This is a genomic window from Escherichia sp. TW09308, assembly GCF_000208565.1.
Classification (GTDB): domain Bacteria; phylum Pseudomonadota; class Gammaproteobacteria; order Enterobacterales; family Enterobacteriaceae; genus Escherichia; species Escherichia marmotae.
Genome location: NZ_AEME01000001.1, coordinates 4310019 through 4367689 on the forward strand (window position 1 = coordinate 4310019; position 57671 = coordinate 4367689).

53 protein-coding genes and 4 pseudogenes (2 of these 57 cut by a window edge) are annotated in these 57671 nt (G+C 51.2%); 24 read left to right on the forward strand and 33 right to left on the reverse strand.

Going from position 1 to position 57671, the window contains the following annotated elements:
• Both cusA and pheP read left to right on the forward strand, forming a co-directional pair.
• A protein-coding gene (cusA, locus tag ESM_RS0120855; protein WP_000574009.1) for a Cu(+)/Ag(+) efflux RND transporter permease subunit CusA crosses the window boundary here: on the forward strand, positions 1-1208 show its end. 1930 nt of this gene lie to the left of the window's left edge; 1208 of the gene's 3138 nt are visible here — the last part of the coding sequence; its start codon lies beyond the left edge, outside the window; it ends in the stop codon at positions 1206-1208.
• A 244-nt stretch (positions 1209-1452) separates the two neighbouring features.
• Positions 1453-2835, forward strand: a complete 1383-nt coding sequence (pheP, locus tag ESM_RS0120860; protein WP_000786335.1) for a phenylalanine transporter — start codon at positions 1453-1455, stop codon at positions 2833-2835.
• Positions 2836-2931: 96 nt separating this feature from the next.
• Here pheP and ybdG read toward each other — a convergent pair whose 3' ends face one another.
• From ybdG to ESM_RS1000000129550, 6 genes and pseudogenes are all read right to left on the reverse strand, one after another.
• Positions 2932-4179 (reverse strand): mechanosensitive ion channel YbdG, encoded by a 1248-nt coding sequence (gene ybdG, locus ESM_RS0120865; RefSeq protein WP_001153127.1) that lies wholly within the window; start codon positions 4177-4179, stop codon positions 2932-2934.
• A 107-nt stretch (positions 4180-4286) separates the two neighbouring features.
• Positions 4287-4940, reverse strand: a complete 654-nt coding sequence (nfsB, locus tag ESM_RS0120870) for an oxygen-insensitive NAD(P)H nitroreductase (RefSeq protein WP_000351441.1) — start codon at positions 4938-4940, stop codon at positions 4287-4289.
• Positions 4941-5032: 92 nt separating this feature from the next.
• The gene (locus tag ESM_RS0120875; RefSeq protein ID WP_000360970.1) at positions 5033-5401 is read right to left on the reverse strand and encodes an MmcQ/YjbR family DNA-binding protein; all 369 of its coding nucleotides are present in this window, start codon (positions 5399-5401) and stop codon (positions 5033-5035) included.
• A gap of 64 nt (positions 5402-5465) precedes the next feature.
• The gene (locus ESM_RS0120880) at positions 5466-5714 is read right to left on the reverse strand and encodes a DUF1158 domain-containing protein (RefSeq protein WP_000682506.1); all 249 of its coding nucleotides are present in this window, start codon (positions 5712-5714) and stop codon (positions 5466-5468) included.
• A 65-nt stretch (positions 5715-5779) separates the two neighbouring features.
• Positions 5780-6898 carry a YbdK family carboxylate-amine ligase gene (locus ESM_RS0120885; RefSeq protein WP_000056358.1) on the reverse strand — a complete coding sequence of 373 codons (1119 nt, stop codon included), beginning with the start codon at positions 6896-6898 and terminating at the stop codon, positions 5780-5782.
• 219 nt (positions 6899-7117) lie between these two features.
• A pseudogene (locus ESM_RS1000000129550) lies at positions 7118-7385 on the reverse strand (hypothetical protein).
• Between ESM_RS1000000129550 and ESM_RS1000000125915 the strand changes: the two are divergent.
• Positions 7318-7503 (forward strand): annotated as a pseudogene (locus ESM_RS1000000125915) (Hok/Gef family protein); the annotation flags it as partial. The pseudogenes ESM_RS1000000129550 and ESM_RS1000000125915 sit on opposite strands and share 68 nt — an antisense overlap.
• Positions 7504-7628: 125 nt before the next feature.
• Here the strand turns inward: ESM_RS1000000125915 and entD are convergent.
• Positions 7629-8249: an enterobactin synthase subunit EntD gene (entD, locus tag ESM_RS0120895; RefSeq protein ID WP_077627742.1), complete on the reverse strand. Its 621-nt coding sequence runs from the start codon at positions 8247-8249 to the stop codon at positions 7629-7631.
• A 174-nt stretch (positions 8250-8423) separates the two neighbouring features.
• A complete protein-coding gene (fepA, locus tag ESM_RS0120900) occupies positions 8424-10664 on the reverse strand; it encodes a siderophore enterobactin receptor FepA (protein WP_001034945.1) in 2241 nt (746 codons plus the stop codon).
• A 244-nt stretch (positions 10665-10908) separates the two neighbouring features.
• On the opposite strand from fepA, the gene fes reads away from it, so the two are divergent.
• The 4 genes from fes to wzz(fepE) all read left to right on the forward strand — a co-directional run bounded on the left by fes (position 10909) and on the right by wzz(fepE) (position 17590).
• Complete coding sequence (gene fes, locus ESM_RS0120905) at positions 10909-12111, forward strand: enterochelin esterase (RefSeq protein ID WP_000125792.1); 1203 nt, start codon at positions 10909-10911, stop codon at positions 12109-12111.
• A 2-nt stretch (positions 12112-12113) separates the two neighbouring features.
• Positions 12114-12332, forward strand: coding sequence for an MbtH family protein (locus tag ESM_RS0120910; RefSeq protein ID WP_000885802.1), 219 nt, complete (start codon positions 12114-12116; stop codon positions 12330-12332).
• Entirely contained in the window at positions 12329-16210 is a 3882-nt protein-coding gene (gene entF / locus ESM_RS0120915; RefSeq protein WP_000077813.1) for an enterobactin non-ribosomal peptide synthetase EntF, read from the forward strand. Before ESM_RS0120910 ends, entF begins: the two co-directional genes overlap by 4 nt.
• 246 nt (positions 16211-16456) lie before the next feature.
• Positions 16457-17590, forward strand: a complete 1134-nt coding sequence (gene wzz(fepE) / locus ESM_RS0120920) for an LPS O-antigen length regulator Wzz(fepE) (RefSeq protein WP_000096754.1) — start codon at positions 16457-16459, stop codon at positions 17588-17590.
• Here wzz(fepE) and fepC read toward each other — a convergent pair.
• From fepC to fepD, 3 genes are read right to left on the reverse strand one after another with little or no spacing between them, the layout of a single operon-like run.
• Positions 17587-18402, reverse strand: a complete 816-nt coding sequence (gene fepC / locus ESM_RS0120925) for an iron-enterobactin ABC transporter ATP-binding protein (protein ID WP_000140656.1) — start codon at positions 18400-18402, stop codon at positions 17587-17589. The genes wzz(fepE) and fepC overlap by 4 nt on opposite strands.
• Complete coding sequence (gene fepG, locus ESM_RS0120930; protein WP_000640983.1) at positions 18399-19391, reverse strand: iron-enterobactin ABC transporter permease; 993 nt, start codon at positions 19389-19391, stop codon at positions 18399-18401. Before fepG ends, fepC begins: the two co-directional genes overlap by 4 nt.
• A complete protein-coding gene (gene fepD, locus ESM_RS0120935; protein WP_010380679.1) occupies positions 19388-20392 on the reverse strand; it encodes a Fe(3+)-siderophore ABC transporter permease in 1005 nt (334 codons plus the stop codon). Before fepD ends, fepG begins: the two co-directional genes overlap by 4 nt.
• 110 nt (positions 20393-20502) lie before the next feature.
• On the opposite strand from fepD, the gene entS reads away from it, so the two are divergent.
• A complete protein-coding gene (gene entS, locus ESM_RS0120940) occupies positions 20503-21753 on the forward strand; it encodes an enterobactin transporter EntS (protein WP_001041811.1) in 1251 nt (416 codons plus the stop codon).
• Between the two features lie 3 nt (positions 21754-21756).
• Here entS and fepB read toward each other — a convergent pair whose 3' ends face one another.
• Entirely contained in the window at positions 21757-22713 is a 957-nt protein-coding gene (gene fepB, locus ESM_RS0120945) for a Fe2+-enterobactin ABC transporter substrate-binding protein (RefSeq protein WP_001234292.1), read from the reverse strand.
• A 188-nt stretch (positions 22714-22901) separates the two neighbouring features.
• Between fepB and entC the strand changes: the two genes are divergently transcribed.
• The 7 genes from entC to ESM_RS0120980 all read left to right on the forward strand — a co-directional run bounded on the left by entC (position 22902) and on the right by ESM_RS0120980 (position 30362).
• Positions 22902-24077, forward strand: a complete 1176-nt coding sequence (entC, locus tag ESM_RS0120950; protein WP_010380682.1) for an isochorismate synthase EntC — start codon at positions 22902-22904, stop codon at positions 24075-24077.
• 9 nt (positions 24078-24086) lie between these two features.
• Positions 24087-25697 carry a (2,3-dihydroxybenzoyl)adenylate synthase EntE gene (gene entE, locus ESM_RS0120955; protein WP_000026833.1) on the forward strand — a complete coding sequence of 537 codons (1611 nt, stop codon included), beginning with the start codon at positions 24087-24089 and terminating at the stop codon, positions 25695-25697.
• Positions 25698-25710: 13 nt separating this feature from the next.
• Positions 25711-26568, forward strand: a complete 858-nt coding sequence (gene entB / locus ESM_RS0120960) for an enterobactin biosynthesis bifunctional isochorismatase/aryl carrier protein EntB (RefSeq protein ID WP_001007132.1) — start codon at positions 25711-25713, stop codon at positions 26566-26568.
• Complete coding sequence (entA, locus tag ESM_RS0120965) at positions 26568-27314, forward strand: 2,3-dihydro-2,3-dihydroxybenzoate dehydrogenase EntA (protein WP_001011656.1); 747 nt, start codon at positions 26568-26570, stop codon at positions 27312-27314. The genes entB and entA overlap by 1 nt, the downstream gene beginning before the upstream one ends.
• Positions 27315-27316: 2 nt before the next feature.
• On the forward strand, positions 27317-27730 hold the full coding sequence (entH, locus tag ESM_RS0120970; RefSeq protein WP_000637956.1) for a proofreading thioesterase EntH: 414 nt from the start codon (positions 27317-27319) through the stop codon (positions 27728-27730).
• A 180-nt stretch (positions 27731-27910) separates the two neighbouring features.
• Complete coding sequence (gene cstA / locus ESM_RS0120975) at positions 27911-30016, forward strand: pyruvate/proton symporter CstA (protein ID WP_001043117.1); 2106 nt, start codon at positions 27911-27913, stop codon at positions 30014-30016.
• Between the two features lie 148 nt (positions 30017-30164).
• Positions 30165-30362: a YbdD/YjiX family protein gene (locus tag ESM_RS0120980; RefSeq protein ID WP_000460431.1), complete on the forward strand. Its 198-nt coding sequence runs from the start codon at positions 30165-30167 to the stop codon at positions 30360-30362.
• Positions 30363-30371: 9 nt separating this feature from the next.
• Here ESM_RS0120980 and hcxA read toward each other — a convergent pair whose 3' ends face one another.
• Positions 30372-31460 (reverse strand): hydroxycarboxylate dehydrogenase HcxA, encoded by a 1089-nt coding sequence (gene hcxA, locus ESM_RS0120985; RefSeq protein ID WP_001120480.1) that lies wholly within the window; start codon positions 31458-31460, stop codon positions 30372-30374.
• Between the two features lie 108 nt (positions 31461-31568).
• On the opposite strand from hcxA, the gene ybdL reads away from it, so the two are divergent.
• Entirely contained in the window at positions 31569-32729 is a 1161-nt protein-coding gene (ybdL, locus tag ESM_RS0120990) for a methionine-oxo-acid transaminase (protein WP_000183958.1), read from the forward strand.
• Here ybdL and ESM_RS0120995 read toward each other — a convergent pair whose 3' ends face one another.
• The 4 genes from ESM_RS0120995 to dsbG all read right to left on the reverse strand — a co-directional run bounded on the left by ESM_RS0120995 (position 32730) and on the right by dsbG (position 36553).
• Entirely contained in the window at positions 32730-33359 is a 630-nt protein-coding gene (locus tag ESM_RS0120995; protein ID WP_000526876.1) for an IbrB-like domain-containing protein, read from the reverse strand.
• Positions 33332-34552, reverse strand: a complete 1221-nt coding sequence (locus tag ESM_RS0121000) for a phosphoadenosine phosphosulfate reductase (RefSeq protein ID WP_000029788.1) — start codon at positions 34550-34552, stop codon at positions 33332-33334. The genes ESM_RS0120995 and ESM_RS0121000 overlap by 28 nt, the downstream gene beginning before the upstream one ends.
• 141 nt (positions 34553-34693) lie before the next feature.
• Positions 34694-35599: a DNA-binding transcriptional repressor CitR gene (gene citR / locus ESM_RS0121005; RefSeq protein ID WP_000002459.1), complete on the reverse strand. Its 906-nt coding sequence runs from the start codon at positions 35597-35599 to the stop codon at positions 34694-34696.
• 207 nt (positions 35600-35806) lie between these two features.
• A complete protein-coding gene (gene dsbG, locus ESM_RS0121010; RefSeq protein WP_000913734.1) occupies positions 35807-36553 on the reverse strand; it encodes a thiol:disulfide interchange protein DsbG in 747 nt (248 codons plus the stop codon).
• Positions 36554-36926: 373 nt separating this feature from the next.
• Here dsbG and ahpC point away from each other — a divergent pair, with 373 nt between their 5' ends.
• Positions 36927-37490 carry an alkyl hydroperoxide reductase subunit C gene (gene ahpC / locus ESM_RS0121015; protein WP_000052796.1) on the forward strand — a complete coding sequence of 188 codons (564 nt, stop codon included), beginning with the start codon at positions 36927-36929 and terminating at the stop codon, positions 37488-37490.
• A gap of 243 nt (positions 37491-37733) precedes the next feature.
• Positions 37734-39299 (forward strand): alkyl hydroperoxide reductase subunit F, encoded by a 1566-nt coding sequence (gene ahpF, locus ESM_RS0121025; protein ID WP_010380701.1) that lies wholly within the window; start codon positions 37734-37736, stop codon positions 39297-39299.
• 120 nt (positions 39300-39419) lie between these two features.
• Here the strand turns inward: ahpF and uspG are convergent, their stop codons facing one another.
• The 11 genes from uspG to citC form a co-directional block, all read right to left on the reverse strand.
• Positions 39420-39848 carry a universal stress protein UspG gene (gene uspG, locus ESM_RS0121030; RefSeq protein ID WP_001515959.1) on the reverse strand — a complete coding sequence of 143 codons (429 nt, stop codon included), beginning with the start codon at positions 39846-39848 and terminating at the stop codon, positions 39420-39422.
• A gap of 123 nt (positions 39849-39971) precedes the next feature.
• Entirely contained in the window at positions 39972-40061 is a 90-nt protein-coding gene (gene yldA, locus ESM_RS1000000129715) for a small membrane protein YldA (protein ID WP_353889723.1), read from the reverse strand.
• A gap of 142 nt (positions 40062-40203) precedes the next feature.
• Entirely contained in the window at positions 40204-40614 is a 411-nt protein-coding gene (gene rnk, locus ESM_RS0121035) for a nucleoside diphosphate kinase regulator (protein WP_000089740.1), read from the reverse strand.
• 227 nt (positions 40615-40841) lie between these two features.
• On the reverse strand, positions 40842-41651 hold the full coding sequence (rna, locus tag ESM_RS0121045) for a ribonuclease I (RefSeq protein WP_010380708.1): 810 nt from the start codon (positions 41649-41651) through the stop codon (positions 40842-40844).
• A gap of 113 nt (positions 41652-41764) precedes the next feature.
• Entirely contained in the window at positions 41765-43228 is a 1464-nt protein-coding gene (citT, locus tag ESM_RS0121050) for a citrate/succinate antiporter CitT (protein ID WP_000050312.1), read from the reverse strand.
• 50 nt (positions 43229-43278) lie between these two features.
• On the reverse strand, positions 43279-44157 hold the full coding sequence (citG, locus tag ESM_RS0121055) for a triphosphoribosyl-dephospho-CoA synthase CitG (RefSeq protein ID WP_000062439.1): 879 nt from the start codon (positions 44155-44157) through the stop codon (positions 43279-43281).
• The gene (gene citX / locus ESM_RS0121060; RefSeq protein WP_000550392.1) at positions 44132-44683 is read right to left on the reverse strand and encodes a citrate lyase holo-[acyl-carrier protein] synthase; all 552 of its coding nucleotides are present in this window, start codon (positions 44681-44683) and stop codon (positions 44132-44134) included. Before citX ends, citG begins: the two co-directional genes overlap by 26 nt.
• Positions 44684-44686: 3 nt before the next feature.
• Positions 44687-46219, reverse strand: coding sequence for a citrate lyase subunit alpha (gene citF / locus ESM_RS0121065; RefSeq protein ID WP_000149038.1), 1533 nt, complete (start codon positions 46217-46219; stop codon positions 44687-44689).
• Positions 46220-46229: 10 nt separating this feature from the next.
• Positions 46230-47138, reverse strand: coding sequence for a citrate (pro-3S)-lyase subunit beta (citE, locus tag ESM_RS0121070; RefSeq protein WP_000622357.1), 909 nt, complete (start codon positions 47136-47138; stop codon positions 46230-46232).
• Positions 47135-47431 carry a citrate lyase acyl carrier protein gene (gene citD, locus ESM_RS0121075; RefSeq protein WP_000700699.1) on the reverse strand — a complete coding sequence of 99 codons (297 nt, stop codon included), beginning with the start codon at positions 47429-47431 and terminating at the stop codon, positions 47135-47137. Before citD ends, citE begins: the two co-directional genes overlap by 4 nt.
• Before the next feature lie 14 nt (positions 47432-47445).
• A complete protein-coding gene (gene citC, locus ESM_RS0121080) occupies positions 47446-48504 on the reverse strand; it encodes a [citrate (pro-3S)-lyase] ligase (RefSeq protein WP_000467718.1) in 1059 nt (352 codons plus the stop codon).
• Positions 48505-48870: 366 nt separating this feature from the next.
• On the opposite strand from citC, the gene dpiB reads away from it, so the two are divergent.
• Together dpiB and dpiA are read left to right on the forward strand one after the other, a co-directional pair.
• On the forward strand, positions 48871-50529 hold the full coding sequence (dpiB, locus tag ESM_RS0121090) for a sensor histidine kinase DpiB (RefSeq protein WP_000938914.1): 1659 nt from the start codon (positions 48871-48873) through the stop codon (positions 50527-50529).
• Complete coding sequence (gene dpiA / locus ESM_RS0121095; RefSeq protein WP_000126491.1) at positions 50498-51178, forward strand: two-component response regulator DpiA; 681 nt, start codon at positions 50498-50500, stop codon at positions 51176-51178. Before dpiB ends, dpiA begins: the two co-directional genes overlap by 32 nt.
• A gap of 37 nt (positions 51179-51215) precedes the next feature.
• Here the strand turns inward: dpiA and dcuC are convergent, their stop codons facing one another.
• Positions 51216-52601, reverse strand: a complete 1386-nt coding sequence (dcuC, locus tag ESM_RS0121100) for an anaerobic C4-dicarboxylate transporter DcuC (protein WP_000958609.1) — start codon at positions 52599-52601, stop codon at positions 51216-51218.
• Positions 52602-53174: 573 nt separating this feature from the next.
• On the opposite strand from dcuC, the pseudogene pagP reads away from it, so the two are divergent.
• Positions 53175-53605: pseudogene (pagP, locus tag ESM_RS1000000128170) on the forward strand (lipid IV(A) palmitoyltransferase PagP).
• 174 nt (positions 53606-53779) lie between these two features.
• The gene (gene cspE, locus ESM_RS0121110; protein WP_000034825.1) at positions 53780-53989 is read left to right on the forward strand and encodes a transcription antiterminator/RNA stability regulator CspE; all 210 of its coding nucleotides are present in this window, start codon (positions 53780-53782) and stop codon (positions 53987-53989) included.
• Between the two features lie 52 nt (positions 53990-54041).
• Here the strand turns inward: cspE and crcB are convergent, their stop codons facing one another.
• Positions 54042-54425 carry a fluoride efflux transporter CrcB gene (gene crcB, locus ESM_RS0121115; protein ID WP_000939742.1) on the reverse strand — a complete coding sequence of 128 codons (384 nt, stop codon included), beginning with the start codon at positions 54423-54425 and terminating at the stop codon, positions 54042-54044.
• A 92-nt stretch (positions 54426-54517) separates the two neighbouring features.
• On the opposite strand from crcB, the gene ESM_RS0121120 reads away from it, so the two are divergent.
• Both ESM_RS0121120 and tatE read left to right on the forward strand, forming a co-directional pair.
• On the forward strand, positions 54518-55306 hold the full coding sequence (locus ESM_RS0121120; RefSeq protein WP_000959110.1) for a deaminated glutathione amidase: 789 nt from the start codon (positions 54518-54520) through the stop codon (positions 55304-55306).
• A 128-nt stretch (positions 55307-55434) separates the two neighbouring features.
• The gene (tatE, locus tag ESM_RS0121125; RefSeq protein ID WP_000503933.1) at positions 55435-55638 is read left to right on the forward strand and encodes a twin-arginine translocase subunit TatE; all 204 of its coding nucleotides are present in this window, start codon (positions 55435-55437) and stop codon (positions 55636-55638) included.
• A 99-nt stretch (positions 55639-55737) separates the two neighbouring features.
• Here tatE and lipA read toward each other — a convergent pair whose 3' ends face one another.
• From lipA to lipB, 3 genes and pseudogenes are all read right to left on the reverse strand, one after another.
• Positions 55738-56703, reverse strand: coding sequence for a lipoyl synthase (gene lipA, locus ESM_RS0121130; protein WP_000042625.1), 966 nt, complete (start codon positions 56701-56703; stop codon positions 55738-55740).
• A gap of 209 nt (positions 56704-56912) precedes the next feature.
• Positions 56913-57075: pseudogene (locus ESM_RS1000000129235) on the reverse strand (YbeF family transcriptional regulator); the annotation flags it as partial.
• Between the two features lie 42 nt (positions 57076-57117).
• A protein-coding gene (gene lipB, locus ESM_RS0121135; RefSeq protein WP_000284037.1) for a lipoyl(octanoyl) transferase LipB crosses the window boundary here: on the reverse strand, positions 57118-57671 show its 3' portion. It continues 88 nt past the right edge of the window; the window shows 554 of its 642 coding nt (coding positions 89-642); its start codon lies off the right edge, out of view; it ends in the stop codon at positions 57118-57120.

The window sequence follows — 57671 nt, forward strand, 5'->3', positions numbered from 1 at the left end:
AAATCATCGAAGAGCTGGATAACACAGTGCGGCTGCCGGGGCTGGCAAATCTGTGGGTGCCGCCAATCCGTAACCGTATCGATATGCTCTCGACCGGTATTAAAAGTCCCATCGGGATTAAGGTTTCCGGCAACGTGCTGGCGGATATCGACGCGATGGCGGAACAAATCGAAGAAGTGGCGCGAACGGTGCCTGGCGTGGCTTCTGCGCTTGCCGAACGCCTGGAAGGTGGGCGCTATATCAACGTTGAGATTAACCGCGAAAAAGCCGCGCGTTACGGTATGACGGTGGCGGATGTGCAGTTGTTTGTGACATCCGCAGTGGGCGGAGCGATGGTTGGCGAAACGGTGGAAGGGATTGCTCGTTACCCGATTAATCTGCGTTATCCACAAAGCTGGCGCGACAGCCCGCAGGCGCTGCGACAGCTACCGATTCTGACGCCGATGAAACAGCAAATCACCCTTGCTGACGTTGCTGACGTCAAAGTCTCTGGCGGACCGTCAATGCTGAAAACCGAGAATGCGCGACCGACGAGCTGGATTTATATCGACGCTCGCGACCGTGACATGGTGTCGGTGGTTCACGATCTGCAAAAAGCGATTGCCGAGAAAGTGCAGTTGAAACCGGGCACTAGTGTGGCGTTCTCCGGGCAGTTCGAGTTACTGGAGCGCGCGAACCATAAGCTGAAACTCATGGTGCCGATGACGTTGATGATCATTTTCGTGCTGTTATATCTGGCGTTCCGTCGCGTAGGCGAAGCGTTGTTGATTATCAGTAGTGTACCGTTTGCGCTGGTGGGCGGTATCTGGTTCCTGTGGTGGATGGGCTTTCATCTTTCCGTGGCAACGGGCACCGGTTTTATCGCTCTCGCCGGAGTCGCTGCCGAGTTTGGTGTGGTGATGTTGATGTATTTACGTCACGCCATAGAGGCAGAGCCGTCGCTGGATAATCCGCAAACCTTTAGTGAACAGAAGCTGGATGAGGCGTTGTATCACGGCGCGGTACTGCGCGTGCGCCCAAAAGCGATGACGGTGGCGGTGATTATCGCTGGTCTGCTGCCGATTCTGTGGGGAACAGGGGCGGGTTCCGAAGTGATGAGTCGCATCGCTGCGCCGATGATTGGCGGTATGATCACCGCACCGTTGCTGTCGCTGTTTATTATCCCGGCGGCGTATAAGTTGATGTGGCTGCACCGTCATCGGGTTTAGGCAAAATTGCCTGATGCGCTATGCCTTATCAGGCCTACAGCGTGAATTATAATTTATTGAATTTGCACGTTTCTGTAGGCCAAATAAGGCGTTAACACCTTATTTGGCAATAACAGAGTACTTTTTGTCGGCAATTTGCATAAGAAAAGGATACCCGGTTTAACTGTGTGGATTGTGTCTTGCGACGACCAGCACTAAATGTTAAAAGATGCCCCTCATTAAAAAAGACACACAGGGGAAAGGCGTGAAAAACGCGTCAACCGTATCGGAAGATACCGCGTCGAATCAAGAGCCGACGCTTCATCGGGGATTACATAACCGTCATATTCAACTGATTGCGCTGGGCGGTGCAATTGGTACTGGTCTGTTTCTTGGCATTGGCCCGGCGATTCAGATGGCGGGGCCGGCCGTGTTGCTGGGCTACGGCGTCGCCGGGATCATCGCTTTCCTGATTATGCGCCAGCTTGGCGAGATGGTGGTTGAGGAGCCGGTTTCCGGTTCGTTTGCCCACTTTGCTTATAAATACTGGGGACCGTTTGCAGGCTTCCTTTCCGGCTGGAACTATTGGGTAATGTTCGTGCTGGTGGGAATGGCAGAGCTGACCGCTGCGGGCATCTATATGCAGTACTGGTTCCCGGATGTTCCTACGTGGGTCTGGGCCGCCGCCTTCTTTATTATCATCAACGCCGTTAACCTGGTGAACGTGCGCTTGTATGGCGAAACCGAGTTCTGGTTTGCGCTGATTAAAGTGCTGGCGATTATCGGCATGATCGGTTTTGGTCTGTGGCTGCTGTTTTCTGGTCACGGCGGCGAGAAAGCCAGTATCGATAACCTCTGGCGCTTTGGTGGTTTCTTTGCCACTGGCTGGAACGGGCTGATTTTGTCGCTGGCGGTGATCATGTTCTCCTTCGGCGGCCTGGAGCTGATTGGGATCACTGCCGCTGAAGCGCGCGATCCGGAAAAAAGCATCCCGAAGGCGGTAAATCAGGTGGTTTATCGTATCTTGCTGTTTTATATCGGTTCGCTGGTGGTATTACTGGCGCTCTACCCGTGGGTGGAAGTGAAATCTAACAGTAGCCCGTTTGTGATGATTTTCCATAACCTCGACAGCAACGTGGTGGCTTCTGCGCTGAACTTCGTCATTCTGGTGGCATCGCTGTCAGTGTATAACAGCGGGGTTTACTCTAACAGCCGGATGCTGTTTGGCCTTTCCGTCCAGGGTAACGCACCGAAGTTCCTTACCCGTGTTAGCCGTCGCGGCGTGCCGATCAACTCGCTGATGCTTTCCGGGGCGATCACCTCACTGGTGGTGTTGATCAACTATCTGTTGCCGCAAAAAGCGTTTGGTTTGCTGATGGCACTGGTGGTGGCAACCTTGCTGTTGAACTGGATTATGATCTGCCTGGCGCATCTGCGTTTTCGTGCAGCGATGCGACGTCAGGGGCGTGAAACACAGTTTAAGGCGCTGCTCTATCCGTTTGGCAACTATCTTTGCATTGCCTTCCTCGGCATGATTTTGCTGTTGATGTGCACGATGGATGATATGCGCTTGTCGGCAATTTTGCTGCCGGTGTGGATTGTGTTCCTGTTTGTGGCGTTTAAAACACTGCGCCGGAAAGCGAAATAATAGTGTAGGTCGGATAAGGCGTTCACGCCGCATCCGACAAAATGATGTCAACAATTTGAAGCCGCTCTCATCCATTCGATGAGAGCGGTTTTTTAATTACTGCTTAAATGCTTCTGCCAGGGAGCGAATATCATTGCTGGTTGGTGACTGATGAAGTCGCAGACCAAACTCTTCGACGATGGCAAATATGTGGTCGAATATATCAGCCTGAATGCTTTCATATTCCAGCCACACCACAGTATTAGTAAACGCATAGATCTCAAGCGGTAAACCATTATCGCCGGGAGCTAACTGGCGCACCATTAAGGTCATATCTTTACGAATCCGCGGATGATTGCGTAGATATTCGTTCAGATAGGCGCGAAACGTTCCAATATTGGTCATTCGGCGCAGGTTTAATACTGACTCCGTAGAACCTTGCTGGCGATTCCACTCGTTAATTTCCTGATGGCGGCTGGTTAAATAGGGTTTCAACAAATGCGCTTTATTCAGCCGCTGCATTTCGGTTTCATCAAGAAAACGAATACTGGTGACATCAATGCTGATACTGCGTTTAATACGTCGACCGCCAGAGGCTGACATCCCGCTCCAGTTTTTAAAGGAGTCGGATACTAACGACCAGGTGGGAATAGTGGTAATGGTATTATCCCAGTTACGCACTTTGACGGTAGTTAAGCCGATATCGATCACTGAGCCATCCGCGCCGTATTTTGGCATCTCCAGCCAGTCGCCCAGTTTCAACATATCGTTCGCGGAAAGCTGAATCCCTGCAACCAGACCAAGAATCGGATCTTTAAACACCAACATCAGTACGGCAGCCATCGCGCCAAGACCACTGATCAGAATTGCCGGTGACTGACCAATCAGCAGTGAGATCATTAATATGCCGACCAGAATCGCGCCGATCAGTTTGATCCCCTGAAATATCCCTTTTAACGGCAACTGTTTTGCCGCCGGGAATTTCTGAGCCAGATTTAAAATAACATCCAGCAGGGAGAAGACTGAAAGCAGCGCATACATCATGATCCACAACTGCGCACAGGTGGTCAGGATATCAGCCGCTTCGGTGCCTTTTTGCAGCCAGAATACCGCCTGAATATTGACGATAATCCCCTGCAGGGTAAAAGCTAAACGGTGGAAGAGTTTATTCTGGGTAATGATTTGCAACCACAGCCGTGAGCTGGCGATGGCGCGTTTTTCGAAGGTACGCAGTACCACCCAGTGCAAAATAATATGCACTATTACGGCGGTCAGAAAAATAATACCGAAAATCATCACCATTGAAGTGGTGTGATCGATCTCAATACCCGCTAAATCTTCAACCTGGGATATTAAATCCTGCATAACGTCTCCTTTATACAACAGCGGCCTATGATGACGGGTGAAAGGGGGTTATGCAAATAAGTAAAATCTGAGGATAAATAGCCGGGCGGATGCCCGGCAAGGGAGAATTACACTTCGGTTAAAGTGATACTTTGTGGCAGACGAGATTTCGGCAGGGTAGCGTTAAAATCTTCGACGCTATGATGACCCACCGGAACGATCACCAGACTGGTGTAGCCTTTCTCTTTCAGACCAAATTCTTCATCGAGGATCGCGGCGTCAAAACCTTCGATTGGCACCGCGTCCAGACCCAGTGCCGCAACGCCCAGCAGGAAATTACCGACGTTGAGATATACCTGTTTTGCCATCCACTCTGCATCATCTTGCAGATCTTTACGGTGCATATCCGCGAAGAATTTGCGGCCTTTATCGTTCGCGGCTTTCGCTTCCGGCGTGGCAAAGCGGCCATCAGCCTCTTCCTGGTCAACAACCAGCTTCAGCCAGGCATCGTCCATTGCGGTTTTCGCGCAGAACACAACGACGTGCGAGGCATCAAGTATTTTACGTTCGTTGAACACGTAATTATCGGCAGCGGATTTGGCGACACGCGCTTTGCCTTCTTCAGTGCTGGCAACGATAAAATGCCACGGCTGGGAGTTGGTGCTGGAAGGGCTGTATTGCAGCAGGGTTTTGATCTGCTCCGCCTGTTCTGGGGTAAGTTTTTTGTTGGCATCGAATGCCTTAGTGGAATGACGCTTTAAGGCGACAGAAATAATATCCATAAAGACTCCTTGTGAAAGACATTTGTGTGCCAGCAGATTACAAGGATCGAAGTAAAATGGTAAGCGAGAAAAATGCTCTATAGATTTACGTTTTAGCCTGGCCGCAGTCTTTTTTGATCGCGTTTGGCTAAGCCATCAACCACTAAATTCCATGAATCGTTGATCAGATCGCGAAGTAACGCTTCGGAGATTTCCTTGCCGGGATACACCGAAATCCAGTGCTTTTTATTCATGTGATATCCAGGCTTAATGTTCGGATATATCTGCTGATTTAACAGGGATTTTTGTGGATCGGACTTCAGATTTATGAAGGGGACGCCGCGCAGTTCTGACGACAGCATAAAAATCTTGCCGCCAATTTTAAAAACATCAAACTCCGGGCCAAACGGCCAGCAAAGCTCGACGAAAGGCAGCTCAAGCGCCAGGCGTTTCGCCGTTTCAAGCAGTGATTGCTTATCCATAAACTTTCCTTAAGGCGAAGGAGAATAAGCAAAGTATGCCGCGAACCGCGGCGATAATCGATGTTTAATCCGCCAGCGAGAACCAGCGTCGCCAGATAAATCTAAGAATAAAATATTCAATAGCGCCCAGCACTAAAAACCACAGACAAAATAACAAAGTGTAAAGCTGACTCAGATCCATCAGATGGAACGTGGCCATCAGTTTCTGTGCCAGCGTCAGCCCCAGCGCGGGGGCGGGCAGCAGCAGGCAAGAGAGGAAAGCCATCAACAAAATGCCTGCTGCGGCGGTCAAGGTTTCTAAAGGATGTTTCATAACATTGTTAAATGTAAGTTAAAACACCATTGTCAGGGATATTCTTCTGTAAGGCAATTCCCGACTTAGTCTCCGGCCCAAATCTCACAATGCTTTTTCACCAGCCCAATCAGCGAGCCGCCATCGGCAACGAAATCACGCATCAACTGTGCTTCATTCAGACCGCTGGCGACCTGGCGATGTAGGGCCTCAACCGCACTCGACGCACCAATTTTATGCGCAGAAGGGGCGATTTTTTCCAGCAATCGTAAGGTGTCTTCTGTTAGTGGCCGACGATCGCCGGTGTGTGGATCGGTAACAACGCCTTCCAGACCATAGCGGCAGGCCTGGAAACGGTTGAACTTATACAGCAGATAATCCTTTTCCTGATGCTTAAAAGGGCGTTCCGTCAGCAGCCAGTGAGCGGTGGACTGAATCAATCCCGCCATATTTATCGCATGGCTAAGGGTTAACGGGGTATCCATCACCCGAACTTCTACTGTGCCAAAATGAGGGCTGGGGCGAATATCCCAGTGCAAATCTTTAATGCTGTCGATCATCGTGGTGTAGCTCAGGCAGCGAAACAGGGCTTCGAATTGCTGCCAGTTACTGACCCACGGCATCGGACCATTATCGGGAAAGGCGGAAAAGATATTTGGCCGTGAGGAGACAAAATGGGTATCTGTTCCCTGCATATACGGCGACGCGGCAGAAAGGGCGATAAAGTGCGGCACAAAGCGCGATAAGCCGTGTAGCAAATAAATGGCGTCATCGCCACTGGCGCAGCCAACGTGAACATGCTGACCAAAAACAGTCGCCTGCTGAATGAGATAACCAAAGTGTTCCAGCGTCCGCTGATAGCGTGCGTTATCGCACACCTCCTGACGCTGCCATTTCTGAAATGGGTGCGTACCGCCACCGCAAATTTCCAGATGATTCTCCGCCGCAGCTTGCAGAACGACTTTCTGCATTGCTGAAAATTGCCCGGCAGCCTGGTTGATATCACGGCAAACACCAGTTGCCAGTTCCAGCATACTTTCGGTGATATCGTGCTTCACTTCTCCGGCGCTAATCTCACTTTTTACCGCATCAATTAGCGTTGAAGAGTCCTGACTAAGATCGTAGCCCGGCGGATTAACCACCTGCATTTCCAGCTCAATACCGAGGGTAAAAGGTTCAGAAATATGAAAATCGGGTAATGACATAGGTTTCTCTTATGTGGGCGTTTTCGTTTCAGTATAGAAGTGGGCGCGGCTGGGCGAGATGCGGAAGTTCTGGAATGTTTCTTTTTTTGGTGATGATGAACTGATTGCTACTTACTACTGAATCAATTTGGCTACTTTTGCAATGTGACAAGTTATGGCTGAGCTGGCTGGTGGCGAAGAATTTTGACGATTGGGGCGTACAGAAAAACTGGCTCAGCTTCAGTTGATCTGATGAATTGTGGAAAGCCCGAAACAGGATTTACTGTATAAAAAAACAGTTATTTTGCTAAGGAAGGGTAAGATAACCGCGGGTGCCTGAAGCTTTCCGGTTTCAGGTTTACTCTGAGGTCTGGAAAGATGAAGCCCAGGAGATATTTCTATCAACCCTGGGGCTACCTACCCAAACCTGAACAATTTGGATGCTAGTCCCTTCTTCGCATGGAGGCAATATAAACACGCTGACGAAATATGCCCTTGTGGCAGTCATAGTACTGTGTTTGACGGTACTGGGATTTACGCTTCTGGTCGGAGACTCGCTGTGTGAGTTCACCGTAAAGGAACGTAATATTGAGTTTAAGGCTGTTCTCGCTTACGAACCGAAGAAATCGCCGCTGTGCGGGGAGAAATCCCTGCATATCCGGTTGTCAGGTCAGGAATGGTAGGGCACCTGCTTTACACTTTCGCCCGCGCTCAGTGATGGCTGCGGGCGAGCCACAGCAAGAGTTATCCATTAATCGTGTTGGCACAGCGTTATGATGTGTTTTCCTCTTATCTGCCAGTACGCAGCAAACATCTCGTCCTCCCAACGAATAATGATTCGCTGTTTATTCCAGTTAACCACCTGATAATTTAGAAATCCTGCGTCGGTCTGTATCTTGCTTGCCTTAAATGCACTCTCTTTTGCTGAAAATGCCAGTGTAAGTGCCACAGGGAAAGGTAAATTGTAGCCTGTAATAAACTCGCGTTCAGTGGGGGTAATGATGTTATCTGTCAATTCTCTGGCTGTGTGTGCAGAAAAAATTTCTTCGATATCCACACCAATCGGTTGGTGAGAGACGATTGCTATAGCCGTATCCCCGCAGTGACTAATACTGCCGTATAAGCCCGTAGGCCAAAGTGGTTGGCGATGTTCACCGATTGCGGGCACACATTTATAGCCATATCCCCGCAACGCATGAACAGCAGCAATCCGTCCGGCTAAATGTTCGGCTTTGCGTTTACGTCCGGCATGTTGCAGTTGTGCGTAATGCGGCAGCCAGAACAAATCCTGCTCGTGAAAACTTGCAGGATCGAACTCAACAATGTGCAGCGTATGTCCGGCAAAGGGAAGGGAGGTATGCGTGGTTTTCATTTCGCCCATATTAGAGACTGATGACAAACGCAAAACTGCTTGATGCGCTACGCTTATCAGGCCTACGTGGTTCTGCAATATATTTGAATTGGCAAGATTTTGTAGGCCGGATAAGTCGTTCACGCCGCATCCGGCATGAACGACACGCCCTTTGTCAACAATCTGACGTTAGTATCAGAAGTGAGTATTAATGCTCATATACCATGTCCGTCCTGGTTCGTTATAGGTATACGCGCCAGCACCTGCGATATAGTTCGCACCGGCAAGATCACCCGTGGTCTGGGCATTCCCTTCACGCCACAAACGCTTGTCGAACAGGTTATCCACGCCGCCAGTCAGACTGACGTTCTTCGTCACGTCCCAGGTCGCACTCAGGCCAACAATACTGTACGGGCTAATTTCTTTGGTTTCCGGGCCAACCGCTGGCTGGCCTTTGTAGTTATATTTCTTCGGCTGCTGTTTGCCATACCAGGTGAAGGTGGTTTGCATCGACAAATCTTCCCGCGCCTGCCAGCTCAGTGTTGAGTTCAACGTATATTCCGGGATGATCGACAAACGGTCTCCCGTGGTTTTGTTTTCACTCTTCAGCATATAAGTGATGTTGTTGGTCCACATCACCGTCTCGCTAACCGGCACGTTTAACGATCCTTCCAGACCTTCAACCACCGCTTTCGGCACGTTATCCCACTGATAGAGATCGGTGCCTGCCGCATTTTTCCCTACAGCCACATAGCCCGCTTCAATCTTGTTGCGATAGTCGTTACGGAACCAGGTCACGCCCGCCAGCCAGCCGTCGCGTTTGAATTCCAGACCAATCTCTTTGTTGATGCTGGTTTCTGCTTTCAGGTCATCGTTACCTTGTAGATAGCAGCCGCCTGCGCTGGCATAGCAGCCCTGACCTTTACTGTAGAGAATGTAGTTCGGGTTAGTCTGATACAGGCTCGGCGCTTTATAGGCGCGTGCGATACCCATTTTCAGCGTGAAGTCATCGCCTAAGCCTTGCGATACGTTTAACGCCGGGCTCCAGTTATTACCGACAATGCTGTGATGATCGAAACGCAGCCCCGGCGTTACGATGGTGCTGTCGGTCAGTTCTATATTGTCTTCTGCAAACAGCGAGAAAATTTCTGCTTTTGAATATGGGCTACGGTCGGTGGCACTCACACCATCAATAGCACCGCCGGTATTCGTTCCGGTCAGCGCCTGGGTATTGGAACTCAAGTCCTTCATCCGCTGCTGATTCCACTCCGTACCCAGCGTCAGCGTCTGGTTAACGAAGAAATCAATCGGCAGGTTAACTTCGCTATGCAGCATCACGTCATCGAGATCGATATCGACGAAATCCTGCGTCGCTTTTTCGTTAAATTTTCCTTCGGTGCCGCCCGCCAGACCTTCCGGGATACGCGAGTTACGGGTGTGTTCATACTGCACCCAGTTGCTGGTGGTCACGCCGTTATCCCAGCCGCCGTTCCAGGTCAGCGAGTAGTTCTGGCGATAGAGACGGTTGGTTTCATCGCCGTATTTAGAGCGAGTGTAAGCATCAGAGTTGGTGTTCTGGGTATCGCCCGCATACAGGTTGCCCTGGCGGCTGTAACCTGCTTCCAGTTCCAGCGATTGCAGCGGTGCGAAGTCCCAGCGAACTACGCCGTTAATGTCTTTGTTGATCACCCCTTCGCGCCCGGCTGGTAGGGTAGTTGCATAGGTTCCTGCACGTGCGGACTGATGACCTTTGTTAATATCCCACGCGTCGGCCTGCGTTTTGTCGAGGTTGCCGTACAAACGGAAGCTGAACTCGTCGCCCAGTGGACCGGTGAGGCTGAAGTTGGTGCGTTTGGTGGCACCTTCCTCTTTATGTTCAGGGGCATTGAAATAAGCATCCCAGGAACCGTGCCACTCGCCACTGCCTTTTTTGGTGATGATGTTAACCACGCCACCTGCCGCACCGTTACCGTAACGGGCCGCCGCCGGACCACGCAAAACTTCAATACGTTCGATCATCTCAGGTGGCACCCAGGAGGTATCGCCACGGGTATCACGCTCACCGCGCCAGCCCTGACGCACCGAGTTGCGGCTGCTGACCGGTTTACCGTCAATCAAAATCAGGGTGTTTTCCGGACCCATGCCGCGAATATCAATCTGGCGGTTATTACCGCGCTGACCGCTGGTGGAGTTACCCGTCAGGTTTACGCCTGGCATGGTACGGATGATTTCCGATACATCGCGGGCCACCGGGTTTTTGCGGATTTCATCTGCGGTGATGGTCGAAACGCCGGGAGCCTGCAAGTTCTGCTCGGCGGCGGTCACGACAATGGTATCGTCCTGTGAAACAGGGGTATCGGTTGGCTCTTGTGCCTGCGCTACTCCATAAATCCCCAGATTGACCAACAAGGCCAGGGAATGAATCTTCTTGTTCATTGTTTTTTTTCCTGCATTTTTGCCACGAATTCCAACGGTCTAAAGAGACGTAAGCTGGATTGATGTCGCCCGTCACTGCGAAAACCTTTGATTCCTGAAAGACACGCAGTGCAGTTGGTTAATTAATGCCCGCGCTTGACATAGCGCGCCAATACGCTATTGCAAATGCAAATAGTTATCAATAATATTATCAATATATTTCTGGAATCAATGAAAAAATTCACAATAAACATAAGGTTATGATGTGACGGCGTTAAAGGTGGGAAGTGATAGCTGGTGGCAGTCGAAACATGGCCCGCAATGGCAGCGTCTTAATGACGAAATGTATCAGGTCACTTTCTGGTGGCGTGACCCACAAGGTTCTGAAGAACGCTCAGCGATAAAGCGCGTATGGGTCTATATCACTGGTGTTACCGATCATCATCAGAACAGCCAGCCCCAGTCGATGCAACGCATAGCAGGCACCGATGTCTGGCAGTGGACGACACAACTTAATGCCAACTGGCGCGGCAGCTACTGTTTTATTCCCACCGAACGTGCTGACATTTTTTCTACACCATCACCAGATCGCCTCGAATTACGCGAGGGATGGCAAAAATTACTCCCTCAGGCGATAGCCGATCCGCTGAATCCGCAAAGCTGGAAAGGAGGGCGAGGGCACGCTGTTTCCGCACTCGAAATGCCGCAAGCGCCCCTGCAACCTGGTTGGGATTGCCGGAAAACGCCAGAAAATTCAGCCAGGGAAATTACCTGGAGAAGTGAACGGCTGGGAAATTCACGCCGTGTATGGATTTTTACCACCGGCGATGTACCAGCCGAAGAGCGTCCGTTAGCCATTCTGCTCGATGGTGAATTTTGGGCGCAAAGCATGCCCGTCTGGTCGCCGCTGACTTCGTTGACCCGCCGTCAGCAACTTCCACCTGCTGTGTATGTGTTGATCGATGCCATCGACACCGCGCATCGTGCACGCGAACTTCCGTGTAATGCTGATTTCTGGCTGGCAGTACAGCAAGAGTTATTACCCCTGGTGAAAGCCATTACCCCTTTCAGCGATCGTGCTGATCGTACCGTGGTCGCCGGGCAAAGTTTTGGCGGCCTTTCAGCACTGTATGCCGGACTGCACTGGCCTGAACGTTTTGGCTGTGTATTAAGCCAGTCGGGATCGTACTGGTGGCCGCATCGGAGTGGGCAGCCGGAGGGGCAACTGATCGAACAGCTTAAATCAGGCGATGTTAGTGCTGAAGGCTTGCGCATAGTGCTGGAGGCCGGGATTCGCGAACCGGTGATTATGCGAGCTAACCAGGCGCTGTATGCACAATTACAGACCACACAACAATCCATTTTCTGGCGTCAGGTTGACGGCGGACATGATGCGCTTTGTTGGCGCGGCGGTTTGATGCAGGGGCTAATCGACCTCTGGCAACCGCTTTTCCATGACAGGAGTTGAATATGGCATTCAGTAATCCCTTCGATGATCCACAGGGAGCGTTTTACGTTTTGCGCAATGCGCAGGGGCAATTCAGTCTGTGGCCGCAACCGTGCGCGTTACCGGCGGGTTGGGACGTTGTTTGTGAACCGCAGTCGCAGCAAGCTTGCCAGCAGTGGCTGGAAGCTAACTGGCATACACTGACACCCGCGAATTTCACCCAGCCGCAGGAGGCGCAATGAGTCAGCATTTACCTTTGGTTGCAGCGCAATCTGGCATCTGGATGGCAGAAAAACTGTCTGATTTACCTTCCGCCTGGAGCGTGGCGCATTACGTTGAATTAACCGGAGATATTGATGCGCCATTACTGGCCCGCGCGGTGGTTGCCGGGGTAGCACAGGCTGATACGCTGCGGATGCGTTTTACGGAAGATAACGGCGAAGTCTGGCAATGGGTCGATGACGCGATGACGTTCGAACAGCCAGAAATTATCGACCTGCGTACCAACATTGATCCTCACGGTACTGCGCTGGCATTGATGCAGGCTGATTTACACCAAAACCTGCGCGTCGATAGCGGTAAACCGCTGGTGTTTCATCAGCTCATTCAGATTGCGGATAACCGCTGGTACTGGTATCAACGTTATCACCATTTGCTGGTTGATGGCTTCAGTTTCCCGGCGATTACCCGCCAAATTGCCAACATTTACTGCACATGGCTGCGGGGCGAACCAACGCCTGTTTCGCCGTTTACTCCTTTTGCTGAAGTGGTGGAAGAGTACCAGCAGTACCGCGAAAGCGACGCCTGGCAGCGTGATGCAGCATTCTGGGCAGAACAGCGCTGTCAGTTGCCGCCGCCAGCTTCACTCTCTTCCGCACCTTTGCCTGGGCGTAACGCTTCGGCGGATATTCTGCGCCTGAAACTGGAATTTACTGACGGTGAATTCCGCCAACTGGCTACGCAATTACCAGATGTACAACGTACCGATCTGGCTCTTGCACTGGCAGCCTTGTGGCTGGGGCGATTATGCAACCGCATGGACTATGCCGCCGGATTTATTTTTATGCGCCGCCTGGGATCGGCGGCGTTGACGGCAACCGGACCTGTGCTCAACGTTTTGCCATTGGGTATTCACATTGCAGCGCAAGAAACGCTGCCGCAACTGGCAATCCGGCTGGCAGGGCAGTTGAAAAAGATGCGCCGCCATCAACGTTATGATGCGGAACAAATTGTGCGTGACAGCGGACGTGCGGCGGGAGAGGAACCGCTTTTCGGCCCGGTACTCAATATCAAGGTATTTGATTATCAACTGGATATTCCGGGCGTGCAGTCGCAAACTCACACCCTGGCAACCGGTCCGGTTAATGACCTTGAACTGGCGCTGTTCCCGGATGAACACGGTGATTTGAGTATTGAAATCCTCGCCAATAAACAACGTTACGATGAGTCAACGTTAATCCAGCACGCTGAACGCCTGAAAATGCTGATTGCGCAATTTGCCGCGGATCCGACGCTGTTGTGTGGCGATGTCGATATTATGCTGCCAGACGAATATGCTCAGTTGGCGCAGATCAACGCCACCCAGGTCGATATTCCTGAAACCACACTGAGCGCGCTGGTGGCAGAACAGGCAGCGAAAACGCCGGATGCTCCGGCTCTGGCAGATGCACATTACCAGTTCAGCTATCGGGAAATGCGCGAGCAGGTGGTAGCGCTGGCTAATCTGCTGCGTGAGCGCGGCGTTAAACCCGGCGACAGCGTAGCGGTGGCATTGCCGCGCTCGGTCTTTTTGACCCTGGCATTACATGCGATTGTTGAAGCAGGCGCGGCCTGGTTACCGCTGGATACGGGCTATCCGGACGATCGTCTGAAGATGATGCTGGAAGATGCACGCCCGTCGTTGTTAATCACCAGCGACGATCAACTGCCGCGCTTTAGCGATGTAGCAAATTTAACCCGCCTTTGCTATAACGCCCCACTCACCCCTCACGACAGTGCGCCACTGCAACTTTCGCAGCCGCACCACACCGCTTATATCATCTTTACTTCCGGTTCTACCGGCAGGCCGAAAGGGGTGATGGTCGGGCAGAAGGCTATCGTTAATCGCCTGTTATGGATGCAAAACCATTACCCGCTGACAGGTGAAGATGTCGTTGCTCAAAAAACGCCGTGCAGTTTTGATGTCTCAGTATGGGAATTTTTCTGGCCGTTTATCGCTGGGGCAAAACTGGTAATGGCAGAGCCGGAAGCGCACCGCGATCCGCTCGCTATGCAACGGTTTTTTGCCGAATACGGCGTGACGACCACACACTTTGTACCGTCGATGCTGGCGGCGTTTGTTGCTTCGCTGACAGCGGAAACCGCTCGCCAAAGTTGCGCGACGTTGAAACAGGTGTTCTGTAGTGGCGAAGCATTACCGACCGATTTATGCCGTGAGTGGCAGCAATTAACCGGCACGCCGTTACATAATCTCTACGGCCCTACAGAAGCGGCGGTGGATGTGAGCTGGTATCCGGCCTTTGGCGATGAACTGGCGGCGGTGAGTGGTAGCAGCGTACCGATTGGCTATCCGGTCTGGAACACGGGGCTGCGCATTCTTGATGCAATGATGCATCCAGTACCGCCGGGTGTTGCGGGAGATCTCTATCTCACCGGCATCCAACTGGCGCAGGGTTATCTTGGACGACCCGATCTCACAGCCAGCCGTTTTATTGCCGATCCGTTCGCTCCTGGTGAACGCATGTATCGTACTGGCGATGTGGCTCGCTGGCTGGAAAATGGCGCGGTGGAGTATCTCGGGCGCAGTGATGATCAGCTAAAAATCCGTGGTCAGCGTATTGAACTGGGTGAAATCGATCGCGTGATGCAGGCGCTGCCAGATGTCGAGCAGGCCGTTACCCACGCTTGTGTCATTAACCAGGCGGCAGCAACCGGCGGTGATGCGCGTCAGTTGGTGGGGTATCTGGTGTCGCAATCAGGTTTACCGCTGGATACCACTGCACTGCAGGCGCAATTGCGCGAAACATTGCCGCCGCATATGGTGCCTGTAGTTCTGCTGCAACTTGCGCAGTTGCCGCTCAGCGCCAATGGCAAGCTGGATCGCAAAGCTCTGCCGTTGCCGGAACTAAAAGCCCATACGTCGGGACGTGCGCTGAAAACGGGCAGTGAATCGATTATTGCTGAAGCGTTTTCGTCATTACTGGGTTGTGACGTGCAGGATGCCGACGCTGATTTCTTCGCTCTTGGCGGTCATTCGCTACTGGCGATGAAACTGGCAGCGCAGTTAAGTCGACAGTTTGCTCGCCAGGTCACACCGGGGCAGGTGATGGTGGCATCAACCGTCGCTAAACTGGCAATGATTATTGATGGCGGAGCAGAAAACGCCCAGCGGCTGGGATTTGAAACCGTTCTTCCACTGCGTGAAAGCAATGGCCCGACGCTGTTCTGTTTCCATCCGGCGTCCGGTTTTGCCTGGCAGTTTAGCGTGCTCTCGCGTTATCTCGACCCACAATGGTCGATTATCGGTATTCAGTCACCGCGCCCCAATGGCCCCATGCAGACGGCGACAAACCTGGATGAAGTATGCGAAGCGCATCTGGCAACATTACTGGCACAACAACCTCGTGGCCCTTATTACTTGCTGGGTTATTCGCTGGGCGGTACGCTGGCGCAGGGTATCGCGGCGCGACTGCGTGCTCGTGGCGAACAGGTAGCATTTCTTGGTTTGCTGGATACCTGGCCACCAGAAACGCAAAACTGGCAGGAAAAAGAAGCCAACGGTCTGGATCCGGAAGTGCTGGCGGAGATTAACCGCGAGCGCGAGGCGTTCCTGGCGGCACAGCAGGGAAGTACTTCAACGGAGCTGTTTACCTCCATTGAAGGCAACTATGCTGATGCGGTGCGATTGTTGACCACTGCTCATAGTGTGCCATTTGATGGTAAAGCCACGCTGTTTGTTGCTGAGCGTACATTACCGGAAGGTGTCAGCCCGGAGCGTGCCTGGTCACCGTGGATTGCAGATCTGGATATTTATCGCCATGATTGCGCGCACGTGGATATTATTTCTCCGGAGTATTTTAAAGAAATAGGGCCATTAATAAATACACTAATTAATAACTAACCGTACGTTATTAACGAATCTGCCATAACCTCATGCAAAACCATAATCCGACTAAATGATTATGGTTTTTTTATTCTTAAAAATTATTTATTTCTCTGAGAACGGCATCATTGCTGGGATTGCTGAGTTTGCTATTCACTTTTGGATAATAATAGTGAAAGAGTTCTTTCGGATAATTCTCAGATCCTGTTAGAATGTTATAAACATTGTTGTGCTTTTATGGACTAAAATCTCAGGTTCAACCACATGTCATCACTGAATATTAAGCAGGGAAGCGACTCTCATTTTCCCGATTATCACCTGGCGTCGCCCAGTAATAATGAAATTGATTTACTTAATCTAATCGACGTTTTATGGCGGGCAAAAAAAACGATCATGGCAGTCGTTTTTGCGTTTGCCTGCGCAGGTTTACTTATCTCTTTCATCCTGCCGCAAAAATGGACCAGTTCGGCTGTCATCACCCCCGCAGAGGCTGTTCAGTGGCAAGACCTGGAGAAAACTTTCACTAAACTCCACGTGCTGGATCTCGATGTCAATATCGACCGCGGTAGTGTTTTTAATCTTTTTATCAAAAAGTTTCAGTCGGTTAGCTTGCTGGAAGAGTATCTGCGTTCATCACCTTATGTTATGGACCAACTAAAAGAGGCGAAAATCGACGAACTGGATTTGCATCGCGCTATTGTCGCATTGAGCGAAAAAATGAAAGCGATTGATGACAATGCCAGTAAGAAAAAAGATGAGCCGACACTTTATACTTCCTGGACGCTAAGTTTTACCGCGCCCACCAGTGAAGAAGCCCAGACCGTTCTGGCAGGGTATATCGATTATATATCTACGTTGGTGGTGAAAGAGTCGCTAGAAAATGTGCGTAATAAACTGGAAATTAAAACCCAGTTCGAAAAAGAAAAACTGGCCCAGGATCGGATTAAAACCAGAAACCATCTTGATGCAAACATTCAGCGCCTCAATTATTCACTCGATATTGCTAATGCGGCAGGAATTAAAAAACCCGTTTACAGTAATGGTCAGGCAGTAAAAGACGACCCTGAGTTCTCTATTTCTCTCGGCGCAGACGGTATTGAGCGTAAACTGGAAATTGAAAAAGCGGTCACTGATGTTGCCGAACTGAACGGTGATTTACGTAATCGCCAGTATCTTGTTGAGCAATTAACAAAAGCAAATGTCAGCGATGTCAATTTTACGCCGTTTAAATATCAGTTGCGTCCGAGTTTGCCGGTGAAAAAAGACGGTCCTGGCAAAGCGATTATTGTGATCCTTGCCGCGTTGGTCGGCGGTATGGTTGCGTGTGGCAGCGTGCTTTTGCGCTATGCAATGGCATCCAGAAAACAGGATGCCATGATGGAAGGCCACTTAGTTTAAATCTTCGCGGTTGAAGGTGCCGTTCGTCCGAGCGGCACCACCAATGGTGTTCCTGCCACGGGATCATCAATAATCATGCAGCGCAAACCATAGATACGCTCAATTAATTCGGCAGTGACAATCTCCTTAGGTGCACCCTGGGCGATAATTTTTCCTTCTCGCAGCGCAATCAAATGGCTGGCGTAACGACAGGCCTGGTTGAGATCGTGCAGTACCGCAGCCAGCGTATAGCCTTTCTCGCGGTTTAGTTCACTGAGCAACTCCAGCAAATCAATCTGATGACTGATATCCAGCCAGGTCGTTGGCTCATCGAGCAACATAATCGCCGTTTCCTGGGCCAGCACCATCGCGATCCACGCTCGCTGTCGTTGCCCGCCGGAGAGGGTATCCACGCTTTGATTCGCCAGATGAGTAATCCCCGTGGCCTGCATCGCTTTTGTAACCGCCTCTTCATCTTCTTTCCGCCAGCGGGTAAACAACGGCTGATGCGGATAGCGCCCACGCGCTACCAGCTCCTGAACGGTGATGTCGCCCGGCGTGGTAGCGTTTTGCGCCAGCAGACCAATCCGGCGTGCGACCTCTTTACTGGCGAAACGCTGAATCTGTTCGCCATCCAGCCAGACATGCCCGTGAGCGGGTGTCATCAGACGGCTTAACGTGCGCAGCAACGTGGATTTACCGCAGCCGTTTGGCCCGATAATCGCCGTGAAATGACCGTCAGGGATCTCTACGGTCAGATTTTCCGCAACGGTATATTTGCCATATCCCAGGGTTAACTGCTCGCCGCGCAAACGGGCTACTGATTCGGTCATTTTTTGCGAGACTCCTGAATTAACAAGACGATAAGGTAAATACCGCCGAGGCTGACGGTGACGACGCCAACCGGAAGTTGATACGGCATAAACAGTTGCTGAGCGCAGAGGTCTGCTGCCAGCAGTAACAGCGCGCCACATAGCGCCGCCTGGGTCAGCCCCCAGCGAGCGGTGCCGCTAATGCGTCGGGCAATATGCGGCGCGACCAGCGCAATAAAGGAGATCGGCCCCGCCAGTGCAGTTGCAGCAGCGGTAAGCACCACCGCCACCAGCATCATTAACAGACGCGAGCGTTCGACGCTGACGCCCAGCGCGCAGGCGGTATCATCGCCCATCTCCAGCAAGCGCATCCGCCTTACCAGCAAGGCTGCGGCAATTAACATCAAAATAATGATTGGCGCGGAAGGCCAGGTTTTCGCCCATGTCAGGCCGTTGAGCGAGCCGGCATTCCACAAACCCGCCGTTAGCGCCGTCTCTAATGAGGCTTTAAGCAATAGCCAGGTATTAAAGGCCACCAGCATGGCGCGAACGCCGATACCGATAATAATCAGGCGAAAGGTGTCGATACCGTTACGCCAGGCGAGCAGCCAGACCAGTAGTGAAGTGACAATGCCACCCGCCATTGCTGCCAGGGCGATAGCCGTCAGGTCCTGACCAAACAGTACCATCGCCACCAGCACGCCGCTCCACGCCCCGGTGTTAAAGCCCATCACGTCAGGGCTGCCGAGTGGGTTACGCATCAGCGACTGAAAAATAGCGCCGCTGACGCCCAGCGCCGCGCCAATTAACAGCGCCATCAGCACGCGCGGTAAGCGCCATTCGGTGACGACCATTGTCATACTGCGGGGTGCATCATCCATCAGCGCGGCGAATACCTGCGATGTTTCCAGTGTCACAGCACCACTGCGTAATCCCCAGATGCCCGCCACGATACAGGCGGTAATCAGCAACAAACAGGTTATGAGTAATCTGCGAGAGACGTAAATCATGCGCCACCTCGCGTTTTACGTCGGACGAGGAAGATTAATACCGGTGCGCCAATAAAGGCGCTGACCACGGAAACGCGCAGCTCGCCGGGCACAATCACACGCCCGATGATATCGGCAAACAGCAGCAGGACAGGCGTGGCGAGTAGTGTAACGGGGAGTGACCAGCGATGATCTGCTCCTACCAACCAGCGCGCCATATGCGGCATCATCAGGCCAATAAAGGCAATCGGACCCACCACTGCCGTCGCACTACCGCAAAGCACGGTAATCGCCAGCAGACCAATCAACTGTGTGCGCGCTACGCGGCTACCCAGCGCCGTCGCGGTGTCGTTTCCCAGACTTAAACTATTCAACGCACGACTCAGTAAGAGTGCGGTTGCTCCGGCGATCAGCACCGGGAGCAGCACCACTTTTAAGGTATGGAGGTTGCGAATATCCAGTGAACCGGCTTGCCAGAAACGCAACTGATCGTAGACGTCAGGATTAAGCAGGGCGATGCCGCTGGTCAGCCCTTCCAGTACCGCCGCCAGCGCCACGCCCGCCAGGGTTAAACGCACCGGACTTAACTGCCCGCCGCCCTGGCTGCCGGTAAAGGCAACAATCAACGAGGCCACCAGCGCGCCAGCGAAAGCCATCGCCAGTTGTTCCTGGGCGGAAGAGTAACCAAACAGCGCTGCGCCGAGCACAATGGCAAAGCTGGCTCCGGCGTTCACGCCAAGCAAACCGGGATCGGCAAGCGGGTTTCGGGTGAGGGTTTGCATTAACGCCCCGGCAAGGCCAAGCGCTCCGCCCGCCAGCAATCCGGCAAGGGTGCGCGGCAGTCGCGCGTCGAGCACGATGGTGCAGTCGGCGCTCTGGCAGGTGCCGGAGAGTGCCTCCAGGACCACGGAGGCGGGGAGTGATTTTGCCCCAATGAGCAGGCTTAATGCCGTCGCGATAATCAGTAATAACAGCAATCCGGGCACGGCAATGGCGCGTGTCACGGCAACAGAACCAGACATACGAACTTCCATGATAATGAAATTAATTATCGTTATCGATCTTATTTGGATATGTTAGCATGTGCAGCCTAAGAATAGGTATTTAAAATATTTGATGGCAAGGCATTGTAATGAATAAACAATCCTGGCTGCTTAACCTCAGCCTGTTGAAAACGCACCCGGCGTTTCGCGCAGTATTCCTCGCTCGTTTTATCTCAATTGTTTCTCTGGGGTTGCTCGGCGTCGCGGTGCCGGTGCAGATCCAGATGATGACGAATTCCACCTGGCAGGTTGGGCTTTCAGTGATGCTGACCGGCGGCGCGATGTTTGTCGGTCTGATGGTCGGTGGTGTGCTGGCGGATCGTTATGAGCGCAAAAAAGTGATTTTGCTGGCGCGCGGCACCTGTGGCATTGGCTTTATTGGTCTGTGTCTGAACGCGCTGTTGCCGGAGTCATCACTATTGGCAATCTATTTACTCGGTTTATGGGATGGTTTTTTTGCCTCGCTGGGCGTTACGGCGCTGCTGGCGGCAACGCCTGCGCTAGTTGGGCGGGAAAACTTAATGCAGGCCGGGGCGATTACCATGTTGACCGTGCGCCTGGGATCGGTAATTTCGCCCATGATGGGTGGCTTACTGCTGGCGACTGGCGGCGTCGCCTGGAACTACGGGCTGGCGGCGGCAGGAACGTTCATCACTTTACTGCCTCTGTTAAGCCTTCCGGCACTGCCGCCGCCACCGCAGCCGCGTGAGCATCCGCTGAAATCGCTTCTGGCAGCCTTTCGTTTTCTGCTCGCCAGCCCGCTGGTGGGCGGCATTGCGCTGTTGGGTGGGTTGTTGACGATGGCGAGTGCGGTGCGGGTACTGTATCCGGCGCTGGCAATCAACTGGCAGATGTCGGCGGCGCAGATTGGCTTTCTCTATGCGGCAATTCCGCTCGGTGCGGCAATCGGGGCGTTGACTAGCGGGAAACTGGCGCATAGCGTGCGGCCAGGATTGTTAATGCTGCTTTCCACATTAGGTTCATTTCTCGCCATTGGTTTGTTTGGCCTGATGCCAATGTGGATTCCGGGCGTGGTTTGTCTGGCGCTGTTCGGCTGGCTGAGCGCGGTCAGTTCGTTGCTGCAATATACAATGCTGCAAACGCAAACTCCGGAAGCGATGTTAGGGCGGATTAACGGTTTGTGGACGGCGCAGAACGTGACGGGCGATGCGATTGGTGCGGCGTTGCTGGGCGGTCTGGGGGCGATGATGACACCGGTTACATCCGCCAGTGTCAGTGGCTTTGGCTTGTTGATTATCGGTGTATTGTTGTTGCTGGTGCTGGTGGAGTTGCGCCGTTTTCGCCAGACGCCACCACAAGCGGCAGCGTCCGACAGTTAATGCTTAGAACAGCGCCTTAAGTCGTTCCAGCACTTGCATGGCGCTGTAGTAATCCAGACGGAACGTCTCGGTTCCCAGTGCATAAACCTGCTTGTTCTGTACTGCAGGCAGGCGCGCGAGCAGCGGATTAGCATAAATTGCATCGGCATCTTTCTGATCGCCGGCGAACAGGAACAGCGACTCACCGTTTAACCCGGCAGCCAGATTTTCTCCACCAAGCTGAATGATGTCATGGCGTTTGCCCTGACTTTGACTGGCGTTTAAGCCCGCTGGCAGTTTCGCCAGCGTAAAGCCGAGTTGTTCCAGCATCTGCCCTTGTGCTGATTCCGGCGTCCAGAGATTGGCACTGTGTGCAGCGGCGGTATAGACAATGGCAGTGACCGGCTGCGGCGGTAATTTGATTTGCTCTTTCGCTGCCGTCAGTTGTTTATCAAACTGCGCAATTCTTTCTGCCGCCTGTTTCTCATGCCCGGTAATTTCGCCTAACTGCGTTAATAGCGACTGCCAGCTTTTGTCGTCGTAATTGATAATTAACGTCGGCGCGATGGTGGAAAGCTGATCATACAGTGGCATTGCAGAATCGCCGCCGGTTGCGCTAATCAAAATCAGATCCGGCATTTGTGCGGCTACCGCTTCGGCGTTCGGTTCTCCGATATAGAGGCGCTGCAGTTTGCGTTCCTTCGCAACATCGCTCCACTGGCGCAAGAATCCCTGGTCGTCCGCGACGCGGTTATTCGGCGTAGTTGCACCACTGGCAATCACCGGAGCGTCTATCGCCAGCAGCGACCCCGTCAGCGTGACGCTGGTTGAGACGATGCGCTGTGGCTGGCTTTCCAGCGTATGGCTGCCGCGGCTGTCAGTCACCTGACGCGGCCAGTCGGCGGCCTGCACTGCGGATATTCCTGAAAGCAAAAGTCCTGCTAAGAAAAGGGTCTTACGGTAGAGCGGGGCGAGTCTCACGAATCAGCGTCCTGTTATTAGTGAAGTTAATGCTTCTCATTTTCATTGTAACGACAAGCAGATGCAAGCCCGAGTCGTAGATTGTGTTGCGGCAAGAGTTGACATAGTGGCTGTTTGCTTTTAGGTTAGCGACCGAAAATATAAATGATAATCATTATTAAAGCCTTTATCATTTTGTGGAGGATGATATGGATACGTCACTGGCTGAGGAAGTACAGCAGACCATGGCAACACTTGCGCCCAATCGCTTTTTCTTTATGTCGCCGTACCGCAGTTTTACGACGTCAGGATGTTTCGCCCGCTTTGATGAACCGGCTGTGAACGGGGATTCGCCAGACAGTCCCTTCCAGCAAAGACTCACCGCCCTGTTTGCTAATGCCAAATCGCAGGGCATTAAAAATCCAGTGATGGTCGGGGCAATCCCCTTCGATCCACGTCAACCTTCATCGCTGTATATTCCCGAATCCTGGCAGCCATTCTCCCGCCAGGAAAAACAAGCTTCTGCACGCCGTTTCACCCGCAGCCAGTCGCTGAACGTGGTGGAACGTCAGGCAATTCCGGATCAAACCACGTTTGAACAGATGGTTGCCCGTGCTGCCGCACTTACCGCCACACCGCAAGTCGACAAAGTGGTGTTGTCACGGTTGATTGATATCACCACCGATGCCGCCATCGACAGCGGCGTACTGCTGGAACGGTTGATCGCGCAAAACCCGGTTAGTTACAACTTCCATGTGCCGCTGGCCGATGGTGGCGTCCTGCTCGGAGCCAGCCCGGAACTGCTGCTGCGTAAAGATGGCGAGCGTTTTAGCTCGATTCCGTTAGCCGGTTCCGCGCGTCGTCAGCCGGATGAAGTGCTCGATCGCGAAGCGGGTAATCGTCTGCTGGCGTCGGAAAAAGATCGCCATGAACATGAACTGGTGACCCAGGCGATGAAAGAGGTACTGCGCGAGCGCAGCAGTGAGTTACACGTTCCCTCCTCTCCACAATTGATCACCACGCCGACGCTGTGGCATCTCGCAACGCCCTTTGAAGGTAAAGCGAATTCGCAAGAAAACGCACTGACGCTGGCCTGTCTGCTGCATCCGACCCCCGCGCTGAGCGGTTTCCCGCATCAGGCCGCGACCCAGGTTATTGCTGAACTGGAGCCGTTCGACCGCGAACTGTTTGGCGGCATTGTTGGCTGGTGCGACAGCGAAGGTAACGGCGAGTGGGTGGTGACCATCCGCTGCGCGAAGCTGCGGAAAAATCAGGTGCGTCTGTTTGCCGGTGCGGGGATTGTGCCTGCGTCGTCACCGCTGGGGGAGTGGCGCGAAACGGGCGTCAAACTTTCTACCATGTTGAATGTTTTTGGATTGCATTAAGGAGTGAGGATGAGCATTCCATTCACCCGCTGGCCGGAAGAATTTGCCCGTCGCTATCGGGAAAAAGGCTACTGGCAGGATTTGCCACTAACTGACATTCTGACGCGACATGCTGAGAGTGACAGCGTCGCGGTTATCGACGGCGAGCGGCAGTTGAGTTATCGCCAGTTGAATCAAGCGGCTGATAACCTCGCGTGTAGTTTGCGCCGTCAGGGCATTAAACCTGGTGAAACCGCGCTGGTACACTTAGGTAACGTCGCTGAACTTTACATTACCTTTTTCGCGTTGCTGAAACTGGGCGTTGCGCCGGTGCTGGCGCTGTTCAGCCATCAGCGTAGCGAACTGAACGCCTATGCCAGCCAGATTGAACCGGCATTACTGATTGCCGATCGCCAACATGCGCTGTTTAGCGGGGATGATTTCCTCAATACATTTGTTGCAGAGCATTCCTCCATTCGCGTGGTGCAATTGCTGAACGACAGCGGCGAGCACAATTTGCAGGATGCGATTAACCACCCGGCAGACGGTTTTACTGCCACTCCGTCGCCTGCCGATGAAGTGGCGTATTTCCAGCTTTCCGGCGGCACGACCGGCACGCCGAAGTTGATCCCGCGTACCCATAATGACTATTACTACAGTGTGCGCCGTAGCGTCGAGATTTGTCAGTTCACGCAACAGACACGCTACCTGTGCGCGATTCCGGCGGCTCACAATTACGCCATGAGTTCGCCTGGATCGCTGGGGGTTTTTCTCGCAGGCGGCACAGTGGTTCTGGCGGACGATCCCAGCGCCACGCTCTGTTTCCCATTGATTGCCAAACATCAGGTTAACGTTACCGCACTGGTGCCACCGGCAGTCAGCCTGTGGTTACAGGCATTGAGCGAGGGCGAAAGTCGGGCGCAACTCGCCTCGTTAAAACTGTTACAGGTCGGCGGCGCGCGTCTTTCTGCCACGTTGGCGGCGCGTATTCCCGCAGAGATTGGCTGCCAGTTGCAGCAGGTGTTTGGCATGGCGGAAGGGCTGGTGAACTACACCCGTCTTGATGATAGCGCGGAGAAAATTATCCATACCCAGGGCTACCCAATGTGTCCGGACGATGAAGTGTGGGTTGCCGATGCCGACGGAAATCCATTGCCACAAGGGGAAGTCGGGCGTCTGATGACGCGTGGGCCGTACACCTTCCGCGGTTATTACAAAAGCCCGCAGCACAATGCCAATGCCTTTGACGCCAACGGTTTTTACTGTTCCGGTGATCTGATCTCCATAGATCCAGACGGTTACATCACTGTGCAGGGGCGCGAGAAAGATCAGATCAACCGTGGCGGTGAGAAGATCGCTGCCGAAGAGATTGAAAACCTGTTACTGCGCCATCCGGCGGTGATCTATGCCGCGCTGGTGAGCATGGAAGATGAGCTGATGGGCGAAAAAAGCTGCGCTTATCTGGTGGTAAAAGAGCCGCTGCGTGCGGTGCAGGTGCGTCGTTTCCTGCGTGAACAGGGTATTGCCGAATTTAAATTACCGGATCGCGTGGAGTGTGTGGATTCACTTCCGCTGACGGCGGTCGGGAAAGTCGATAAAAAACAATTACGTCAGTGGCTGGCGTCACGCGCATCAGCCTGAAGGAGAGAACACGATGGCTATTCCAAAATTACAGGCTTACGCACTGCCGGAGTCTCACGATATTCCGCAAAATAAAGTCGACTGGGCCTTTGAACCGCAACGTGCTGCGCTATTAATCCATGATATGCAAGACTATTTTGTCAGCTTCTGGGGCGATAACTGCCCGATGATGGAGCAGGTGATCGCTAATATTGCCGCCCTGCGTGACTACTGTAAGCAACACAATATTCCGGTTTATTACACTGCCCAGCCAAAAGAGCAGAGCGATGAAGATCGGGCGCTGCTGAATGATATGTGGGGGCCGGGCCTGACGCGTTCGCCGGAACAACAAAAGGTGGTGGATCGCCTGACGCCAGATGCTGACGATACAGTGCTGGTGAAGTGGCGCTACAGCGCGTTTCATCGTTCCCCGCTGGAGCAAATGCTTAAAGAGAGCGGACGTAACCAACTGATTATTACCGGAGTGTATGCGCACATCGGTTGTATGACCACTGCGACCGACGCGTTTATGCGCGATATTAAACCGTTTATGGTGGCTGATGCGTTGGCCGATTTCAGCCGTGACGAGCATTTGATGTCGCTGAAATATGTTGCCGGGCGTTCCGGTCGGGTGGTGATGACTGAAGAGTTACTGCCAGCACCGATCCCTGCCAGTAAAGCGGAGCTGCGCGAGGTGATTCTGCCGTTGCTGGATGAATCCGATGAACCGTTTGATGACGACAACCTGATCGACTACGGTCTGGATTCGGTGCGCATGATGGCGCTGGCGGCGCGCTGGCGCAAAGTGCATGGCGATATCGATTTTGTCATGCTGGCGAAAAATCCGACCATCGACGCCTGGTGGAAGCTACTCTCTCGCGAGGTGAAATAATGAATTTCAGCGGCAAAAATGTCTGGGTAACCGGCGCGGGGAAAGGCATCGGCTATGCCACGGCGCTGGCGTTTGTTGAAGCGGGAGCAAAAGTCACAGGCTTTGATCGGGCATTCACGCTGGAGCATTATCCCTTTGCGACTGAAGTGCTGGATGTTGCTGATGCCGGGCAGGTGGCGCAAGTCTGCCAGCGGCTGTTAGGCGAAACGCAGCGCCTGGACGTGCTGGTCAATGCGGCAGGAATTTTGCGCATGGGCGCGACAGACCAACTGAGTAAAGAGGACTGGCAGCAGACTTTTGCGGTCAACGTCGGCGGTGCGTTTAACCTGTTTCAACAGACCATGAATCAGTTTCGCCGTCAGCGGGGTGGAGCGATTGTTACGGTAGCGTCCGATGCCGCACACACGCCGCGTATTGGTATGAGTGCTTATGGCGCGTCGAAAGCGGCGCTGAAAAGTCTGGCGTTGAGCGTCGGGCTGGAACTGGCAGGTAGTGGAGTTCGTTGCAACGTGGTTTCGCCGGGTTCCACCGACACCGACATGCAACGCACGCTGTGGGTGAGCGATGACGCGGAAGAGCAGCGTATTCGCGGCTTTGGTGAGCAGTTTAAGCTTGGCATTCCACTGGGGAAAATCGCCCGTCCGCAGGAGATCGCCAACACGATTTTGTTCCTTGCCTCCGATCTCGCCAGCCATATCACGCTACAGGATATCGTGGTGGATGGCGGCTCAACGCTGGGAGCATAACTGTGATCTGGAAACGTCATTTGACCCTGGATGAACTGAACGCTACCAGCGATAACACGATGGTGGCGCATCTGGGAATTGTTTACACCCGTCTGGGTGATGATGTGCTGGAAGCCGAAATGCCGGTCGATACCCGTACTCATCAGCCGTTTGGTCTGCTGCACGGCGGTGCGTCGGCGGCGCTGGCAGAAACGTTGGGATCGATGGCTGGATTTATGATGACTCGCGACGGGCAGTGCGTGGTGGGGACGGAACTTAATGCCACCCATCATCGCCCTGTCTCGCAGGGAAAGGTGCGCGGCGTCTGTCAGCCGCTGTATCTTGGGCGACAAAATCAGAGCTGGGAGATTGTCGTTTTCGATGAACAGGGACGGCGTTGCTGCACCTGTCGGCTGGGTACGGCGGTTTTGGGATGAACCCGACAGAATAAAATGAGATTGCAGGAAAACTCGGTTAATGGAGTGATCGAGTTAACATTGTGAAGTTAATTATTGGTTTTAACTCTTATTTGTTTGGTTATCGCGTTGTTAAATTTTGCAAAGATGTTATAGAAACAAAATGTAACATCTCTATGGATACGTACACGGATAACAATTATGAACAAGTCAGGGAAATACCTCGTCTGGACAGTGCTCTCTGTGATGGGAGCATTCGCTCTGGGATACATTGCTTTAAATCGTGGGGAACAGATTAACGCGCTGTGGATTGTGGTGGCGTCGGTCTGTATCTATCTCATCGCTTATCGTTTTTACGGTCTGTTTATCGCCAAAAAAGTGCTGGCGGTTGACCCGACTCGTATGACGCCAGCCGTGCGCCATAACGACGGTCTGGACTATGTGCCGACGGACAAAAAAGTGCTGTTCGGTCACCATTTTGCGGCCATTGCCGGCGCAGGCCCACTGGTCGGGCCGGTGCTGGCGGCGCAGATGGGCTACCTGCCGGGGATGATCTGGCTGCTTGCCGGGGTGGTTCTCGCCGGTGCGGTGCAGGACTTCATGGTGCTGTTTGTTTCCACGCGCCGCGATGGTCGCTCGTTGGGTGAACTGGTCAAAGAAGAAATGGGACCAACCGCCGGGGTGATTGCGCTGGTGGCCTGCTTTATGATCATGGTGATCATTCTGGCGGTGCTGGCGATGATCGTGGTGAAAGCCCTGACCCATAGTCCGTGGGGAACGTACACCGTTGCGTTCACTATTCCGCTGGCGCTTTTTATGGGGATCTACCTGCGCTACCTGCGTCCAGGTCGCATTGGTGAAGTGTCGATCATCGGTCTGGTGTTCCTGATTTTCGCCATCATTTCTGGCGGCTGGGTGGCAGAAAGTCCGACCTGGGCACCGTACTTTGACTTTACGGGCGTGCAGTTGACCTGGATGCTGGTGGGCTACGGTTTTGTGGCGGCAGTGCTGCCGGTATGGCTGCTGTTGGCTCCGCGTGACTACCTCTCTACCTTCCTGAAAATCGGGACTATCGTTGGTCTGGCGGTGGGAATTCTGATTATGCGCCCCACGCTGACCATGCCGGCGCTGACCAAATTTATCGATGGTACTGGCCCGGTATGGACCGGTAACCTGTTCCCGTTCCTGTTTATCACCATCGCCTGTGGTGCAGTGTCTGGCTTCCATGCGCTGATCTCTTCCGGCACCACGCCAAAGATGCTGGCGAACGAAGGTCAGGCGTGCTTTATCGGTTACGGCGGAATGTTGATGGAATCCTTCGTGGCGATTATGGCGCTGGTTTCCGCCTGTATCATCGATCCGGGCGTGTACTTCGCCATGAACAGCCCGATGGCGGTGCTGGCTCCGGCAGGTACGGCAGATGTGGTGGCTTCTGCAGCGCAAGTGGTGAGTAGCTGGGGCTTTGCAATTACCCCGGATACGTTAAACCAGATTGCCAGTGAAGTCGGTGAACAGTCGATCATTTCTCGTGCGGGCGGTGCGCCAACGCTGGCGGTAGGGATGGCCTACATCCTGCACGGCGCGCTGGGCGGCATGATGGATGTGGCGTTCTGGTATCATTTTGCCATTCTGTTTGAAGCGCTGTTTATTCTGACGGCGGTAGATGCGGGTACGCGTGCTGCGCGCTTTATGTTGCAGGATCTGCTGGGCGTGGTTTCTCCTGGTCTGAAACGGACGGATTCACTGCCTGCTAACCTGCTGGCGACGGCGCTGTGCGTACTGGCCTGGGGTTACTTCCTGCATCAGGGCGTGGTCGATCCGCTGGGCGGCATTAATACCCTGTGGCCGCTGTTTGGTATTGCTAACCAGATGCTGGCGGGGATGGCGCTGATGCTTTGTGCCGTGGTGCTGTTCAAGATGAAACGTCAACGTTATGCCTGGGTGGCACTGGTGCCAACGGCCTGGTTGCTGATTTGTACCCTGACCGCAGGCTGGCAGAAAGCGTTTAGCCCGGATGCGAAAGTCGGCTTCCTGGCAATTGCGAACAAGTTCCAGGCAATGATCGACAGCGGTAATATTCCGTCGCAGTATACCGAGTCACAACTGGCGCAACTGGTGTTCAACAACCGTCTGGATGCCGGACTGACCATCTTCTTTATGGTGGTTGTGGTGGTTCTGGCGCTGTTCTCGATTAAGACGGCACTGGCGGCATTGAAAGAGTCGAAGCCGACGGCGAAAGAAACGCCGTATGAGCCGATGCCGGAAAATGTTGAGGAGATCGTGGCGCAGGCGAAAGGCGCGCACTAAATTATCACTATTACGCTCTCTCTTTTGGGAGAGCGTAAGGCTGATGACAAACGCAAAATTGCCTGATGCGCTGCAACATTTGTAGACAGGATAAGGTGTTCACGCCGCATCCGGCAATATCTCAGCAATCTGATTACCGGAGGTATTGATGTTTGATTCACTGGCAAAAGCCGGAAAATATTTAGGTCAGGCGGCGAAGCTGATGATTGGCATGCCCGATTACGATAACTATGTCGAACATATGCGGGTCAATCATCCTGATCAGACGCCGATGACTTATGAAGAGTTTTTCCGCGAGCGGCAGGACGCGCGCTACGGTGGCAAAGGCGGCGCGCGCTGTTGCTAAATCTGCATGTCAGACGGTAAATGATTCCACTTTTTCGAACGCTGCACGCAACGTATCAGGTGTCAGCGTGACCGGCAGATAATGAATGGACTCCACCGGACGCAAAGTATGGACAATCACTTTGTCGATTTCCGCCTGATTATTGATATCCACTTCCAGTTCCGCCAGCGTGGTCGGTAGATGAAAACGCTTATATGCCCCGGTTAATTGCGCCAGCACGTCATCCTGTCCCAGCAAGGCGCTTTGTACCAGAATGCCGTAAGCAACTTTGGTGCCGTGGAGAAATTTCTCGGTTTGCGGCAGCACGGTCAGACCGTTATGCACGGCATGAGCTGCCGCCACACGCGTAAAACGATCGCCCAGACCTCCTACCATACCTCCACCGGCGATAATCGCATCCACCACATCGCAAAATGACTGCGTTAACTGCTTGTTTTGCTGATCGGCAAGAGCCTGTTCGCTACTGCTTAACAATACGTCGCGGATGGCCTGTGCGCTATTGAGCCCCAGACGCACAGTCAGCGGCAATGTTTCCGGTTGCGGTGCCAGCACCACCGCTTCATACCATTTCGCCAGCGTGTCACCGATACCCGCCAGCAGATATTCTTGCGGTGCATTGAGGATAATCTCTGGTTCCACCAGCACCATAAAATTGGTGTCGTCGAAAATCTCATAATGTAGCGCCTGTCCGGCGTCGTTATACCAGACGGAGAGCGGTGTCCAGGCAGCGCAGGTAGCGGCGATCGTCGGAACGGCAACAAACGGCAGACCCAGACGGCGGGCGAGGGCTTTCGCGGTGTCGAGCAGTGCGCCGCCGCCGACGCCAATCACGACGCTGCGATTGTCACCAGACTCAGCCGCCAGTTGTTGCACATTGTTTTCGCTGCAATGACCACGAAACAAAATATGTTTTGCGCCGGGCAGCTCAAACGCTGGTGGAAGTTTTGTTTCTGCCGCAGCAATGGCACGTTCGCCATAAATCCACACGGCACGAGCAAGCTGTTCGTTGGTGAAAAAATCATGCAGGTGATTCAGGCTTCCGGGATGAGAAAAGTAGTTAGCAGGGCCGACGACGACGCGGATAGGATTGTGAGGCATGTTGTGTTGTCCTTATTGTTTTATTTAGACATCTAAACGTCTTGATTGCCAAATACTAACATCGTGTTATAGTGCCTTCAACACGCAACTTCGTCAGGCATGATAAAAATGACAAATAACCCTCTGATTCCACAAAGCAAACTTCCACAACTAGGCACGACTATTTTTACCCGGATGAGCGCGTTGGCGCAGCAGCACCAGGCGATTAATCTGTCGCAAGGTTTTCCTGATTTTGATGGCCCGCGCTATTTGCAGGAGCGGCTGGCGTATCACGTTGCTCAGGGCGCAAATCAATACGCGCCAATGACCGGCGTGCAGGCATTGCGCGAGGCGATTGCTGAGAAAACCGCACGGCTGTATGGCTATCAACCGGATGCTGAACATGACATCACCGTAACAGCAGGAGCGACGGAGGCGTTATATGCGGCGATTACCGCGTTGGTACGTAGTGGCGATGAGGTTATCTGTTTTGATCCCAGCTATGACAGTTACGCACCCGCCATCGCGCTAGCGGGTGGGGTAGTGAAACGCATCGCGCTGCAACCGCCGTATTTTCGCGTTGACTGGCAAGAGTTTGCTGCGTTACTGAGCGAGCGTACCCGGTTGGTGATCCTCAATACGCCGCATAATCCCAGCGCCACTGTCTGGCAGCAGGCTGATTTTGCAGCCTTGTGGCAGGCGATTGCCGAGCGCGAGATTTTTGTCATTAGCGATGAGGTCTACGAGCACATCAATTTTTCACAGCAGGGCCATGCCAGTGTACTGGCGCATCCGCAACTGCGTGAGCGGGCGGTGGCGGTGTCATCGTTTGGCAAGACCTATCATATGACTGGCTGGAAAGTGGGGTATTGCGTTGCGCCAGCGCCCATCAGCGCCGAGATCCGCAAGGTGCATCAGTATTTGACTTTTTCGGTCAATACTCCCACACAACTGGCGCTTGCCGATATGCTGCGGGAGGAACCTGAACATTATCTTGCGTTACCGGACTTTTATCGCCAGAAGCGCGATATTCTTGTGAATGCATTACGAGAGAGCAGACTGGAGATCTTACCCTGTGAAGGCACTTACTTTTTGCTGGTGGATTACAGCGCCGTTTCTACGTTGAATGATGTCGAGTTCTGTCAGTGGTTAACACAGGAGCATGGTGTAGCGGCGATCCCTCTGTCGGTGTTTTGTGCCGATCCCTTCCCGCATAAACTGATTCGTCTCTGTTTTGCCAAGAAGGAATCGACGCTGCTGGCGGCGGCTGAACGCCTGCGCCAGTTGTAATTATTTCACCGTCCAGGCACGGGAATATCTACGGTCGGCAAACAACTCTTGCAGGCCGTTTATTTGCTTGAGGCGTAGCACTTCGTCGCTGTCCATACCCAGTTCTATACTGATTTTATTATCGTCCCATCCCAACTGGCTGAGTTCACGAACGATTTCTGACATTGCTGTGATTTGGTGGCGGCCACGCGCGCGGTTGTGGCGAATCGTTGCAGCGATGCGTTCGTTACGATCCCTTTCCAGACAGGTAACCGGTAAATACCCTTTTAAGCGCGTTTTTAACGTGTTAGAGCCTTTACCAATTTCATGGCGGTGGAAACCATCAACAATTTCAAGCGTATTAGCTCTGGTGTTGGTTACTACAATCGGTTGGGTAAAACCATCAATTTCAATGGATTTTTTTAATAGCTTCTTCTCTGGCGGTGCCACATTATTGGGATTGTAATCGTTTGGCACGAGTTGGCTATTTTTAACCCATAACACACAATCCACCGGCTCGTCGCGAAATGGACTCACTTGATGTATCGCCATCCGGATCTCATTGATCGCCTTAATGCGATCTTCTTCCGCTAAACTGGCGAGAAATTGCGTTAAATCCTGAGTTAATCGCTGTTGCATAATATTCCCCACTCCTGACGTTTTTCTTTCATCCGTTCGTTATAACGTTGATAATTTTTAGCTTTTGTAGGGCTGAATGATAACGCCCGGCACCAATAATCATTGTTGAGTAATACCTTGCAGATACGTCGCCAGGAGGGGACGTCTTTTGAGCCAATATCTCCTTGTTGAGTCTGAGGAATTTCGATTCCTTTTTTTTGATACCAGTGCAAATAAACAGCAATTTTATTGCGATAATGATCAGCCGTTTTTTCTGGCATGCTGTTAAGCAGTAATAAGGCATATTCCTGCCAGTCTAAATGGTCAGGTTTTAGGATCTTCCTGTGGCCATAGAATTGATTATTGTGACCAGCGTAAATTCCACCGCTTTTTACGCCACTGACCCGGGCGCACATTGCGGCCCATCGATCAGGTTCAAGAACATGATATAGCCACAAACCTTGCCGTTGCTCTGGACCAAAAGGTTCGCAAATTCGCATTTGACGCAGAGGGACGCCAGCCTGGTACATCAGGTTATACAGCGGATTACAGAGGTTTTGGCCTTTAGCGTACCAGGTCCAGATATCAGCGACTTTCCAGTCGTAAATGGGGTAAATGTACCAACAATGACCGCCTGGCGCGGCGGTGGTCCACGGCTTATCGTCAGCAAAACGTTGTTTATTTAAACTGGCAATGGCGACGAAACGATTATAAGACTCGTCGGCACGGATCCCGACCATCATTGCGGCTGGTCGTTGTTGTGAAAACCATTCGGCAAATTCACGCACGAAATGTTCAAACGTCATACCCGATTGATAAAACGAGAAAAATGCCGGGTCGGTTATCGCATCTTCTGGTGGCTGTCGAACCCATTCAGTATCAGGTTGCCAGCACTGCCATTCAGGTTGATATTGGGATAATGAATTTTGTGTTGTTAACGGTAGAGCCACCCAATAAAACGTTTCGATGACATCCGCATATTGTTCCCGTAGCGATTGAACATAGTCAATAGTACAAGAAAACTGTGCTTCCCAGTCGATAAACAGGACGTGTATTTTTTTTCCTATTTTCCTGGCCAGACCTGCGGTCAAATGAAGCATTAAGCCAGAATCTTTACCACCAGAAAAAGAGACGCATACGCGGGGCAGTGTATTAAGTGTCCAGGTGATACGGTCTTGTGCTGCTTCCAGAATATTGAGAGGAAGCGGAATTTTATAAATGGACATCTGTAAACGCTCTCTTAACATGACCGGGAGAAAGTGCAATAGTTTGCTGATTATAATATTAATAAACTTAAATGAAATATCTTATTTTATATTCACTAGGTGAATTTTTTTATGATGAATATTGTTCTTATTGATAGGTTTTCAGGATAAGCTGTCATTTAAGCGATCAATAAATCGAGAGAACGCCAGATTGTTTAATGATGATTTATTATAGGAAATATAAAGTGTATTAGAGGGGAGGTTATGTTTTAGTTTTATTTGTTTTAATTGCAGGTTTTTCTGATGACAACGATATAGTTCAAAGGGAACAATACCCAGTAAATCGGTTACCGCAATAGTATTGATAATAGTAAACAGAGAAGAACTACGGAATGCTATTTTTCGGTTTGCCAGAATCGCTTCTATTTCCATCTGAAAATCTTCAAGGCCAGATGCTTTTGATGTCAGAAAAGTAAACTCTTCATCAAGAATGTCTTCGCGGCTACTGTATTCCGTTATTCTCGGATGAGATGCACTACAGATAAGCGTGTTGCGTATCGATTGAAAAGGTACACAGCTCACCGAGCGACTGATGACTGGTATTAATGTAATAACCAGATCTGCTTTGCGATAAGCCAATAAATTTTCGGCGCTTTCTGCTGACATCATAATGTCATGATGTTCAATTTCTACCGATGTGTCTTGTCGTAGGCATCCGATCAAAAGACTACTGTTGGTTGACGAGATAAGTTGCGGACCATAAATAATAAATTTTTTCTTCAGCTCGGATTTATTGACAATGTTGATGGTTTGCTCAAGGTTTTTGAGATTTTTCTCAAGATGATGATGCAGATTTAATCCTGTCGTTGTTGGTGCAATTCCTTTACCGGAGCGAATAAATAAGGGGTCATTAAATTGCGCCCGTAGACGTTGTAAAGACTGGCTTACCGCAGAAGGCGTTATATATAATGATTCTGCGGCCTTGCTAATACTAAGATGTTGGTAGATGCACTCAAAAATGACAAGCAAGTTTAAATCGAATTTTTTTAAGTCGTAAAGATTAGCCATGATGCACTCCATTCATATGCTTGTTCTCATAATATTCATCAAGTCAATGATATGGCTTTATGTATTTTTATATATTATGTTATTTTACTTAATTCACGATTAAGTTTTTCTAAAATAGCATAGCTGATATGAGAGGGGTGAACAATACTTGCGATTTTTTGGATAACTGAAAAGAGATAAATATTCCAGTTATCCATAGAATGAAGGTTATTTATTTCCCATAATGATATTAAATGTTTTTTGATCTGGTAATCCGACAGCCTGCTGTAATGTGTTTTCTGGGCTCATGTAATAAATAGCAGGGGTAACATTTGCGCCCAGTTCGTCCATCAACGTCTCGTTGGCACTGAGAATCTTCATCTGTTCAGGTGTGATGCTCCCTGAGAGGTTCAGCTTTAACTTGCCGCCAGATGCCTCATACTCTTGCCACGTTTTTGCCGGATCTTTAGACGCGAGGATTGCCGCCGCGGTGGCCGGGCTTTCTGGTTTTATCACGCCAACCAGCAGAGTACGAATCTGAACTTTACCGGCATCAACCCATGGGCGTGCTTGTTGCCAGAATTGTTTGCAATACGGGCAGAAAGGATCGGCAAAAACATAAACCACGACCGGCGCGTCTTTTTTACCGTCAAGTAACCAGTTTGATTGTTCCATACGCTGCCACATTTCGCGTCCGGCAGGTGCGTAAATCTCTTTTTCAATAAGAGCGTTACTGAGGTTTTCTCCCTTTTCGTTGTACATATAGCCAGAGATGGCATGCTTACCGTCTGGCGTAAGGTAGATAGTGACCCCCATATCCTGATATTTCCCCAGATAACCTTTCATACCGCCTGGCGCATCGAACGATTTAATAATCGTAATTCCCTGTTTTTCAATCGCTTTAACGGGCGCAGGAAGCTCTTCGGCGTAAGCAATTCCTGGGAGCAGGGTAAAAAAAATTATCTTTTTTAACATTGTCTTGTCCTTTTCGTTCAGTGCAAATACACAATAAAAGGCTTAACCTATCACTGTCATAGTTAAGACCTTATCTCAGGTGATTGCCCTTTGTTTATGAGGGTGTTGTAATCCCTCTCGTCGTTGCGATTATCATCGCAACACCGTAGCCTGTTGAACAGGCGCTGAAGATACCAAAGGGTAGTTCAGGTTATGCGGTCACCTGGAAAGGGGACCCATTTTACTTTTTATCGCCACTGGCGATGCAAAGTTCACAAAGTTGTCTTACGAAGGTTGTAAGGTAAAACTTATCGATTTGATAATGGAAACGCATTAGCCGAATCGGCAAAAATTGGTTACCTTACATCTCATCGAAAACACGGAGGAAGTATAGATGTCCTTGATTAACACCAAAATTAAACCTTTTAAAAACCAGGCATTCAAAAACGGCGAATTCATCGAAATCACCGAGAAAGACACCGAAGGCCGCTGGAGCGTCTTCTTCTTCTACCCGGCTGACTTTACTTTCGTATGCCCGACCGAACTGGGCGACGTTGCTGACCACTACGAAGAACTGCAGAAACTGGGTGTAGATGTATACGCAGTATCTACCGATACTCACTTCACCCACAAAGCATGGCACAGCAGCTCTGAAACCATCGCTAAAATTAAATATGCAATGATCGGTGACCCGACTGGCGCCCTGACCCGTAACTTCGACAACATGCGTGAAGATGAAGGTCTGGCTGACCGTGCTACCTTCGTTGTTGACCCGCAGGGTATCATCCAGGCTATCGAAGTTACCGCTGAAGGCATTGGCCGTGACGCATCTGACCTGCTGCGTAAAATCAAAGCAGCACAGTACGTGGCTTCTCACCCAGGTGAAGTTTGCCCGGCTAAATGGAAAGAAGGTGAAGCAACTCTGGCTCCATCCCTGGACCTGGTTGGTAAAATCTAAATTTTCTTCGTCTTTCACGCCATAGCAGTGTTGGCGTCGCCCGCTCACCCCGGTCACTTACTTGTGTAAGCTCCGGGGGTTCACAGGCTAGCCGCCTTGCTCTGACGCGAAATACTTCGGAAATTCACCTAATTAATCGGGTGCTGCGGCACCCGATTTTCTTCCCCGCACCATGATGCAAGCTGCATCCAGGTAGCCGCAGAGGCCGCTTGCATGATGATGTTTAAAGCCCAGGAGATAAACATGCTCGACACAAATATGAAAACTCAACTCAAGGCTTACCTTGAGAAATTGACCAAGCCTGTTGAGTTAATTGCCACGCTGGATGACAGCGCTAAATCGGCAGAAATCAAGGAACTGTTGGCTGAGATCGCAGAACTGTCAGACAAAGTCACCTTTAAAGAAGATAACAGCTTGCCGGTGCGTAAGCCGTCTTTCCTGATCACCAACCCAGGTTCTAACCAGGGGCCGCGTTTTGCAGGCTCTCCGCTGGGCCATGAATTTACCTCGCTGGTACTGGCTCTGCTGTGGACCGGTGGTCATCCGTCGAAAGAAGCGCAGTCTCTGCTGGAGCAGATCCGCGACATTGACGGTGATTTTGAATTTGAAACTTATTATTCGCTTTCCTGCCATAACTGTCCGGACGTGGTGCAGGCGCTGAACCTGATGAGCGTACTGAACCCGCGCATTAAACACACGGCGATTGACGGTGGTACGTTCCAGAACGAAATCACCGATCGTAACGTGATGGGCGTTCCGGCCGTATTCGTGAATGGTAAAGAGTTTGGTCAGGGGCGTATGACGCTGACTGAAATCGTTGCGAAGATTGATACTGGCGCTGAAAAACGTGCGGCAGAAGAGCTGAACAAGCGTGACGCTTATGATGTGCTGATCGTTGGTTCTGGCCCGGCGGGTGCTGCGGCGGCAATTTACTCCGCACGTAAGGGTATCCGTACTGGTCTGATGGGCGAACGTTTCGGTGGTCAGATCCTCGATACCGTTGACATTGAAAACTACATCTCCGTGCCGAAAACCGAAGGCCAGAAACTGGCTGGTGCGCTGAAAGTTCACGTTGATGAATACGATGTTGATGTGATCGACAGCCAGAGCGCGAGCAAGCTGATCCCGGCCGCGGTTGAAGGCGGTCTGCATCAGATTGAAACAGCTTCCGGCGCGGTACTGAAAGCCCGCAGCATTATCGTGGCGACCGGCGCAAAATGGCGCAACATGAACGTTCCGGGTGAAGATCAGTATCGCACCAAAGGCGTAACCTACTGCCCGCACTGCGACGGCCCGCTGTTTAAAGGCAAACGTGTAGCGGTGATTGGCGGCGGCAACTCCGGCGTGGAAGCCGCGATTGATCTGGCGGGTATTGTTGAACACGTTACCCTGCTTGAGTTTGCGCCAGAAATGAAAGCCGACCAGGTTCTGCAGGACAAACTGCGCAGTCTGAAAAACGTCGACATCATTCTGAATGCGCAAACCACTGAAGTAAAAGGCGACGGTAGCAAAGTTGTTGGTCTGGAATACCGTGATCGCGTGAGCGGCGATATTCACAATATCGAACTGGCCGGTATTTTCGTTCAGATTGGTCTGCTGCCGAACACCAACTGGCTGGAAGGCGCAGTAGAACGTAACCGCATGGGTGAAATCATCATCGATGCGAAATGCGAAACCAACGTCAAAGGCGTGTTTGCAGCCGGTGACTGTACAACGGTTCCGTACAAACAGATCATCATCGCCACTGGCGAAGGTGCCAAAGCCTCTCTGAGTGCCTTTGACTACCTGATTCGCACCAAAACTGCATAAGAAGAAGTAAGATTCACCTGCAATTGTTTAGCCGCCGGGGTCAAACCTGGCGGCTTTTTTTCGTTATAGAAAACCCTGCCGGGATGGCTCCGGGCAGGGCACCATAAATACGTTAATTTGTTAACGAACGACTAATACAGGCAGATGGGCGTGGCGGATCACGCTGGAAGCGTTAGAACCTAACAGATGGGTTGAAATTGATGGATTACGCGAACCGATAACCACAACATCCGCATTCAGTTCTTTGGCTAATTCATTCACCTCATCTCTCACGCTACCAAAACGGACATGTGGTTTGATACGGGAGGGATCAATAGTGAAATGACCCACCATTGTCTGCAGGCGCTCTTCCGCCTCATGTTGCAAATGCTCTTCGAAACGACGCACATCGGCAGCAAAACGGTGCAGACTAAGGCTTGCAGCGCCTGGTAATACATGGAGTAAATGAATTACACCATCATCCTGGGCGAGAAATTCAGCGTGACGAACGGCTTTGTCGCTTAATTCCATTTCAAATACGTCTACTGGCATAATGATTGTTTTGTACATAAGCATTCTCTCCTTGCTGTTGCATGCATACATAACATCATATTATTGATTTTAGATCTGTGATTTGCGACGTTGATTTTATATCTATTAAATATTGATGCTTAAAATGTATTCGTGTTGGCACTACCAGTGTTGCTCAAGGTATAGCACCGCTACAACAATTATTGCTGCGATGAAAATATAAAACGCTGTAATACCAAGAGCTTCACTCATAATGGAGTCCGCAGGTTGATAACCTGTTCAGATTAGAACGTAGCGGGGAAGAGCAAAATGATAAATCTGGTTGATATTTGAGCGGAAAGAGGATGCGGACGCATCCTCTGAGCAAAGCGATTTAACGCTTGTGCAGATGGGATTAAAGCAGGTATTCGCCAGCGGCTTCTGGCTGGTATTCGAGTTCCAGCACTTCAAGGTGGGTGGTAACGCCGCCCGGAAGTTCCCAGTGAATGGTGTCGCCAACGCGCAGCCCCAGCAGTGCGGCACCAACCGGAGCCATAACGGAAAGCTGAGTATTGCTGTCGGTCATTTTGGCCGGATACACCAGCGTGCGCACACGCACTTCGCCATCGCTAAGATTGCGGAATTTAACCCGGCTGTTCATCGTCACCACATCGTGTGGCATATCTTCTGGCGAACACATTTGGGCGCGATCCAACTCTGCGTTTAACGCGTCAGCGACTGGCAAACCGGCGTAGGCGGGTTGCTCCAGCAGAATATCGATGCGTTCGGCATCCAGGTCGTTAATGATGATAGTTGGTCTGGACATTTTTACTCCATGTCGTCGGTACTGCGAGTGTCGCAGATAAACATACCCAAAAGAAAACCCTCACCGTCAGGCGGCGAGGGTTTAACTCATATGATGATACTGGCTGTTGCTCACACTTTGAAGTGATTTACGTCACATTCAGGGAATTCCTCAATGCAGCGCATTATTGTAGAAATCTTAATCGCCATGTTTCATGAAAAACGCACCACAGCGTTTTGCCTGTCAGATTATTGATAGCCCGCTTTATCAATCACAAAGGCTTTGCCACAGTTACCGGGATGTGGTTGTGGCAAGAATGAGTTTGCAGAAAGCGGTGCGTTGATGGCGTCAGCTTTGAGTGAAATCTGGATTTCAGTCAAATATGCCGGATTACCCTGACACGTTAACTTGACCGCTTTGACGTTCTCTTTCCCCCAGCTTTTGGCGAAGGCGGCGTCAAAGTCATTTCGACTCACGGTTTTACCATAGTTTTCAGCGAGAAATTTTCCAGCGTCGCTTTCTTTGATTTCTTGATTCAGACGCACCATCGTGCCGAAGTAAGCGTCCGGATCAAAACCAAAACAGGCGCCGTGTTTCGCATATTCGTAACGTTCCAGGCAGGAACGTCCACCCGCGCCGGGCATCACTTCACTTAGTTTAGCTGCCGTTTCCAGCGACAACCCCGTTTCCGGTGACGAACACATTCGGCTGGCGCGTGCCTCTGGCAAGTTTGGGATTGGGCGGGTGGCGCAGCCAAAGCGCATCCAGCGGCGTTCATCAACACCGCGTGCCGCAACCGACTTTGGCAACCCAGGCCACAGGCCGTGTACGGTCAAGAAATCAGCTTTGTTGGTCGTTTCGGTTTGCAGACGACATTCATCGCGTTCGTTACGATTGCGATCGTGCTGGCTTTGGCAAAATCCGGTTTGCCAGGAAAGAGCCAGCACATAGCGATCAAAATCGCCGTACTGTTTTGCCTGTAACGCCACGGCGTTAGCTGAAGAGAAGGGGAGCAGAGAAGCCGTCAGTAAAGCGGCGTTACGCCAGAATGCTTTCATAATGGGTGTGGGACTCATACATACACTGAATACTATCTATTAAATCATAAAAAAGCCCGCCGGGTGGGCTTACCTGGCGGGCGTGATGATTTATTCAGCGTTTGGCGAACGTATTAGTTCCACATTGCCAGAATTGGCCAGCCAACCAACAGCAACATGGCGATGTAAATGACCCCGAAGATGGCACCCAGACGCCAGTAATCTTTCGATTTCACATAGCCGCAGCCGTAAATAATAACTCCTGGGCCAGTTGCATATGGAGTCAGGCAGCCCATGATACCGATAGACAGAACCAGCAGGATACACAGTTGTTCCATCGGTACGCCCGGAATACCTTTACCAACGGCCAGAATCACCGGCAGCATGGTTGCGGTATGCGCAGACAGGCTGGCAAACAGGTAGTGCGCAAAGTAGAATACCAGAACCAGTACAATCACTGTCGCGTTTGGTGAGAAACCTTCCAGGTGCGTACTCATGGTGTTGGCAAACCAGTCGATAAAGCCAGAACGGGTCAGGCCATTAGCCATGACAACCAGTGTTGCCAGGTTAACCAGCGTGTTCCATGCGCTGTTATAGCGGGTAATGTCTTTCCACGGCACAACGTGCAGCGCCAGCATCAGCGAAACCGCCAGCAGGCCAACAGCAGTGGCGTTAATGACTTCACTACCAAATACCCATAAACCCAAACTAAGCAGAACAAGACCAATCAGCGTCCACTCTCTGCGAGTCAGGCGACCCATTGTTTTCAGTTCGTCACCCGCCCAGGTTGCCACTTCTTCACTATGAGTGACTTCCGGTTTGTACAGTACATAGGAAAGCCACGGCGCAATGATAAGTAAGATAACGCCAACTGGCAGGAAGCAGAGGAACCACTGCAACCAGCTAATCTGGATACCGGCAATTTTGCTGACAAACTCCAGACCCAGCACGTTCGGTGCAGCACCGGTGACAAACATGGAGGAACTCAGACTGGTACTGATGACCATCATCCACATTAAATAACCGCCAATACGACGTGCAGACGGATCGTTCGGGAATGATTTAAACAGTGGCGGCAGGTTTTTTATGACCGGGAAAACGGTCCCACCTGTACGTGCGGTGTTAGACGGTGTAAATGGTGCCAGCAGAATATCGATGATGACAATCGCATAACCCAACGTCAGCGTGCGTTTCCCCATGAATTTCACCAGGAAAAGGGCGATACGACGACCTAATCCGGAAACTTCATACCCTAATGCAAAGATAAATGCGCCAAATACCAACCAGACAGTGGTACTGGAAAAACCAGCCAGTCCCCATTTCAGCGCCTGTTTTTGGGCATTAAAAGCGGGGTTAGCTAATTCTTTGGCGTCAAAGAGCAGATAATTACTGCCAATAACGCAAATAGTTACTGCAATAAAACTGATTGCTGTTGCCGGAATTGGCTCGAGGATCATACCGACAATCATTGCCACAAACACGGCGAAGTAATGCCATGCCTGCGGCGGCATACCGTCGGGTACAGGGATAAGAAACATGACGCCCATCACCACCAGTGGGGCCAATAATTTCCATATCTTATCTTTTGCTAAAGACATACGGGTTCTCCGAAAATTAATATTTCCAAATTTATCAAGTGTTTAAATTTTTAAATCTGTGCTAAAAACCAGGTAAGAATCAGCAGGTCGGCGCTGCCGCCTGGGCTGAGATTTCGTTCGATACACTCCCTGTCGAACTGCCGGAGATAATCGAGATCGGCGGGGGTTCGGATGCCCCCTTTTTGCAATAGTGTTTGCGCCTGGCGTTGTAGCCAGCGCAGCCCCCCTTCGCCACCGCGTGATGCAACGTTGGTATCGCCGTTCATCGCCATCAGCAGCAGTAAGGTATCGAGCAATGCCAGTTCAGGATCTAACCCCTGATCCAGCAGAGTGAGGTAGTGCGGCAGGGCGTGGTTGATCACCAGCGGATAACCCGCTTCGGCTTCGCCGCGCGCGCCGGTTAGGCCAAGTTGTTGATACAACCGTTGACCTGCCGTCAGTTGTTGATTATTGGTACGTAGTTCGCGATCGGTCAGACCGCGGCAGAAACTTGCCGCCGTCGCACAAACGGTTTTGGGCGTTACCGGCTGGTTGAGCTGATGCAAACGACCAATCGCCGCACACAGTAGCCCTAAAGAAAAAATGCTGCCTTTATGGGTGTTTACGCCCGCAGTGGCGCGGAACATATCGCCTTCGCAGGCCATACCAATTGGGCGTAATCCGTTGAGTACCGCTTCCGGTGCCATTTCTGCGCTACAGGCACCAAATTCAATGAAACGCGGTAACCAGCCCTGAATTGCCAGTGCGCTACGGTGGAAATCTTCCAGCGCCATATCTTTGTGCGCACCGCAGTTAATGCGATCCACCAGGCCAGGTTTTGGTGACAGATTGACTTCAGTCAGCATGGCGCGCCAGCCCAGCAGGGCGTAGTCATCGATTAATGACGCAGCAAGCTTTGTGGTTTTAGTTGACGTTGCAGGCATCGACATCGTTCAGCAGCGCCTCCATGCGGTTGAGTAAATCGGTCAGTTGATGGGTTTTCCCACGCGCGCAAACAGCCGCGCTTTGTTCGCACAACAGGCAGCGGCGAGGCGGTAGTGAATAATTGCGGCGGGAGAGAATTTCGCCTTCGGGCGTCAGCACATCGATATCCCACAAACGCCCGAGAGGATGACTATGTTCAAGCTCAATGGTCGCGAGCTTGAGGTCGCGAGCCGGGGCGGCAATGCTCAACATGCCCTCCGGCCCGCTGGCAGAAACCAGTGCAGCCTGCTCCTGAATTTGCCAGCCCTGTTTTGCGGCTAAGGCATGCAGGGCAGTTACGCCATGATTAAAAATACGGCGTGTGACCTCGCTGTCTTTAATCGGCCCAGGCGCAACCACGGTAAAGGAGACCAGTGGAACAGGATGGCGCTTGAGCCAGGCGTGTTGCCGTGCTTGCCTTTCATCCCGGCTGATGAGCAACTCGGGAATCGAAACCGCATGGTGGCTGGCGAGTTCAGGGAGCAGGTGCATGGCTTATTCCTTCACCTGATGTACAACATCAATCACCGAGCCATCGCGGTAACGCACGACGGCAACGACGCGGTCGGTGAATTCAATCGGCTGTGGTTCACCGGTCAGCAGACGCGCACGTTCACGCAGCCACTCAATGGAAACCACTTTAATTCCCGCTTCCTGCAGACGTTCTGCCAGTTCCGGACGTGCCGGGTTAACAGCGATACCGTGGTCGGTGACCAAAATATCGACGCTGGAGCCAGGGGTAATGCAGGTCAGCACGTTATCCACCAGAGTTGGAATACGACCGCGAACCAGTGGCGCGACGATGATGGAAAGCGCAGAGGCAATTGCGGTATCGCAGTGACCGCCGGAAGCACCGCGCAGTACACCGTCAGAACCAGTCAGCACGTTAACGTTGAACTGGGTGTCAATTTCCAGCGCGCTCAGTACCACTACATCGAGACGATCAACTGATGCACCTTTAGAACCCCAGTTGGCATACTGGTTGGCGCTGATTTCGATGTGATTCGGGTTACGGGCCAGTGATTGTGCGGCGTGGCTGTCAAAGCTCTGTACGTCCAACAGTTTGCGGATCAGACCTTTTTCATGCAGATCAACCATCGTGGCGGTGATGCCGCCGAGGGCGAAATCGGCGCGAATGTCACGGCTACGCATTTTGTCTTCCAGGAAACGCGTTACCGCCAGCGATGCGCCGCCGGTGCCGGTTTGCATGGAGAAACCTTCTTTGAAGTAGCCGGAGTTGACAATCACGTCCGCGGCGCTGCGGGCAATCAGCAGTTCGCGCGGGTTCGTGGTCATACGGGTCGCGCCAGCGCCGATTTTCGCGGCATCACCAACACGATCAACTTTGACGATCAGATCAACCTGATCCTGTTCAATGCTTGCCGGGTTATGCGGATAAGGCAGCAGCTCTTCGGTGAGCATCACGACCTGTTTTGCATTGTCGGCATCGACCATCGCATAGCCGAGGGAGCCGCAGCAGGCTTTGCCAGTGTAGCCGTTGGCATTACCGAACTCATCACAGGATGGGACACCGAGGAAGGCCACATCGATGTTCAGTTCACCGCTCTGCACCAAATGCACACGACCGCCGTGGGAGTGGATTTGCACTGGTTCAGCCAGCAGACCACGGGAGATTTCTTCTGCCAGTGGGCCGCGCAGACCGGAAGTATAAATACGGGTTACCACGCCCTGACGAATATGTTCTACCAGTGGCGCGTGGCAATCACTCAGGGAACTGGATGCCAGGGTCAGGTTTTTAAAGCCCATTTTCGCGATGACGTCCATCACCATGTTGACGGTCAGGTCACCACCGCGGAAAGCGTGGTGGAAAGAGACGGTCATGCCATCTTGCAAACCAGAACGACGAATCGCTTCTTCCAGGTTGGCGCACAGTTTGCGATCGCGCGCTTTTTCTGCCTGATAAGTTTGTTTCGGTGAGTTCTGGAAAGCGGCAAGATCGCATTCAGCGTGACGATTCCAGGCCGCTACCCGTTCTTGTCGTTGAGATTGTTCAATTTTATGCGTCATTTTGATTGCCTTATTCTTCGCGGATGCCGGAAAGTTCTGCGCGGGAGAGCACCAGACGGGCGCGATCGATAACCGGACCGTCAACCATCTTGCCGTTCAGAGAAACCACACCGAGGCCTTCGCGAGCAGCGGCTTCAGCGGCTTCTACGACGCGGCGTGCGTGATCCACTTCTTTCTGGGTTGGTGCGTAGAGGTTGTGCAGCAGATCAATCTGACGCGGGTTGATCAGCGATTTGCCATCAAAGCCCAGTTGCTTGATGTGGGCAGCTTCTTGCAGGAATCCGGCTTCGTTGTTGGCGTCGGAATAGACGGTGTCAAACGCCTGAATACCGGCAGAGCGCGCGGCCTGCAAAATGGAGCAGCGAGCAAACAACAGCTCAGTTCCTTCCGGGGAGCGTTCTGTACGCAGGTTGCGCACATAGTCCTCTGCGCCCAGCGCGATACCGATTAAGCGCTCGGAAGCGTGAGCGATTTCTACCGCGCGGGTAATGCCCAGCGGAGATTCAATCGCTGCCAGCAGACCGGTACTACCCGGTTCACGACCGCAGGCTTTTTCAATGCGCAGGATTTCTTTCTCGATATCCAGAACGTCCTGAGCGGTATCGGTTTTCGGCAGACGTACAACGTCTGCGCCGCCGCGGACGACAGCTTCCAGGTCGTTAACGCCCCATTCAGAATCCAGCGCGTTAACACGCACGATGGTTTCGATATCGCGATACAGTGGGTGTTGCAGCGCGTGGTAGACCATGCGGCGAGCGGTGTCTTTTTCGCGCAGTGCCACGGAGTCTTCGAGATCGAACATCAGGGCATCAGCCGGGTAGATGAAAGAGTTGCTGACCATCGCGGCATTAGCGCCAGGTACGAACAACATGCTGCGGCGGGTGCGGGTTTTACGTTGTTGCAACGAAGCGGAAATCATTGGCAATCCTCCCATGGCAGAGCCGGGATACCGCTGGCGCGCGCCAGCAGAGCTTCCAGTCGTGCACGTAAAATGCAGTCCAGTGCGCCTTTGTCATCGACATTTAGCTGTACGCCGCGCACGTTATAGCGGGCAAGAACGTCCAGAATGGTGCTACGAATTGCATCGCCAAACTGTTTCTCAACGCTGCTGTTGATTTGCAGGTCGATATCCTGCGTATCGAGTGGGGCGATGCGTATCATCACATCCCCAGACTCTAGGGTGCCTGCAACGGCGGGCTGGTTTATTTTCATTTTTCACCTGTTTTTTATGCGGGGGTCTTTTGACGAACTGCCGCGTCGTGGCGGGAGTGTTCAAGCAGATTCTGCAAGTAATGCAGCGTGGCTGCCGGGACCAGCGGCGCGATAGCCGTGAGATCGTTTTTCACCAGTAGTTGGCGCACCCGTGAAGCGGATATCGGCATCTCCTGGTAACGCAGTCGCTCAATTTCAACCAGTTCGATGGGCGGTGCTGAGATAGTCGGTGTTTCCAGCCAGTAGCGCATATCCTGGTTGTACTGGGCGGTCACGCGACAATACGGTTCAGTACCGACAAAGCGGTGAGTTACGCCAAGCGCAGGAGCGAGGTACTGACGGAAAATCTTCAGATCAATTTCGGTGTAACAATGGTTAATGACGCTCTGTTCTTTAATGAAGTAGCAAGGGAACGTGGCGCGGGAAATGATGTACTCGGAACCGCGATGCACTGTCAGGCGCGGAATATCAGCGGTGCCTTTCAACACCAAATCCAGCCGGTCTTCATAGGGAAAGCGCGAAGAATCTTCTTTGACTAAAAATAGATGCAGCCAGTCGCACTGTGCTGCGGCTTGTTGAATCAGATAACGGTGGCCGTTGGTAAAGGGATTGGCGTTCATCACTATGCAGCCAATCTTCTTCCCTTCATGACGAAATTTTTTCAGCGATTCAGCATAGCGTTTCAGCCGCGTGGCACTGTTTTCCATCAGTACCATCACGCCTGGTACGCTGGTCAGCGTGGAGAAACCGCACTGGCGGAACAGCGCTTCGTATTCGGTTTTGGTATAAATAAACAGATGTGTGCAGTGCCGTTCATAGGCGAGGTTTATTAGTTCGGTGGCTAATGTCAGCGCCAGTCCTTCACCGCGAACAGATTCACTGATAGCCACGCACTTAATAATATTTCCGGCAATTCCACCGCAAGCGATAAGTTTTTCATTGCGGGTTACGGTAATAAATACTTCGACTGTTGTGTCAACGCTCAAATCATTTTCATGTAGAAATTGCGCGATTTCCGCCATTTTTTTATTTTCTGAACGTTTTACCCGGGTGAAAATATCATTGCCGAACATAATAAGTCGTATCCTGAAGGTATGTGTTGTTATCAATTTGCAATGAATGTTGCAAGTTGGTAATCATTTATTTCAGTTGGGAGAAAGGGCTGCGAGTGAGGTATATCTGTTTCTCCTTTTGCTATACATCCTAAGGAGTATTGCAGTGAGAAATTTTGATTTATTTCACATAGAGTTAGTGGTTTTTTATTTATTTAATGGTTTTAAGTTTTTTAATTAATGTAATTGCGAATTGGCGCGTGGTTTTAAGTTGTTTAATTGATTTAATGAATGAATTTTGCCACGATTATATTTTATTTTTATCCGTCAAGATTCAACATTTTAATTACATTCACCAAAAACAGGGTTTACCCCGCAAGGAAAACAATGTTGCAGTTTAATGAGAATAAACAGTTTGCTTTTTTCCAACGACTGGCATTTCCGCTGCGTATCTTCCTGCTGATTCTGGTGTTCTCAATATTTGTCATCGCAGCACTGGCGCAATATTTTACGGCCAGTTTCGAGGACTATTTAACGCTCCATGTGCGTGACATGGCAATGAATCAGGCAAAAATTATTGCCTCCAATGACAGCATCATCACGGCGGTTAAAACGCGTGACTACAAACGACTGGCGACCATTGCCAACAAATTACAAAGAGATACTGATTTCGATTATGTGGTGATTGGCGACCGCGACTCGATCCGCCTTTACCATCCTAATCCGGAGAAAATTGGTCATCCTATGCAATTCACCAAACCCGGCGCACTGGAGAAAGGAGAGAGTTACTTCATTACGGGTAAAGGGTCGATAGGTATGGCGATGCGCGCCAAAACACCGATCTTTGATGATGATGACAACGTCATCGGCGTGGTGTCGGTGGGTTATCTGGTCAGTAAAATCGATAGCTGGCGCGCCGAATTTTTATTACCGATGGCAGGCGTGTTTGTCGTGCTGTTGGGCATTCTGATGCTGTTGTCGTGGTTCTTAGCCGCGCATATTCGCCGCCAGATGATGGGGATGGAACCGAAGCAAATTGCGCGCGTGGTTCGTCAGCAAGAGGCGCTATTTAGTTCTGTTTATGAAGGGCTGATTGCGGTGGATCCACACGGTTACATTACCGCCATCAACCGTAACGCAAGAAAGATGCTGGGGCTGAGTTCCCCCGGACGGCAGTGGCTGGGCAGACCCATTGCTGAAGTGGTCAGGCCCGCCGATTTCTTCATCGAGCAGATTGATGAAAAACGCCAGGATGTGGTGACAAATTTTAACGGCCTGAGCGTCATTGCTAATCGGGAAGCTATTCGTTCTGGTGATGATTTGCTGGGGGCAATAATCAGCTTTCGTAGTAAAGACGAAATTTCCACCCTTAATGCGCAACTGACGCAAATTAAACAATACGTCGAAAGCCTGCGCACATTGCGTCATGAACATCTCAATTGGATGTCTACGCTCAATGGTCTGTTGCAAATGAAAGAGTATGATCGCGTGCTGGCGATGGTTCAGGGAGAGTCTCAGGCCCAGCAACAGCTTATTGACAGCCTGCGCGAGGCATTTGTCGATCGCCAGGTGGCGGGGTTGCTGTTTGGTAAAGTGCAGCGCGCTCGTGAACTGGGGCTAAAAATGACAATCGTCCCCGGCAGCCAGCTTTCCCAACTGCCGCCAGGGCTGGACAGCACTGAGTTTGCGGCGATTGTGGGCAACTTACTCGACAATGCCTTCGAAGCCAGTCTGCGCAACGATAAAGGGAATAAGATCGTCGAATTATATCTGAGCGACGAAGGCGATGATGTGGTGATTGAAGTGGCCGATCAGGGTTGCGGCGTCCCAGAGTCTCTGCGCGACAAAATATTTGAGCAGGGCGTCAGTACGCGTGCTGATGAACCCGGTGAGCATGGCATTGGGTTGTATCTTATTGCCAGCTATGTAACGCGCTGCGGGGGAGTTATCACTCTCGAAGATAATGATCCCTGCGGTACTTTATTTTCAATCTATATTCCGAAAGTGAAACCTAATGACAGCTCCATTAACTCTATTGATCGTTGAGGACGAGACGCCGCTGGCAGAGATGCATGCGGAATATATTCGTCACATCCCTGGATTCAGTCAGATATTGCTGGCGGGAAACCTGGCGCAGGCCCGAATGATGATCGAGCGTTTTAAGCCGGGGCTTATCTTGCTGGATAACTATCTCCCTGACGGTAGAGGTATTAATTTGCTGCATGAGCTGGTGCAGGCGCATTATCCCGGCGATGTGGTGTTTACTACTGCTGCCAGCGATATGGAAACGGTGTCTGAAGCAGTACGCTGCGGTGTGTTTGATTATCTGATCAAGCCAATTGCTTATGAGCGTCTGGGGCAGACATTGACCCGCTTTCGCCAGCGTAAACATATGCTGGAAAGTATTGATAGTGCCAGTCAAAAGCAAATTGATGAGATGTTTAATGCTTATGCTCGCGGGGAACCGAAGGACGATCTTCCGACCGGTATTGATGCGTTGACACTGAATGCAGTGCGGAAACTTTTCAAAGAGCCGGATGTGCAACATACGGCGGAGACGGTAGCACAGGCATTGACCATCAGCCGCACTACCGCCAGACGTTATCTCGAATATTGTGCCAGCCGCCATCTGGTTATTGCCGAGATTGTTCACGGCAAAGTCGGCAGACCGCAGCGTATTTACCACAGTGGGTGAAGAGAGTGCCGGAGGAAGCACGCCTCCGGCCAGAGAATTACTTACCAGTAACGGCGGCGGTTGTACCGGGGACCATCAACTCCGTGGCCACGATGACAATTACCAGCCCAACAAGCACCGGCACCGAGGTGCGTTTCACCACTTCAAAAGGTGAAATTTTCGCCATTCCGGCAACCGCAACCACCACGCCAGAGACTGGCGAAAGTGTACGACCCAGGTTTGATGCTTGTAGCATCGGAATTGTCAGGTATGCCGGGTTAATTCCGGAAGAGTGCGCCAGTTTCGGGATCATCTCAACGAATGCATAGAACGGCGCATTGCCGGAACCAGTAGTCACCGCCGCCAGCATCGTTAGGATAACCAGCACCAGCATGAGGATAATGCTCGCTGAACCGAATGAGGTAGCGATTGAGATCAGGCTCTGGATAAAGCCAATGGTGCTAAGGCCCTGGGCAAAAACACCGGCGGCAACTAATAGCATTACCACGTTAGCGAAGGCATCAGCCATGCCACGATAAGCCACTTCCAGGCCAGAAAAGACTTTTTGCGTATTAAAGCTGCGAATAAATTCCAGAATGGAGGCAATTAGCATACATATCACCAGAATGGTGATGATGTGCAATTGCGGCCCCCATTTGCCGTCAAAAAACAGCACGCCAATGATTGGGGTGAACGGCAGAATGGCGTAAAACGCAGGAGCGGTGGTCGTGATTTCGCTGACATCTAACATTTCATGGGAAATGTGCTCTTTGTTGTCCAGATAGCGCTGCCAGAAAAAGTGGGCAATCGCCATGCCGATAATTGCAGCAATTGAGATTGGCAGTGTCGTTTTGAAGGCGAAGTCAATTAACGGCATTTCGGAAGCCTGCGCCGCCAGTACCACATCACCTGAAGTCGGCGCGAGAATAATCGCCGCAGGTGAGGCACAAATGGCAGCCGCCGCGCCGCGACTGATACCAACGTTCACCATGACCGGGAACAGCGTTGCCATCAGTAAAACGCCCAGGCCGGTTGCGGAGGAAACTGCCAGTGACATCAGACAGGCAACAAAATAGGCGGCAATCATCAGCAGGTAAGGGGAGTTAATGTACTGCAATGGTTTTGACGCCAGTTTGACGACCATATCGTTTGCGCCGATATGGGTCATGTAAGCGGCAAAGCCACACAGCATCATGATCATCATGCCGAGGTCGCCACCGCGACTCATCAGTAATATTTTAATGTATTCAACGATATCCGTGGCGCTGTAGCCCGTTGAAGTCTGGCTGGATGGTAAAACTTTGTGCCCCATAATGGCACTGATTATCAGTAATAACAGACCGCCTGCAAATAACACCCCGGTGGCGGAATACCCTTTAATGATGTAGCGAGCTACACCCACAATAACTACAACTCCAATAAGGAGCTCAATAACTGTCAGCATAATTTTTCCTGTTTCCAGACTCCAAGATAAATAATAACGAATTCCTAAAACTAGTGAAAAATATGCCGAACAAATGGGTGGTGAATGCTGATTAAAATCAAGAAAAGCGACCATTAATACATTGATGTTGTTGTTTTTTATACATGAATAACAAAATGAATTTTTATAGTTGGTAATTACCAGTGTGATAATGTGTATTAATTGATAACTTAATGATGTGATTTTGTTAAATTATTCGATAATGGTTTCTTTACTTGTTTGAAAAATATGCGCTCATGTGTGCGCGCTGGTAGTGTTAGTGATGTTTATTTGTTAGCTTGTCATTGCATCTGATTAAAAAGCAAGAGATTTTTTCTTTTGTTTATTGCTGTCTATGTCGGGGAAGATTTTTTTTGCTTAAGTTGTCATTTGGAAGGAAATATTGCTTAAGTCTCCAGAATAATTTGGTGATATTTATTTGTGTAAGCCTATAAAATATTAATGGTATTCTTTATGTAGGTGTTAATACGGTTATGTTCATTTTAGTCCAGCTATGCTGGAAGTGAATTTTTGATAAATATTTTATAGTCACTAATGGATATAAGAGAATGTATTACCGTAATTCCCTTTGTTTTTATTAAGTTAATCAGCGTGATGAAATTTCTGCCTGTACAGAACAATGGATTACGACATTTAGAGAGAATGTCGCAGCAACCTGACGGCAGCCAGAACATATGATTTGTATATTCCTGCCATCACCAGGCATGCACGTTTCGCTTACGATAAAGAAAAAGCTGATCTCTATAACTAAAAACGTGGGGCGGCGGTTTCGGTTAGTCGCGTTGGGATGAGAAAGGCAACTGGCACGGTTTGTACGTGATGACATTTGAGGATTCGTGGAATAAATGGGAGCCTGTTGCTGGATAGGGCCGTGAAAGCCGCTGGCTATCTTTCAGATGACTTACATCCCTGGTATCTACAACAATGGCAATGTTTACTTTGCCTGGATGCGGTTTCAGTTTTAGACAAGTTGCGGTTTTATAAAAGCCTTAAAAAACATAATGTAAGGCAAGGAGCATCAAAAATAACGCGACTTTTATCACTTTTTAGCAAAGTTGCACTGGACAAAGCGTACCACAATTGGTGTACTGGTAACCGACACAGCATTTGTGTCTATTTTTCATGTAAAGGTAATTTTGATGTCTAAGATTAAAGGTAACGTTAAGTGGTTTAATGAGTCCAAAGGATTCGGTTTCATTACTCCGGAAGACGGCAGCAAAGACGTGTTTGTACACTTCTCTGCAATCCAGACTAATGGTTTTAAAACTCTTGCTGAAGGTCAGCGCGTAGAGTTCGAAATCACTAACGGTGCCAAAGGCCCTTCTGCTGCAAACGTAATCGCTCTGTAAGATACGTCAGCAAGAATTCAAAACCCGCTTAATCAGCGGGTTTTTTTTGCCTTTAATGTGCTGTTGACGCTGAAAAAAGCCAGAAAGCCAGCGCGGTCATGGCAAATGAACCTGACAGGTTAACGAAGACGTTCAGTAACGCCCAGCCAAAGCGTCCTTCTTGCAACAAAAACACCACTTCTGCTGAAAATGTAGAGAAAGTCGTCAGCCCGCCACAAAACCCGGTAGTGATTAGCACTTTCCACACGGGATCAATGTTCGTCATCCGGCTAAACCAGGCAAATCCCATTCCAATGATGAATGCCCCAATCAGGTTTGCTGCCAGCGTCCCCAACGGAATAGCCTGATGCAGCGGGTTAAACCGCATACTTAACAGCCATCTCGCCACGCTTCCCGTACCACCGCCAATAAAAACTGCTAAAAGGAGTTGTAACACTGCAAAATCCTGCTATTTGATTTGTATGAGTGATAAGTGTAACGCCGAATAATCGTCGTTGGCGAATTTTACGACTCTGACAGGAGGTAGTAATGCTGGTTGCCGCAGGACAGTTTGCTGTTACATCGGTATGGGAAAAGAACGCTGAAATTTGCGCCTCATTGATGGCGCAGGCGGCGGAAAGCGATGTCTCTTTGTTTGTCCTGCCGGAAGCCCTGCTGGCACGAGACGATCATGATCCCGATCTGTCTGTTAAATCAGCACAGTTGCTGGAAGGTGAATTTCTCGGACGTTTACTGCGAGAAAGTAAACGTAACATGATGACGACGATTCTGACGATTCATGTTCCTTCAACGCCGGGGCGCGCGTGGAATATGCTGGTGGCCCTCCAGGCGGGAAAAATCATCGCACGTTATGCCAAACTGCATCTTTATGATGCGTTCTCCATTCAGGAATCGCGTCACGTGGATGCCGGGGATATGGTTGCTCCACTGCTGGACGTGGAGGGGATGAAAGTCGGTCTGATGACTTGCTATGATTTGCGTTTCCCGGAGCTGGCGTTGGCACAGGCTTTACAGGGAGCAGAAATCCTTGTACTTCCCGCTGCCTGGGTTCGCGGACCGCTGAAAGAGCATCACTGGTCAACCTTACTCACCGCTCGTGCTCTGGATACCACCTGTTATATGGTGGCGGCGGGGGAGTGTGGTAACAAAAACATCGGGCAAAGCCGTATCATTGATCCTTTTGGTGTCACTATTGCCGCAGCGGCTGAAATGCCTGCACTCATTATGGCGGAAGTGACGCCCGAACGTGTGCGTCAGGTGCGCGCGCAACTCCCCGTCTTAAACAACCGACGGTTTGCGCCGCCGCAATTATTATGATGTTTTTTTACTCGGTGCTTGATTCACCTTGTTACAGATTGCTATTGTGTGCGCGCGTCGAATGACCGTTAATATTCTCTGGTTTTTAAGGCGCGTTCTGCTGCCTGTTTTATGTCAAGAAGGTATCTATGGGTGAGATTAGTATTACCAAACTGCTGGTAGTTGCGGCACTGGTCGTTCTGCTGTTTGGGACTAAGAAGTTACGTACGCTGGGCGGAGACCTTGGAGCGGCCATTAAGGGATTCAAGAAAGCGATGAATGACGACGATGCTGCGGCGAAGAAAAGCGCAGATGTTGATCTTCAGGCTGAAAAGCTCTCTCATAAAGAGTGACGTGGCGAGCAGGACGCTCCCTCAATATCTTGTTCGATAAAAAAACCCGCTTCAGATAGCGGGTTTTTTATCAGACAGATGTAAGTAATTATTACAGGATTACTTAACTTCCATCCCTTTCGCCTGCAAGTCGGCGTGGTAAGAAGAGCGGACAAACGGACCGCATGCAGCATGGGTAAAGCCCATCGCCAGCGCTTCGGCTTTCATTTCGTCGAACTCATCCGGGCTAACGTAACGTTGAACCGGCAGGTGATGGCGGCTTGGCTGCAAATATTGCCCCAGCGTTAACATGGTCACGCCATGACGACGCAGATCGCGCATTACTTCAATAATTTCTTCATTGGTTTCACCCAGACCTACCATCAGACCAGATTTGGTCGGGATTTCCGGATGCGCTTCTTTAAAGCGTTCCAGCAGTTTCAGCGACCAGTTGTAATCTGCACCCGGGCGTACCTGACGGTAAATACGTGGTACGTTTTCCAGGTTATGGTTGAACACGTCTGGCGGTGTGGCGGTCAGAATATCCAGCGCGCGATCCATACGACCACGGAAATCCGGCACCAGAGTTTCAATTTTGATTTCCGGGCTTTTTTCCCGGATGGCAGTAATGCAATCTGCAAAATGCTGAGCACCGCCATCGCGCAGGTCATCGCGGTCAACGGAAGTGATAACCACATAGCGCAGTGCCATATCGGCAATGGTCTGCGCCAGTTTCACCGGCTCATTGGCATCCGGAGCTACCGGGCGACCGTGGGCAACGTCACAGAAAGGGCAACGGCGGGTACAAATAGCGCCGAGGATCATAAACGTTGCTGTACCGTGGTTGAAGCATTCCGCCAGGTTAGGGCAGGAGGCTTCCTCGCAGACAGAATGCAGGCCATTTTTGCGCATTGCGGCTTTGATGCCCTGGATACGTGTAGAGTCCGCTGGAAGCTTGATTTTCATCCATTCCGGCTTGCGCAGCAGGGCTTCGCGCTCTGTTGCCACGTTTTTAACCGGGATAAGGGCCATCTTATCGGCATCGCGGTATTTAACACCGCGTTCCATCACAATGGGTTTACTCATAGCGTGCGTGTTCCAGTTGCGAATTACGAAGGAAAGCGTTTCAATTCAATAGATTGTTGTAATTATCAACTATTTTTGAATTAACGACTGGCAGTATATCATTGAAACGAACCTGAAAGCAGCCAAAGCGGTCGCGAAAATGTAAAATTGTTGTTGGATTGTGCCATTTTATCGTTCTACGCTGTGAACTGGCTGTAACAATACTTTTTTCAAAATGCGTTATCGGTAACATCAATCATTCACCGTGAAGTAGGGGGGGCGGATGAATCGTTTGTAATGAACAGCAAAATCAATTTGCTCTTCATTTAATGTTGGAAAGGGCTATCTCTCCAGAGGCCAGCAACGGCTAAAGAGGACATAAACGTGGGCGGGAAAGCAATGACCCAGTGTAAGTTGGGCCATTTATGAGAGCCATTAAACAGGGATGTATTCTACGACAGGGTTGTTTAGCAGCATTAAAATATTTGCCAGCAAACGCGGTGCTACATTATCGGTTGTCGCATCAGGTTTCCATTGCGATATTTTAGCCATTTCCATTCCCGCATAGCCACAAGGGTTAATGCGTAAAAATGGAGAAAGATCCATATTGACGTTTAATGCCAGACCGTGAAATGAACAACCGCGACGAATACGTAAGCCGAGTGAGCAAATTTTCTTTTCCCCGACATAGACCCCAGGGGCATCAGCACGAGGATGCGCTTCAATATCCAGTTCAGCCAGGGTATTAACGACCGTTTGTTCGAGTAAGGTCACCAGCTCACGCACGCCCAGTTTGCGGCGTTTAAGATTGAACAGAACGTACATCACCTGCTGACCTGGGCCGTGATAAGTCACCTGACCGCCACGGTCGCTTTGGATCACCGGAATATCGCCCGGCATTAAGATATGTTCTGCTTTCCCCGCCTGCCCCTGAGTAAATACAGGGGGATGTTCTACCAACCAGATCTCATCCAGGGTGTTTTCATCGC

What these genes read in the sequence shown, in the direction of transcription:
- ybdG (WP_001153127.1), bottom strand. Translation starts at nt 4,179, where the DNA reads ATGCAGGATTTAATATCCCAGGTTGAAGATTTAGCGGGTATTGAGATC.
- nfsB (WP_000351441.1), bottom strand. Translation starts at nt 4,940, where the DNA reads ATGGATATTATTTCTGTCGCCTTAAAGCGTCATTCCACTAAGGCATTC.
- ESM_RS0120875 (WP_000360970.1), bottom strand. Translation starts at nt 5,401, where the DNA reads ATGGATAAGCAATCACTGCTTGAAACGGCGAAACGCCTGGCGCTTGAG.
- ESM_RS0120880 (WP_000682506.1), bottom strand. Translation starts at nt 5,714, where the DNA reads ATGAAACATCCTTTAGAAACCTTGACCGCCGCAGCAGGCATTTTGTTG.
- ESM_RS0120885 (WP_000056358.1), bottom strand. Translation starts at nt 6,898, where the DNA reads ATGTCATTACCCGATTTTCATATTTCTGAACCTTTTACCCTCGGTATT.
- entD (WP_077627742.1), bottom strand. Translation starts at nt 8,249, where the DNA reads ATGAAAACCACGCATACCTCCCTTCCCTTTGCCGGACATACGCTGCAC.
- fepA (WP_001034945.1), bottom strand. Translation starts at nt 10,664, where the DNA reads ATGAACAAGAAGATTCATTCCCTGGCCTTGTTGGTCAATCTGGGGATT.
- ESM_RS0120910 (WP_000885802.1), top strand. Translation starts at nt 12,114, where the DNA reads ATGGCATTCAGTAATCCCTTCGATGATCCACAGGGAGCGTTTTACGTT.
- entF (WP_000077813.1), top strand. Translation starts at nt 12,329, where the DNA reads ATGAGTCAGCATTTACCTTTGGTTGCAGCGCAATCTGGCATCTGGATG.
- fepC (WP_000140656.1), bottom strand. Translation starts at nt 18,402, where the DNA reads ATGACCGAATCAGTAGCCCGTTTGCGCGGCGAGCAGTTAACCCTGGGA.
- fepG (WP_000640983.1), bottom strand. Translation starts at nt 19,391, where the DNA reads ATGATTTACGTCTCTCGCAGATTACTCATAACCTGTTTGTTGCTGATT.
- fepD (WP_010380679.1), bottom strand. Translation starts at nt 20,392, where the DNA reads ATGTCTGGTTCTGTTGCCGTGACACGCGCCATTGCCGTGCCCGGATTG.
- entS (WP_001041811.1), top strand. Translation starts at nt 20,503, where the DNA reads ATGAATAAACAATCCTGGCTGCTTAACCTCAGCCTGTTGAAAACGCAC.
- entC (WP_010380682.1), top strand. Translation starts at nt 22,902, where the DNA reads ATGGATACGTCACTGGCTGAGGAAGTACAGCAGACCATGGCAACACTT.
- entE (WP_000026833.1), top strand. Translation starts at nt 24,087, where the DNA reads ATGAGCATTCCATTCACCCGCTGGCCGGAAGAATTTGCCCGTCGCTAT.
- entB (WP_001007132.1), top strand. Translation starts at nt 25,711, where the DNA reads ATGGCTATTCCAAAATTACAGGCTTACGCACTGCCGGAGTCTCACGAT.
- entA (WP_001011656.1), top strand. Translation starts at nt 26,568, where the DNA reads ATGAATTTCAGCGGCAAAAATGTCTGGGTAACCGGCGCGGGGAAAGGC.
- cstA (WP_001043117.1), top strand. Translation starts at nt 27,911, where the DNA reads ATGAACAAGTCAGGGAAATACCTCGTCTGGACAGTGCTCTCTGTGATG.
- ESM_RS0120980 (WP_000460431.1), top strand. Translation starts at nt 30,165, where the DNA reads ATGTTTGATTCACTGGCAAAAGCCGGAAAATATTTAGGTCAGGCGGCG.
- hcxA (WP_001120480.1), bottom strand. Translation starts at nt 31,460, where the DNA reads ATGCCTCACAATCCTATCCGCGTCGTCGTCGGCCCTGCTAACTACTTT.
- ybdL (WP_000183958.1), top strand. Translation starts at nt 31,569, where the DNA reads ATGACAAATAACCCTCTGATTCCACAAAGCAAACTTCCACAACTAGGC.
- ESM_RS0121000 (WP_000029788.1), bottom strand. Translation starts at nt 34,552, where the DNA reads ATGTCCATTTATAAAATTCCGCTTCCTCTCAATATTCTGGAAGCAGCA.
- citR (WP_000002459.1), bottom strand. Translation starts at nt 35,599, where the DNA reads ATGGCTAATCTTTACGACTTAAAAAAATTCGATTTAAACTTGCTTGTC.
- dsbG (WP_000913734.1), bottom strand. Translation starts at nt 36,553, where the DNA reads ATGTTAAAAAAGATAATTTTTTTTACCCTGCTCCCAGGAATTGCTTAC.
- ahpC (WP_000052796.1), top strand. Translation starts at nt 36,927, where the DNA reads ATGTCCTTGATTAACACCAAAATTAAACCTTTTAAAAACCAGGCATTC.
- ahpF (WP_010380701.1), top strand. Translation starts at nt 37,734, where the DNA reads ATGCTCGACACAAATATGAAAACTCAACTCAAGGCTTACCTTGAGAAA.
- uspG (WP_001515959.1), bottom strand. Translation starts at nt 39,848, where the DNA reads ATGTACAAAACAATCATTATGCCAGTAGACGTATTTGAAATGGAATTA.
- yldA (WP_353889723.1), bottom strand. Translation starts at nt 40,061, where the DNA reads ATGAGTGAAGCTCTTGGTATTACAGCGTTTTATATTTTCATCGCAGCA.
- rnk (WP_000089740.1), bottom strand. Translation starts at nt 40,614, where the DNA reads ATGTCCAGACCAACTATCATCATTAACGACCTGGATGCCGAACGCATC.
- rna (WP_010380708.1), bottom strand. Translation starts at nt 41,651, where the DNA reads ATGAAAGCATTCTGGCGTAACGCCGCTTTACTGACGGCTTCTCTGCTC.
- citT (WP_000050312.1), bottom strand. Translation starts at nt 43,228, where the DNA reads ATGTCTTTAGCAAAAGATAAGATATGGAAATTATTGGCCCCACTGGTG.
- citG (WP_000062439.1), bottom strand. Translation starts at nt 44,157, where the DNA reads ATGTCGATGCCTGCAACGTCAACTAAAACCACAAAGCTTGCTGCGTCA.
- citX (WP_000550392.1), bottom strand. Translation starts at nt 44,683, where the DNA reads ATGCACCTGCTCCCTGAACTCGCCAGCCACCATGCGGTTTCGATTCCC.
- citF (WP_000149038.1), bottom strand. Translation starts at nt 46,219, where the DNA reads ATGACGCATAAAATTGAACAATCTCAACGACAAGAACGGGTAGCGGCC.
- citE (WP_000622357.1), bottom strand. Translation starts at nt 47,138, where the DNA reads ATGATTTCCGCTTCGTTGCAACAACGTAAAACCCGCACCCGCCGCAGC.
- citD (WP_000700699.1), bottom strand. Translation starts at nt 47,431, where the DNA reads ATGAAAATAAACCAGCCCGCCGTTGCAGGCACCCTAGAGTCTGGGGAT.
- citC (WP_000467718.1), bottom strand. Translation starts at nt 48,504, where the DNA reads ATGTTCGGCAATGATATTTTCACCCGGGTAAAACGTTCAGAAAATAAA.
- dpiB (WP_000938914.1), top strand. Translation starts at nt 48,871, where the DNA reads ATGTTGCAGTTTAATGAGAATAAACAGTTTGCTTTTTTCCAACGACTG.
- dpiA (WP_000126491.1), top strand. Translation starts at nt 50,498, where the DNA reads ATGACAGCTCCATTAACTCTATTGATCGTTGAGGACGAGACGCCGCTG.
- dcuC (WP_000958609.1), bottom strand. Translation starts at nt 52,601, where the DNA reads ATGCTGACAGTTATTGAGCTCCTTATTGGAGTTGTAGTTATTGTGGGT.
- cspE (WP_000034825.1), top strand. Translation starts at nt 53,780, where the DNA reads ATGTCTAAGATTAAAGGTAACGTTAAGTGGTTTAATGAGTCCAAAGGA.
- ESM_RS0121120 (WP_000959110.1), top strand. Translation starts at nt 54,518, where the DNA reads ATGCTGGTTGCCGCAGGACAGTTTGCTGTTACATCGGTATGGGAAAAG.
- tatE (WP_000503933.1), top strand. Translation starts at nt 55,435, where the DNA reads ATGGGTGAGATTAGTATTACCAAACTGCTGGTAGTTGCGGCACTGGTC.
- lipA (WP_000042625.1), bottom strand. Translation starts at nt 56,703, where the DNA reads ATGAGTAAACCCATTGTGATGGAACGCGGTGTTAAATACCGCGATGCC.